At 26.2% G+C, this 57671-nt stretch carries 53 protein-coding genes, 1 pseudogene and 1 riboswitch (2 of these 55 only partly in view); of the genes and pseudogenes, 42 read left to right on the forward strand and 12 right to left on the reverse strand.

All coding sequences use genetic code 11. From position 1 onward, the window contains the following. Together fdhD and fdhF are read right to left on the reverse strand one after the other, a co-directional pair. Positions 1–506 carry the 5' portion of a formate dehydrogenase accessory sulfurtransferase FdhD gene (gene fdhD / locus ARA19_RS06530; protein WP_055070166.1) on the reverse strand. The gene continues 271 nt to the left of window position 1, outside the view, so the window shows 506 of its 777 coding nt (coding positions 1–506); its start codon is at positions 504–506; the stop codon falls past the left edge of the window. Between the two features lie 149 nt (positions 507–655). After that, positions 656–3331, reverse strand: a complete 2676-nt coding sequence (fdhF, locus tag ARA19_RS17110; protein WP_084764301.1) for a formate dehydrogenase subunit alpha — start codon at positions 3329–3331, stop codon at positions 656–658. Positions 3332–3751: 420 nt separating this feature from the next. On the opposite strand from fdhF, the gene ARA19_RS06545 reads away from it, so the two are divergent. From ARA19_RS06545 to ARA19_RS06605, 13 genes are all read left to right on the forward strand, one after another. Next, entirely contained in the window at positions 3752–4393 is a 642-nt protein-coding gene (locus ARA19_RS06545; RefSeq protein WP_055070169.1) for a DUF3793 family protein, read from the forward strand. A gap of 123 nt (positions 4394–4516) precedes the next feature. Next, complete coding sequence (locus ARA19_RS06550) at positions 4517–7120, forward strand: putative bifunctional diguanylate cyclase/phosphodiesterase (protein ID WP_055070170.1); 2604 nt, start codon at positions 4517–4519, stop codon at positions 7118–7120. A 17-nt stretch (positions 7121–7137) separates the two neighbouring features. After that, the gene (locus ARA19_RS06555; RefSeq protein ID WP_055070171.1) at positions 7138–8457 is read left to right on the forward strand and encodes an ABC transporter substrate-binding protein; all 1320 of its coding nucleotides are present in this window, start codon (positions 7138–7140) and stop codon (positions 8455–8457) included. Positions 8458–8687: 230 nt separating this feature from the next. Next, positions 8688–9152 (forward strand): DUF4358 domain-containing protein, encoded by a 465-nt coding sequence (locus ARA19_RS06560; RefSeq protein ID WP_055070172.1) that lies wholly within the window; start codon positions 8688–8690, stop codon positions 9150–9152. Further along, positions 9152–10555 (forward strand): MBOAT family O-acyltransferase, encoded by a 1404-nt coding sequence (locus ARA19_RS06565; protein ID WP_055070173.1) that lies wholly within the window; start codon positions 9152–9154, stop codon positions 10553–10555. Before ARA19_RS06560 ends, ARA19_RS06565 begins: the two co-directional genes overlap by 1 nt. 10 nt (positions 10556–10565) lie before the next feature. After that, a complete protein-coding gene (locus ARA19_RS06570; RefSeq protein ID WP_055070174.1) occupies positions 10566–11663 on the forward strand; it encodes a DHHW family protein in 1098 nt (365 codons plus the stop codon). A 268-nt stretch (positions 11664–11931) separates the two neighbouring features. Further along, on the forward strand, positions 11932–12453 hold the full coding sequence (locus ARA19_RS06575; protein ID WP_055070175.1) for a sigma-70 family RNA polymerase sigma factor: 522 nt from the start codon (positions 11932–11934) through the stop codon (positions 12451–12453). 1 nt (position 12454) lies between these two features. Next, positions 12455–13954 (forward strand): DUF4179 domain-containing protein, encoded by a 1500-nt coding sequence (locus ARA19_RS06580; RefSeq protein WP_055070176.1) that lies wholly within the window; start codon positions 12455–12457, stop codon positions 13952–13954. Positions 13955–14168: 214 nt separating this feature from the next. Continuing rightward, a complete protein-coding gene (locus ARA19_RS06585) occupies positions 14169–14720 on the forward strand; it encodes an RNA polymerase sigma factor (RefSeq protein ID WP_055070177.1) in 552 nt (183 codons plus the stop codon). Then, positions 14717–15469, forward strand: a complete 753-nt coding sequence (locus ARA19_RS06590; RefSeq protein WP_055070178.1) for a hypothetical protein — start codon at positions 14717–14719, stop codon at positions 15467–15469. Before ARA19_RS06585 ends, ARA19_RS06590 begins: the two co-directional genes overlap by 4 nt. A 14-nt stretch (positions 15470–15483) precedes the next feature. Continuing rightward, positions 15484–16347: an ABC transporter ATP-binding protein gene (locus ARA19_RS06595; protein WP_055070179.1), complete on the forward strand. Its 864-nt coding sequence runs from the start codon at positions 15484–15486 to the stop codon at positions 16345–16347. A 2-nt stretch (positions 16348–16349) separates the two neighbouring features. Further along, positions 16350–17633, forward strand: coding sequence for a hypothetical protein (locus tag ARA19_RS06600; protein ID WP_055070180.1), 1284 nt, complete (start codon positions 16350–16352; stop codon positions 17631–17633). A 10-nt stretch (positions 17634–17643) separates the two neighbouring features. Next, positions 17644–18807: a hypothetical protein gene (locus ARA19_RS06605; RefSeq protein WP_055070181.1), complete on the forward strand. Its 1164-nt coding sequence runs from the start codon at positions 17644–17646 to the stop codon at positions 18805–18807. Between the two features lie 100 nt (positions 18808–18907). Here the strand turns inward: ARA19_RS06605 and ARA19_RS06610 are convergent, their stop codons facing one another. Further along, entirely contained in the window at positions 18908–20677 is a 1770-nt protein-coding gene (locus ARA19_RS06610) for an N-acetylmuramoyl-L-alanine amidase (protein ID WP_055070182.1), read from the reverse strand. Positions 20678–20956: 279 nt separating this feature from the next. Next, positions 20957–21057: riboswitch (purine riboswitch) on the forward strand. A gap of 107 nt (positions 21058–21164) precedes the next feature. On the opposite strand from ARA19_RS06610, the gene ARA19_RS06615 reads away from it, so the two are divergent. From ARA19_RS06615 to ARA19_RS06630, 4 genes are all read left to right on the forward strand, one after another. After that, positions 21165–22580: a uracil-xanthine permease family protein gene (locus tag ARA19_RS06615; RefSeq protein WP_084764305.1), complete on the forward strand. Its 1416-nt coding sequence runs from the start codon at positions 21165–21167 to the stop codon at positions 22578–22580. Positions 22581–22787: 207 nt separating this feature from the next. Next, on the forward strand, positions 22788–23534 hold the full coding sequence (locus ARA19_RS06620) for a carbonic anhydrase (RefSeq protein WP_084764307.1): 747 nt from the start codon (positions 22788–22790) through the stop codon (positions 23532–23534). A 69-nt stretch (positions 23535–23603) separates the two neighbouring features. Further along, complete coding sequence (gene nagZ / locus ARA19_RS06625) at positions 23604–24863, forward strand: beta-N-acetylhexosaminidase (protein WP_055070183.1); 1260 nt, start codon at positions 23604–23606, stop codon at positions 24861–24863. Positions 24864–24968: 105 nt separating this feature from the next. Beyond that, positions 24969–25934, forward strand: a complete 966-nt coding sequence (locus tag ARA19_RS06630; RefSeq protein ID WP_055070184.1) for a tRNA dihydrouridine synthase — start codon at positions 24969–24971, stop codon at positions 25932–25934. A 91-nt stretch (positions 25935–26025) separates the two neighbouring features. Here ARA19_RS06630 and ARA19_RS06635 read toward each other — a convergent pair whose 3' ends face one another. Then, entirely contained in the window at positions 26026–26910 is an 885-nt protein-coding gene (locus ARA19_RS06635; RefSeq protein ID WP_055070185.1) for a DMT family transporter, read from the reverse strand. 234 nt (positions 26911–27144) lie between these two features. Between ARA19_RS06635 and ARA19_RS06640 the strand changes: the two genes are divergently transcribed. The 6 genes from ARA19_RS06640 to ARA19_RS06665 all read left to right on the forward strand — a co-directional run bounded on the left by ARA19_RS06640 (position 27145) and on the right by ARA19_RS06665 (position 33423). Further along, a complete protein-coding gene (locus tag ARA19_RS06640; RefSeq protein WP_055070186.1) occupies positions 27145–28011 on the forward strand; it encodes a Cof-type HAD-IIB family hydrolase in 867 nt (288 codons plus the stop codon). Positions 28012–28071: 60 nt separating this feature from the next. Next, complete coding sequence (locus tag ARA19_RS06645; protein WP_055070187.1) at positions 28072–28806, forward strand: copper homeostasis protein CutC; 735 nt, start codon at positions 28072–28074, stop codon at positions 28804–28806. A 274-nt stretch (positions 28807–29080) separates the two neighbouring features. Next, entirely contained in the window at positions 29081–30214 is a 1134-nt protein-coding gene (gene fliB / locus ARA19_RS06650; protein WP_055070188.1) for a flagellin lysine-N-methylase, read from the forward strand. 280 nt (positions 30215–30494) lie between these two features. After that, positions 30495–31934 (forward strand): exonuclease domain-containing protein, encoded by a 1440-nt coding sequence (locus ARA19_RS06655; protein ID WP_055070189.1) that lies wholly within the window; start codon positions 30495–30497, stop codon positions 31932–31934. 158 nt (positions 31935–32092) lie between these two features. Further along, the gene (locus ARA19_RS06660; RefSeq protein ID WP_055070190.1) at positions 32093–32749 is read left to right on the forward strand and encodes an HAD family hydrolase; all 657 of its coding nucleotides are present in this window, start codon (positions 32093–32095) and stop codon (positions 32747–32749) included. 68 nt (positions 32750–32817) lie between these two features. After that, positions 32818–33423, forward strand: a complete 606-nt coding sequence (locus tag ARA19_RS06665) for a methyltransferase (RefSeq protein ID WP_055070191.1) — start codon at positions 32818–32820, stop codon at positions 33421–33423. 136 nt (positions 33424–33559) lie between these two features. On the opposite strand, the gene ARA19_RS06670 is transcribed toward ARA19_RS06665, so the two are convergent. Both ARA19_RS06670 and ARA19_RS06675 read right to left on the reverse strand, forming a co-directional pair. Continuing rightward, positions 33560–33922: a VOC family protein gene (locus ARA19_RS06670; protein ID WP_055070192.1), complete on the reverse strand. Its 363-nt coding sequence runs from the start codon at positions 33920–33922 to the stop codon at positions 33560–33562. Positions 33923–34044: 122 nt separating this feature from the next. Then, positions 34045–34491, reverse strand: a complete 447-nt coding sequence (locus tag ARA19_RS06675; protein WP_055070193.1) for a peptidoglycan-binding domain-containing protein — start codon at positions 34489–34491, stop codon at positions 34045–34047. Positions 34492–35146: 655 nt separating this feature from the next. Here ARA19_RS06675 and ARA19_RS06680 point away from each other — a divergent pair. The 6 genes and pseudogenes from ARA19_RS06680 to ARA19_RS06700 all read left to right on the forward strand — a co-directional run. Continuing rightward, positions 35147–35365, forward strand: a pseudogene (locus tag ARA19_RS06680) (NAD(P)-dependent oxidoreductase); the annotation flags it as partial. 56 nt (positions 35366–35421) lie between these two features. Then, positions 35422–35565 (forward strand): hypothetical protein, encoded by a 144-nt coding sequence (locus ARA19_RS17535; protein WP_157452235.1) that lies wholly within the window; start codon positions 35422–35424, stop codon positions 35563–35565. Positions 35566–35745: 180 nt separating this feature from the next. Continuing rightward, the gene (locus tag ARA19_RS06685; RefSeq protein WP_055070195.1) at positions 35746–36423 is read left to right on the forward strand and encodes an ABC transporter ATP-binding protein; all 678 of its coding nucleotides are present in this window, start codon (positions 35746–35748) and stop codon (positions 36421–36423) included. After that, positions 36423–38948 (forward strand): ABC transporter permease, encoded by a 2526-nt coding sequence (locus ARA19_RS06690; protein ID WP_055070196.1) that lies wholly within the window; start codon positions 36423–36425, stop codon positions 38946–38948. Before ARA19_RS06685 ends, ARA19_RS06690 begins: the two co-directional genes overlap by 1 nt. Positions 38949–39076: 128 nt before the next feature. After that, a complete protein-coding gene (locus ARA19_RS06695) occupies positions 39077–39751 on the forward strand; it encodes a response regulator transcription factor (protein WP_055070197.1) in 675 nt (224 codons plus the stop codon). Positions 39752–39755: 4 nt separating this feature from the next. After that, positions 39756–40778 (forward strand): sensor histidine kinase, encoded by a 1023-nt coding sequence (locus ARA19_RS06700; protein ID WP_055070198.1) that lies wholly within the window; start codon positions 39756–39758, stop codon positions 40776–40778. Between the two features lie 144 nt (positions 40779–40922). Here ARA19_RS06700 and ARA19_RS06705 read toward each other — a convergent pair whose 3' ends face one another. Further along, the gene (locus ARA19_RS06705; protein WP_055070199.1) at positions 40923–41891 is read right to left on the reverse strand and encodes a hypothetical protein; all 969 of its coding nucleotides are present in this window, start codon (positions 41889–41891) and stop codon (positions 40923–40925) included. A 195-nt stretch (positions 41892–42086) separates the two neighbouring features. On the opposite strand from ARA19_RS06705, the gene ARA19_RS06710 reads away from it, so the two are divergent. Together ARA19_RS06710 and ARA19_RS17770 are read left to right on the forward strand one after the other, a co-directional pair. Next, positions 42087–42512 (forward strand): N-acetyltransferase, encoded by a 426-nt coding sequence (locus ARA19_RS06710; protein WP_055070200.1) that lies wholly within the window; start codon positions 42087–42089, stop codon positions 42510–42512. Between the two features lie 154 nt (positions 42513–42666). After that, positions 42667–42831, forward strand: a complete 165-nt coding sequence (locus ARA19_RS17770; RefSeq protein WP_197276572.1) for a hypothetical protein — start codon at positions 42667–42669, stop codon at positions 42829–42831. Positions 42832–42955: 124 nt separating this feature from the next. Here ARA19_RS17770 and ARA19_RS18190 read toward each other — a convergent pair whose 3' ends face one another. The 3 genes from ARA19_RS18190 to nrdD all read right to left on the reverse strand — a co-directional run bounded on the left by ARA19_RS18190 (position 42956) and on the right by nrdD (position 45740). Continuing rightward, positions 42956–43087: a 4Fe-4S cluster-binding domain-containing protein gene (locus ARA19_RS18190; RefSeq protein ID WP_341381949.1), complete on the reverse strand. Its 132-nt coding sequence runs from the start codon at positions 43085–43087 to the stop codon at positions 42956–42958. After that, positions 43062–43454 carry an anaerobic ribonucleoside-triphosphate reductase activating protein gene (gene nrdG, locus ARA19_RS06715; protein WP_341381950.1) on the reverse strand — a complete coding sequence of 131 codons (393 nt, stop codon included), beginning with the start codon at positions 43452–43454 and terminating at the stop codon, positions 43062–43064. Before nrdG ends, ARA19_RS18190 begins: the two co-directional genes overlap by 26 nt. Before the next feature lie 162 nt (positions 43455–43616). Continuing rightward, positions 43617–45740 carry an anaerobic ribonucleoside-triphosphate reductase gene (gene nrdD / locus ARA19_RS06720; protein WP_055070201.1) on the reverse strand — a complete coding sequence of 708 codons (2124 nt, stop codon included), beginning with the start codon at positions 45738–45740 and terminating at the stop codon, positions 43617–43619. A gap of 798 nt (positions 45741–46538) precedes the next feature. On the opposite strand from nrdD, the gene ARA19_RS06725 reads away from it, so the two are divergent. Further along, positions 46539–47303 carry a carbonic anhydrase gene (locus tag ARA19_RS06725; protein ID WP_055070202.1) on the forward strand — a complete coding sequence of 255 codons (765 nt, stop codon included), beginning with the start codon at positions 46539–46541 and terminating at the stop codon, positions 47301–47303. Positions 47304–47393: 90 nt separating this feature from the next. On the opposite strand, the gene ARA19_RS06730 is transcribed toward ARA19_RS06725, so the two are convergent. Beyond that, complete coding sequence (locus ARA19_RS06730) at positions 47394–47867, reverse strand: pyridoxamine 5'-phosphate oxidase family protein (RefSeq protein ID WP_055070203.1); 474 nt, start codon at positions 47865–47867, stop codon at positions 47394–47396. A 710-nt stretch (positions 47868–48577) separates the two neighbouring features. On the opposite strand from ARA19_RS06730, the gene ARA19_RS06735 reads away from it, so the two are divergent. The 7 genes from ARA19_RS06735 to ARA19_RS06765 all read left to right on the forward strand — a co-directional run bounded on the left by ARA19_RS06735 (position 48578) and on the right by ARA19_RS06765 (position 55054). Beyond that, positions 48578–50047, forward strand: coding sequence for a protein adenylyltransferase SelO (locus tag ARA19_RS06735; RefSeq protein ID WP_055070204.1), 1470 nt, complete (start codon positions 48578–48580; stop codon positions 50045–50047). Positions 50048–50302: 255 nt separating this feature from the next. Next, positions 50303–50812 (forward strand): hypothetical protein, encoded by a 510-nt coding sequence (locus tag ARA19_RS06740; protein WP_055070205.1) that lies wholly within the window; start codon positions 50303–50305, stop codon positions 50810–50812. Further along, positions 50805–51560 carry a hypothetical protein gene (locus ARA19_RS06745; RefSeq protein ID WP_055070206.1) on the forward strand — a complete coding sequence of 252 codons (756 nt, stop codon included), beginning with the start codon at positions 50805–50807 and terminating at the stop codon, positions 51558–51560. The genes ARA19_RS06740 and ARA19_RS06745 overlap by 8 nt, the downstream gene beginning before the upstream one ends. A gap of 196 nt (positions 51561–51756) precedes the next feature. Beyond that, complete coding sequence (locus tag ARA19_RS06750) at positions 51757–52887, forward strand: deaminase domain-containing protein (RefSeq protein WP_055070207.1); 1131 nt, start codon at positions 51757–51759, stop codon at positions 52885–52887. A gap of 103 nt (positions 52888–52990) precedes the next feature. Further along, the gene (locus tag ARA19_RS06755) at positions 52991–53296 is read left to right on the forward strand and encodes a PadR family transcriptional regulator (RefSeq protein WP_055070208.1); all 306 of its coding nucleotides are present in this window, start codon (positions 52991–52993) and stop codon (positions 53294–53296) included. Between the two features lie 13 nt (positions 53297–53309). After that, positions 53310–54401 (forward strand): DUF2812 domain-containing protein, encoded by a 1092-nt coding sequence (locus ARA19_RS06760; RefSeq protein ID WP_055070209.1) that lies wholly within the window; start codon positions 53310–53312, stop codon positions 54399–54401. A gap of 92 nt (positions 54402–54493) precedes the next feature. Beyond that, a complete protein-coding gene (locus tag ARA19_RS06765) occupies positions 54494–55054 on the forward strand; it encodes a hypothetical protein (RefSeq protein WP_055070210.1) in 561 nt (186 codons plus the stop codon). A gap of 110 nt (positions 55055–55164) precedes the next feature. On the opposite strand, the gene ARA19_RS06770 is transcribed toward ARA19_RS06765, so the two are convergent. Next, the gene (locus ARA19_RS06770; protein WP_055070211.1) at positions 55165–55710 is read right to left on the reverse strand and encodes a flavodoxin domain-containing protein; all 546 of its coding nucleotides are present in this window, start codon (positions 55708–55710) and stop codon (positions 55165–55167) included. Positions 55711–55945: 235 nt separating this feature from the next. On the opposite strand from ARA19_RS06770, the gene ARA19_RS06775 reads away from it, so the two are divergent. From ARA19_RS06775 to ARA19_RS06785, 3 genes are all read left to right on the forward strand, one after another. Next, positions 55946–56143 carry a helix-turn-helix transcriptional regulator gene (locus ARA19_RS06775; protein ID WP_055070212.1) on the forward strand — a complete coding sequence of 66 codons (198 nt, stop codon included), beginning with the start codon at positions 55946–55948 and terminating at the stop codon, positions 56141–56143. Between the two features lie 73 nt (positions 56144–56216). Further along, positions 56217–56639, forward strand: a complete 423-nt coding sequence (locus ARA19_RS06780; RefSeq protein ID WP_055070213.1) for a hypothetical protein — start codon at positions 56217–56219, stop codon at positions 56637–56639. 303 nt (positions 56640–56942) lie between these two features. After that, positions 56943–57671, forward strand: partial view of an SH3 domain-containing protein gene (locus ARA19_RS06785; RefSeq protein WP_055070214.1) — the beginning only. It continues 1095 nt past the right edge of the window; 729 of the gene's 1824 nt are visible here — the first part of the coding sequence; it begins with the start codon at positions 56943–56945; the stop codon falls past the right edge of the window.

Raw genomic sequence — 57671 nt, forward strand, 5'->3', positions numbered from 1 at the left:
CCAATATCTTCTCTAAATATTTCAATGTCTTTATTTTTTAGTAATACACTATGAACTCCACCAGTTGCTTCAAATATTTCAGATCTATTAAAGAAATTACTCATGGTATCCATAATTTCATTTTTATGTACTTTGATATTATTAGTAAACTTTTTATCTTTCATAAAGCTCATAGAGTTATAGTATAAGCTTCCCTTACTTCCGGAAGTAACAACTCTATTACCATAAAGTTCTTCAAAATTAATATGATTTTTAATTTTAACTCTACATACATTTTCTTCTGAACTTTCTAACTCAAGGGATATAATATCCTCTTTTGACTTTATTAGTCCTTCACTAAATAAAAAGCCTACAGCAAGTTCTTCCATTTTTATAGGGGTACACATTATAGTTATATATTCATTATTATTAACAATTATAGTTAAGGGTGTTTCAACAACAACTTTATCAAGAGTTTCTAGATCTTCATCTCTAGTACATTTTAAAACTTCAAATTCTTTAATCATAAAAATCTCTCCTCATAGTATTTAGTATATTAACTATAAAAATATTATAGAAAATTATGTTTTTTAGTGTTTTATAAGCTTGGAATAAGAGTTATTTCACAAAAAGGAGCCGTAAATTTAACAGCCCCGTTTTTGATTAGATTTAATAATTATGCTTTTTTTACATTAACAGCACAAACCTTTAATTCTGATATTTCACATTCAGGATCTAGGGCAGTATTTGTTAAGACATTACAATTTCCTTGAGCAAAGTGGAAAGTCATAAATACAACTTCTTCAAGGATTTTATCTGTAACTTTAGCGAAAGTTTCAACAGTTCCTCTTCTTGAACTAACTAAAACTTTATCACCATCTTTTATACCTAATTCTTCAGCTCTATTAGGATGTATCTCAACATAAGATTCATTAGAAATTTCATCAAGACCATTTACTCTACCTGTCATAGTTCTAGTATGGTAGTGATATAGATTTCTTCCTGTAGTAAGTATAAAAGGATATTCCTCTGAAGTAACTTCAGCAGCTTCTTCATAGTTTTGATAAGCTAATATTCCCTTTCCTCTTACAGGACCATCTTTATGCATAAATTTAGTTCCTGGATCATCTAAAGATTTACAAGGCCATTGAATTCCTTGGTTTTCTATTCTTTCATAAGTTATTCCAGCATAATTAGGAATAGCTTGTCTAATTTCATTAAAGATAGCTTCTTCAGATTCAAAACCTTTATGACCTAATCTTTCCATTAATTCTGAGAAAATAAGCCAGTCTGGTTTACATTGTCCTTTTAGTGGAAGAGCAGCTCTAACTCTTTGAACTCTTCTTTCTGTATTAGTGAAAGTACCATTTTTCTCAGCAAAAGCAGCTGCTGGTAAAACAACATCGGCATATTCACAAGTTTCATTAAAGAATATATCTTGGCAAACAACAAATTCAGCATTTTCAAAACATTCTTTAACATGGTTAGTATCTGGATCAGAAACTATAGGATTTTCACCGAAGATATACATGAATTTGATTTCTTTATTGTGTAAGCCCTTTAAAATATGTGGCACAGTAAGTCCTCTTTTGTGGCTAAGTTCCATATTCCAAAGTTTTTCAAATCTTTCAATTCCTTTGTTATCATCAGTATAAAGATAGCCAGGATAGTATTCTGGTAAACAACCCATATCACAGGCACCTTGTACATTATTTTGACCTCTTAATGGATTTATACCAGCACCTTCTTTACCAAGGTTACCAGTTATCATAGCTAGGTTTGAAACTGACATAACACCTGATGTACCAGTTTTAAATTGAGTTATACCCATAGCATAGTAAATAGCAGATTTATCAGCAGAAGCATATAAACGAGCAGCTTCTTTTAATAATTCAACATCTATTCCACAAATTTCAGCAGCCATTTGAGGAGTAAATCTTAATATATTTTCCTTAAGAGTTTCAAAGCCTTCAGTATGTTTTTCTATATATTCTAAATCACAAAGGTTTTCTGAAATTATAACATTCATCATTCCATTAAGAAGGGCTATGTTTGTACCAGGCTTTAATTTTAGATAAATATCAGCCTTAGAAGCTAGTTCAATTTCTCTAGCATCTGCTACAATTAATTTAGCACCATTTTTAACGGCTTGTTTAATTTTTGATCCTATAACAGGATGATTTTCTGTAGTATTTGAACCAATAACAAATATTACATTAGCACTAAAGACTTCTGCTATAGAGTTAGTCATAGTACCACTTCCAAGTGTAGCTGCAAGACCTGCAACTGTAGAGCTATGTCACAATCTAGCACAGTGGTCTACATTGTTAGTTCTAAACACTGTTCTAAATAGCTTTTGGAATGCGTAGTTATCTTCATTAGTACATCTAGCAGAAGATAGGCCAGCAAAAGCATCAGGACCATCTGATTCCATAACCTTTCTTGCTTGTTTTTCAATTAAGTCATAGGCTTCTTCCCAAGTAGCCTCAACAAATTCTCCATTTTTCTTTATTAACGGTGTTTTTAGTCTATCTGGGTTGTTTAAGAATTTATAGCCAAATTTACCTTTAACACATAAAATTCCTGTGTTAGGTCCATCCATTACTGGATTAACACCAACAACTTTGTCATTAAGAACTTTAAGTTCTAATTGGCAACCAACACCGCAGTATGAACAAGTAGTTTTAACTTTTTTTACTTGCCATTCTCTAAATTTAATTTTTTTCTTTTCCATTAGTGCACCTGTAGGACAGATTGAAACACAGTTTCCACAAGATACACAAGTTGTATCTGAAAGCTTAGTATAAGCTTCTACGCCATCTTTTTTTATGAACCCTCTATTTAACTTTGTAATAGCTTGTTGTTGTTGTAATTCATCACAAATTCTAACACATCTATTACAAACAATACATTTGTTTTTATCAAAATAATAAAATGGATTAGAATAATCTATTTCATATTTATTTTCTGCAAGTAATGGTCTGTAGTTGCTTCTTTCAACACCATATTCATAAGCATAGTCTTGAAGTTGGCAATTTCCAGCCATTTCACATGTTAGACAATCATCAGGATGGTCCTTTAGAATTTTTTCAAGGGCTTCCTTTCTAAATGCTCTAACAACATCAGTATTAGTTTTAACTTCCATTCCATCCTTAACCATAATACAACATGATAATAAAGGCTTAGGGCCTCCATTAACTTCAACAGCACATAATTTACATGCAGCTGCAGGTTTAAGTCTTGGATCTTCACAAAGTACTGGAATATCAATGCCTATACGTCTACAGGCATCTATAATTTTAATGTTATCAGGAACTTGTGTTTTGATACCATCAATAGTAATTTCAACCATAGTATATCTCCTCTTTTTCTTTTGCTTTACTATTTGAATAATTTTTTAACAATATGTTATTAAATAGTAACTAAATATTAATATAAAACAAAAATTAATGCAAAGTTTAGTAACGTTCTAATTGTTAATAAAAACATTTTCATATTAGAAAAACATTCTATTTTTTTTAAATATATATTGATTTGTACAATTAATATATTAAAAAGTTAAATTTTGATTAAAGTAGAATAAGGAGGTGTTAATATAAGGATTTAAAGGAGTATTTAATATCGTAATAAATTAAAAATTTAAGAATTAATATATCCTTTTATGAAAAAAATAAAAATAAGAAATTGATTTTTATTATTGACAAAAGAGTAATTAAGCAATATTATAAAGATAATGAAAATCATTATCAATTAATTACAGGAGGGATTTTTGATGGCATACGATATTAATAGTTTTTATAATTTATTAGAACAATTAGATGGAAAGGAATTTATAGAAAGCTATATTTCTTATAATGCAGCTTTAATAAGTTCTAAAGCTAAGCCATCAATAACTTTAACTATAAAAAAGAAACCGCATAATAAAATTTATAATCTTTGGAATTGTTATGGAATTGAAACTCTAAATAATTTAAATTTAGAATCAGTAGTACTAAGAGAAGGAAATGATTTTATAATATTATTAATTTATAATAGAGAATTTTTACAGGAGTTTTTAAATAAAAAAGAAAATAAGTCTTTTTTAGAACAACTAGGTTATGAGGTTAGTGAAGGATTAGAGTGCCTTTTATGCAAATTAGTTGAAAGATATGGAATTTACAAATGTCCACATGAATTAGGAGTATTTTTAGGATATCCCATAGATGATGTTAAAGGATTTATGAACTGTTCTAGAAATGAATGTATATTTTGTGGATATTGGAAAGTTTATAAAAATGAAGAGAGAGCAAGAGAGCTATTTAAACTTTTTGATAGTATTAAAAATATAACTATAGAAAAATTAGTTTCAGGAAAAAAAGGAAAGGAAGTTTCATTATATTTAACAAATGAATTTGCAGGTAAAATAACTATTTAATTTGTTAAAGATTTATTCTTAACCTTACGATATATTTAATAGATTTTTTATTATGAAAATAATAATTAAATTTAAATATGTAAGAAAAATATAGGTGCTATTAGAAAAAATTAGAGAGGAGTAGTGACTGAAATATTTTTTAAGGTTAAGGATAAGAAATATAAAAGATCAAAGGAATCAATAACTAAAGATAAATTAGGGCTTTATTTTATTTTATTGCTTTTGGCTATTATCTTTAAATTAACTAAACTTGATATTTCTTTTGGAATAATTATAGATTTTTCGTCCATATTCTTTATATTAATATTATTAGTATTTGGATTTAAAAAAGCTATTATTACAACCATAGTAATAACATCTATTAATGTGTTGTTTTTTGGTGGAGAATTTATTCAATTTATTGATGTACTTAAAATTATAATTTTAGAAATTTTTTGTCGAAGAAAATGGAAATTAAATTTAATAGTTGGTGAATTTATATTTTGGATAATTTTTGCTATACCTATTATTTATAGTATGGTTATTATTACAGGAATAGTAGAGCTTAAAGAATATTATTATTTTTCAGTATTATTGAAGATAATAAACGGAGTTTTTAATGTATTTTTTGCTGAAATAATATATTTATATATAATAGAGCCTAAAGTACATAATAAACCAACAATGTTTATGTATAAAAAACTTATAGTACATATAGTTACTGTAGCCATATTAATTCCTTTTGCAATAAATATATTTGCAGATTTAAATAGTAATTATAATAATATATGTGATGTTATAGAATCATCATCTGAAGAAATATATCAATACATAAATGATGAACTTAAAACATGGAATGAAAAAAGTATTACCAATCTTAAGCTTTCTGGAATTGTGGAAGTAGGTTTAATGAGAGAAAGTATAAATAAAAATTCTAGATATAAGCCATATAATATACATATATTAGGGAAAAATAATAATTTAATATTAGATATTAAAAATAGTAATAGAGAAATAACTGAATATGCTCAGTACAATGGAAGAAAAATTACAGAAAATCTTTATAAGGTGTTACCTATACCTGAACGTAATATTTTTAATAATAGCTGGATTGATGGTTATTTTATTTATATTAAAGATTTACATGAATTTGGATTGAAATTAATGATTGAAGTTCCAACAAATATATATAATGAACAGGTTATAAATGAGTATTTAAGGCAATTCAAATTTTTATTATTTTTTACCTTTTTCATAGGGATTATATCTATGTTATTTAATAGAACTATATTTAATGGTTTATATAAGTTATCTTTAGAAACTAAAAATCTTCCTGAAAAATTAGCTAATAATATATCAATAGCTTGGCCAAAAAGTAAAATTTTTGAAATAAGTATTTTAACTGAAAATATAGAAGATATGTCTTCTAATTTAAGGGAAAACTTTGTAAAACTTAATGAAAGTCAGAAAAAACTTCGTGAATTAGCTTATTATGATATTCTTACTGGTTTACCTAATAAAATATCATTTAGAAATCACTTAGATGAATTAGCTAAGCATGGTAAATCTAATAAACTTATATCAGTAATATTTGTTGATTTAGATAGATTTAAATTTATTAACGATAATTGGGGACACCAAGTTGGAGATGAGTTATTAATAGCAGTTGCTAAAAGATTTAATAAGCTTAAAAATCATAAGTTTAAGGTTTTTAGATTAGGTGGAGATGAATTTGTTTTTGTCTTACAGTCTGAGAGCTATGAAGAAATTAAAGAGGTAGGAAAAAACATAAGTTTAATTTTTAAAGATAGTTTTAAAATAAATGAATTAGTAATAAAAAGTAAATGTAGTATGGGTGCTAGTGTTTATCCAGAACATAGTAATAACATAGATACAATTATAAAGTATGCAGATATGGCAATGTACAAATCTAAAGAAAATGGTGGAAATTATCTTCAATTATTTAATGATGAAATAAAAGAAAAATTTATGGAAAAAGTTAATATTGAACAAGGTATAAATTCAGCTTTAGAAAAAGAAGAATTTATTTTATATTATCAACCAAAATTCAATAAAGACAGAGATATTATTAGTTTAGAGGCACTTATAAGATGGCAATGTGAAAATCAGATAATAATTTCTCCAGATAAATTTATTCCTATAGCAGAAGAATCTGATTTAATATTTGAAATTGATAAATGGGTTATTTTAAACGTATGTATAGAAAATAAAAGGTTACAAAATGAAGGGTATAAGAAGATACCTATTTCAGTTAATATATCAGGACGACATTTTGAACATATTGAGTTTTTAAATGTAGTAAAAAATTCTTTAGAGTTATCTGGATTAGAATCTAAATATTTAAAAATAGAAATAACAGAAAGTGTATTAATAAAAAATTTAGAGCATGTAAGTAATGTGATTATAAAGCTTAAAAAGTTAGGGGTTAATGTATCTATTGATGATTTCGGAAAAGGATATTCATCAATAAATCAATTAATGACATTACCAATAAAAGAAGTAAAAATTGATAGAGATTTTATAAGTGGGATAAATGAGAATTATAAAAAGCAAAAGGTTGTTAAATTAATTGTAGAACTTGCACATAATTTAGGGCTTAATGTTGTAGCAGAAGGCATAGAAAATAAGGAAGAAGAAGCTTATTTAAGAGAGATTGGTTGCGATGAATTACAAGGGTATTTATTTAGTAAGCCAATAACCATAAAGGAACTTAAAAAAATTTTATAAAGGGGTATAAATAGGGAATGAAGAGGTTTCAAAATTTATTTAAGGTTATAGTTATTGCTATGTCAACTATAACTTTAGTATCTTGTAGCAATTTAAGGGTAAAAAAAGAAGAAGAAAAAGACAATAAAGAAAAGGTAGAAGCTAGTAAGGAAGAAGAAATAACTTTAAATCTTTGGACTCATTTTCCAGGGTTTGAAGCAATAGCAGAAGCTTTTGAAAAGGAAAATCCTAATATTAATATAAATATAAAGAACTTTGATTATGATGAGTATGAACTTGAATATAAAAAATCTTTAGTTGAAGATATTGGACAAGCTGATATTCTTGCTATTGATAGTAATCATTATGGTGAATTTAATAGTATAAAAGGCTTAGAAGATTTACTTAAGCCAGAATATACAGCTATTAATTATAAAGAAGACTTTGATCCAGAGCTTTGGGAACTAGGAAAGTCAATGGATAAGAGTAAACTTTTAGGGATACCAATAGGAAGTGCTCCTATAGTTACTTACTACAGAGCAGATATTTTAGAAAAGTATGGGTTTCCTACAGAGCCAAAAGAGTTAGCAGAGTATATGAAAGATAAAAATAATTGGGTAAAGATAGGGGAAACATTAAAAAAAGATGGTATATCCATAGTTCAATGGGTTGCTGAAATAGTTAAAATATACAGTGCTGATATGCCTTATTTTAATGAAAAATTAGAATATCAAAGAGATAATGAAAAATTTAAAGAAGGTATAGCTGTTGCAAGAGAAGCTATGGAAAAGGGGTTTTCTCCATTTGCTGATATTTGGTCAGAAAAAGGAAAGCAGTTATTAAGGGATGGTAAGTTTGCAATGTTATATTTAGGTTCTTGGGGAGCTAGAGATTTAGAAGCTTTAGTACCAGAACAAAAGGGCAAGTGGAGAGTAACATCACTTCCTTTTGGAGTTTATGGATGGAATAATTCATCTATATTATCAATTGCTGAAAATAGCAAAAATAAACAAGCGGCATGGAAGTTTATTGAGTATTGCACTTTTAAATATAACGATAAAAATCGTATAGGAACTGTATCTTCATACCTGCCTTTTAGAAATAATGAAAGTGCTTTTAGTCAAAAAAATGAATTTTTAGGTGGTCAAGAAGAACAAAAATTCTATGAAGATATAATGGAATTAACTAAAGAATATCCAGTAACAGCATTAGATAATGAGGCATTTAAATTATGGGATGATTTAGTTAACATTGGATTAGAAGAAGAATATAGTGATGATAAAATAATGGAAAATATAAGAACGAAAGTAGCAAGTTTATTTGCAAAAGAAAAAGAAAGTTTATTAAAAGAAAAGTAATAAAATTTATTTTAGTTTTAAAGAATCTACTTATAATACCACAGGTTGGTGTTATTAGGAGATTCTTTTTATTTTAGTTGATTAGATTGAACAAAATCTAGCAGATAAAAAGAACTATTAATGCTGCTATTTAGAATTCATATTTTGCTATTTTAGAATGAATATATAGTTATATTTGTATTAATATGGTATACTGAAATAGACAAATTATGTAATAATATGGGGGATTTATGAAGAAGATTGTTTTATCATTTGTATTTATTTGTTTAGTACTTTCAGGGTGTTCAAAGAACGATATAGTTACAAAAAAAGTGGAATTATCTGAGTTAAAAGCAACTATTAATAAAGAGGTTCAATGGCCTAAGATGATGGAAGTTGATTCAAAATTACTTAAAGAACTATTTTACTTAAATGAGGATATGTATGATGAAGTTGTGGGTGATGTTAGTGTAATATCTACTCATGCTTATGAATTAATTATGGTGAAGGCTAAAGAGGGGAAAATTAATGATGTAAAGGAATCTATTAGTCATCGTCTTGAAGATTTAGAAAAAACATGGAGCACTTATTTGCCAGAACAATATGAATTAGTAAAAAATGCTGCAAAAATTGAAAAGGGTAATTATTATTTTCTTATTATTCACGAAGATGCAAAAGAGATAGAAGAGATTATTAATGAGGCTTTTGAAAGTTAATGACCTTTAGCAGTCTAACATTCTTATTTTTTTATTTACCTATTACAATTGTGATTATGAAAATTACTCCATTTTCATATTCCAAGGTAATATTGTTTATAGTCAGTCTTATTTTTTACGGTTGGGAAGAACCTATTTATATTTTGCTTATGTTGCTTAGTACAATTGTGGATTATTTTAACGGATTGTTTATTTATAAGTATCGACATAAGAAAAATATTGCTAAAGGCTTTGTTATATTTTCAATTGTATTTAATTTGTCCATGCTAGCTTTCTTTAAATATTATGATTTTATTGTGTTGAGTTTACAAAGGATTGGTATTGCATTTTTAAAACCATTGGGGTTACCTTTGCCTTTAGGGATTAGTTTTTATACTTTTCAAACCATGACCTATACTATTGATATTTATCGCAATGAAGCAACTTACCAAAAAAGTATTTTTTCTTTTGGAGCTTATGTTTGTATGTTTCCTCAATTAATTGCTGGACCTATTGTGCGTTATAGAGACATTGCTCAGCAATTAGATTATGCAAGAATGTCTTTTTCACAATTTAGTTATGGAGTTGAGACTTTTTTAATTGGTTTGAGCAAAAAGGTATTATTTGCAAATACAGCTGGTATGCTATATGAAAGTATTTTAGCTATTCCAATAAATGAAACAACGGTTCTTCTAGTTTGGATTGGTAAAATTGCCTTTGCTTTTCAAATTTATTTTGATTTTTGTGGATATAGTGATATGGCTGTAGGCTTAGGAGCCATGTTAGGATTTAAACTACCTAAAAATTTCAATTACCCATACTTATCAAAAAGTATTAAAGAGTTTTGGCAAAGATGGCATATGACATTGGGAGCTTTTTTTAGAGATTATGTTTATATTCCTTTAGGAGGAAATAGAAAATCTACATGGTATACAGTGCGTAATATGGTTATTGTATGGTTATTGACTGGCTTGTGGCATGGAGCATCTTGGAATTTTGTCTTATGGGGATTTTATTTTTGCATTATTCTTTTAATGGAGAAATTTATTATTGGAGGTAAACTTCAAAAGTTACCTCTTTTTTTTAGATACATCTATACATGGATGCTAATTCTTGTTGGTTGGACAATTTTTGATAATTTAGATATATCTCAATTAATAATAGAATTAAAAGCTATGTTTTGTTTTTTTAATATTCCTATGATAAATTCTCTTACTTGTTTCTATTTAAGAAACTATATCATATTGATTATTATTTGGATTATAGGTTCTACAACATTACCTATAAGATGTTATAGATACTTCAAAAATAAATATTATTGGCTTGAATGGTTTAAACCTTTATTTTTAATGTGCCTTTTAATTTTGTGTATTGCATCACTTGGAAGTGAAGCATATAATCCATTTTTGTATTTCCGTTTTTAGAGGAGGGTGTATGAAAAAAAAGATTGAAATTGTTACAAGTATTTCTTTTATTTTTATATTATTTATAGGAGCTTTATCTTATTTATGGAATTCTCCAAAGGATTTTTCAGAATTAGAAAATCGCTATTTGAAACAGTATCCATCATTTAGCATAGATTCTTTTTTAAAGGGAACATGGACCAAAAACATTGAAGCTTACATGCAAGATCAAATAATTTTTCATGATGGTTTAGTAATGATACATAATATTAAAGAAAGATTATTAGGGAAAATTGAATCAAATGGTGTTTATTTTGGTAAAAACAATTATTTAATTGGGGATTTTAAAAAATATGATACAAATATTTTAAAGAACAATATTAATATTATCAACAATTTTTCTAAGCCTGTTTCATTAATGGGGATTCCTTCTTTAGTTGAAACACAAAAGGGGCTTTTACCTCCATGGGAATATCATACTAGCCAAAGGCAGTTATCTAATCAAGTTAAAACAATGTTACATGAAAAACATCAGTGGATAGATGCTTTTGAATTTTTACAAAATAATAATGAAGCTTATTATAAATTAGACCATCATTGGAATACTCAGGGAGCATATTTGGCTAGCCAAAAGTATTTAAAATTAATGAGGAAAGCAACTAGCAATTATACTTTTTACCCAGTAACACATGATTTTAGAGGTACAATGTATGCTAAATCTGGAATGTTTCACTATTCAGGTGAAGTTATGAATGGAGTTAAAGAACTCGAAGAATTAGATGTAACAGTTACTTTCGAAGATGGAAGAACATCTAATAGTTTATTTTTTGATAAGCACTTAACAAAGAAAAATACTTACACTTACTTTTTAGATGGAAATCATAGCTATGTAGATATTGTTAATCATGATACTGAAAATAAGGATACACTACTTGTAATTAAAGATTCTTTTGCTCATAATATGATTCCTTTTCTTGTTCCACAGTATGAGCATATAGTAATGATTGATTTACGTTATTTTCATGAATCGGTGTCAGAGTTAGCCAAAAAAATAAATGCAGATGAAATATTGATGTTATATAGTATAGAGTCATTATGTACTGATAAAAATATAGTGTATTTAAAATAGGTTTATTATACTAAGTATATATGAAAGAAGTGGGAGTTTTAGGGGAGTCAATATTATACTTTAAAGAGGTATCTATAGATGTAAGAAATGTGAAAAGTGAAAAACTAAATAAAAAAGAGATGTATCAAAGTTGTAGATACATCTCTTTTTTATATTTTCAAATAATTTTTAAAATATAAAAACCAAATTAATGTTTTTGATGTCTAATAGATGTAAAGGTAATTACCAACATTAAATAAGACTTAATTGAGAGAGGTTATAAGGACATATGGAAATTAAAGATAAGGTGAAAAAGGCTATTAAGGGAGATGATGAAGCTTTTGAGTATATTATAAATAGTTGCAAGGAAAAACTGTATAGAACTGCTTTTGCTTATGTTAAAAATGAGGAACAAGCCTTAGATATTGTACAAGAAACTGTTTATAAAGCTTATATTTCTATTGGAAAGCTTAAAAATCCTGAGTATTTCAATATATGGATAACTAGAATCCTTATAAATAATGCATTAACTATAATTAAAAAAAATAGTAAGGTTGTTTATTTAGATAATGATGAGTTAATTAATAGTGTTATAGCAAATGAGGTTAATAGTGATGAAAAAATATATATTTGGCAGGCTTTAGAGGAATTAGAATTAAAACATAGAGAAGTCATAGTGCTTAAGTATTTTGATGATTTAACAGTAACTGAAATTGCAGGAGTTTTAGGTTATCCAGTGGGAACTGTTAAAACTTATTTAAATAAAGGGCTTAAAAAATTAAGAGAGTTTGTTGGGAAGGACGTTGTTTAATATGAGAGAAGAAGATTTAAAGGATTTAATAAAGGTATCAAAAAAATTAGATGATGCAGTATTTAAGGGAATAGAGAGAGGAAAAAAGGAAAAAAAGCTAAATAAAAAAAGAAGTTTTCTTAAAAGAGGAACTATGGTAGCTGGATTAACTTTAACAATTACAGGAGTTACAGCAGTTTTTAATCCTGAGTTGGTCAGTGCTATACCAGTAGTTGGAGAAGTATTTAAAAGCTTTAATAGCACTTTGTTTGGAGAGCCAACAGATAAATTTCAAGGTATAGGAGTTGGTGTTGGACAAGTTGTTGAAAATAATGGGATGAAAGTGTTATTAGATGAAGTTATATTAGATGAAAATGTAGTTATGATGACTTTAGTGGTTGAAGGAGATTTCTTAAAAGGATTTACAGGGAAAAATGAAAGAGATTTTTTTAGTTTAGATATTTATCTTATGGTTGATAATAAAGAACTTTCTTATGATATAAATGTAAGAAAGTTAGAAGAGAATAAAGGGGCTGTAATTTTAACAGCTAATATAGCAGAACTTGATATTAAAGAGGAAGCTAATATTAAATTAAAAACTAGACATATATCAAGAGGGAATAAGAATATAGAGGGAAAATGGGATTTTAATTTAGATGTGAAAAATCAAGATGTAGGAAAGAGGATAAAATTAAACAATAAAATTGAATATAAGAACAATACTTTAGAAGCCAAAGAAATTGTAATGACAAATTTAACAAACACATTAATGTTTAAAGGAAAAGTTGAAGGAATTGATGGAAAAGAAGACAAGGATAATGCTCTATTTTTTTATTCAGATTATATGATAAGAGATAATAATAATAAATATTTTAGAATAGAAAATTTAGGAAAAAGAATTGATGAAGATAATAATTTTGATATGACTATTAAAATAAATGGAGATTTATCAAATAGTAAGTATATTGAATTAATACCGAAGACTATTCCTGATTTTATTAGTGAGGGGAGTGGAGGATATGAAGGACCAGTACTTAAAGTTACAGGAAGTAAGGATAGTAAATATGAGAGAATAATGCTTTCTAGAAGACCTACAGAGGAAGAAATGAAAGATGGATATGCTTTTGATAATGTAATTCATTATGTAGATGTAGATAAAGAAAAAATGGAATTTAAAAAATTAAATGAGTTAATTGGAAGTTCAATAGCAGTTAATAGTAAAGAAAATATTATCATAAAAGATATAGTAAATACAGATCAAGGAACTAAAGTAATATTTGAATCTAAGGGTATTTATAATTATGAAAATTTAACTAATTTAGTAGCTTTTGATGAAAATATGAGTGATATAGGAAGAAGAGAAGGGCAAAGTGCAGCAGCCATAGAAGATGAAAGTAAAGGATTATATAGTATGACTTTAGAAAAATTAGATGAAGATAAGAAATACAAGCTTGCCATTCCTATAATGCCTGAAATAACAAATGAAAAGCCAGAGTGGTCAATGAAAATTAATTTAAAGTGATTTAATTATGAAAAATTCTCTTTTCTTTTAATGTAGAAGAGGGGATTTTTTGTTATTAAGTTAATAGAGAACTATATAATTATTTTGAATTAAGTTAACTATTTGTAAAATAAAGAAAAATAGTATAATTTTTAAAACTATATTGCTTATAATATCGTATGAACTTATGAAAAGGTAAAATTGATAATAAAAAGAGACAAAAGAAAGTTAGGGGGTGAGGACATTAGAAGAGAAGTTAATAAGAGCTATTAAGGAAAAAAGGGATAAAAGAGCAGCCAGTAAGCTTATTGAAATTTATTATAAGGATATTTATAGATATGTTTTTAAGCAAACCAGCGATAGAGAACTTTCTAAGGATTTAACTCAAGAAATATTCATAAGTATATTAAATTCTATAAATAGTTATAGTTTTGAAAAAGCATCTTTTAAAACTTGGATTTATAAGATAGCCAGTAATAAAATAATAGATTTTTATAGGTCAAAGTTTTATAAGTATAAAACTATAGTAGATGAAATTGATGATTATAGTTTGTTGTCCTCAGAAAATATAGAAGAGGAATTTCAAATAAGAGAAGATTTAAATGAGGTGATAAATATAGTTAATACTATGAATGCCAATATTCAAGAGATATTTAGACTTAAGGTTTTTGGAGATATGTCGTTTAAAGAAATTTCTGTAATATTAGAGCTTTCAGAATCTACTGTTAAAACTAGATACTATGGAGCAATTAAGAAAATTAAAAATATTATGGAGGAAAAATCATGAGTAAGGGAAATAATTTTAATGATTTTGATAATATAGATATTCCAGAGATTGACTTTATGGATGTGGAGGAAATAGTTAATAAGGGAGTTAAGGAAAAGAAAAGTTTTATTAAATATTTGAAGGATATTTTTAGAGAAATTGGAATAAAGAATATTTTCCATGACAAGGTAGAGTTATTTTTTATGTCAGCTATAGGTATTACTACTATACTTTTTACATTAACGATGATTTTTAAAAATAATGAAAATGAATATATTTATAGCTCTATATTTATGATTGCACCAATGTTTTATTTAATTTTGTCTCTATTTTCTTTTTTTAATGCTAGAGAAAAGGGAGCTATGGAAATAGAACTTACCTGTAAGTATAATTTTCATCAACTATCTGCTATAAGAATGTTTTTATTTAGTATTTTAGCTATGGTCATAAATACCTTTTCAATAGGAGTACTATTTATCTTTTTTAGGAAAATAAATTTATTTAAGTCTATAGCAATTTCAATTACAGCATTATTTTTATTTTCATTTATATTTTTATATATGCTTACAATAATAAAGAAAAATTATATTAGGTATTTAGTTATAGGAAGTTGGATATTACTGAATATTATTTTTATGGCAATTGACTTTGAGGGATATAATAGAATACTTAAAGAAATTCCTATTTATATCCATGTAGTAATAACTATTGCATGTTTATTTGTATATATAAAATCTTTAAAGAAATATATCAATTTTAAAGGGGAATAATAAGGAGAAATTTTATGTTAGTTGTTAAAAATGTTAAGAAATCATATGGAAGTTTTGTGGCTTTAGAAGATTTAAATTTAGAGTTCAAGGAAGGGGTTTATGGATTACTTGCACCAAATGGTGCTGGGAAAACAACTCTTATAAAAATGCTTACAACACTTATCTTTCCAACAGAGGGAGAAATACTTTATGATGGGACAGATATAGTAAGTTTAGATGAAGAATATAGGGAGATTATTGGGTACTTACCTCAGGACTTTGGATATTACAAAAACTATAGTCCTAATAAGTTTCTCTTATACATAGCAGCCTTAAAAGGAATTGAAGAAAAGAAGGCTAAAGAAAGGATTGGAGAACTTTTAAAGTTAGTGGCTTTAGAAGATGTTGCAGATAAAAAGATGAAGAAGTTTTCAGGTGGGATGCTTCAAAGAGTTGGTATAGCTCAAGCCTTATTAAATGATCCTAAAATTCTTATTCTTGATGAACCAACAGCAGGACTTGACCCTAAGGAAAGAGTTAGGTTTAGAAATCTATTAAGTACTTTAGGCAGGGAAAAAATAGTTATAATATCTACTCATATAGTTTCAGATATAGAATTTATAGCTAATGAAATTATAATGATAAAAAATCATAAGTTACTTTATAAAGATAGCATAGAAAATTTATGCGCTGTTATAGATGGAAAGGTTTATGAAAAAGAAATGACCTTTTCTGAAGGTATAGAGTTTAGAAAGAAATATTTGGTTTTATCTGAAAAACAGGAAAATGGAAATGTAAGACTTAAATTTATAAGTGAAGAGAAGAGAGAAGATTTTATTAGGGTAAAAGGAAATTTAGAAGATTTATTTCTTTATGAATATAGAGATGAGGAATTTTAATTATGGTATTTAGAATTGTATGGGAGGAAGGAAAAAAAATATTTTTATCTCCAATAATTTGGGTGTTAATAATAGTTTTCATAGCTTTCAATGGAATTATAATAAGTTCTAATGGATATTTAAGAGAAGAAATAAAGGCTATAAGTACAATTGGAGAAAAATTTGGACATGAGGTTAATGAGAATCTTATAAGAAACTTAGAAATTGAAGATAGGGAAAATTTAATTAGGATAAATGAAATTTCAAGGAAGTTTTTTGATAAAGGAAATTATAATTCCACAATGGAATTTTTTCAAAGTGAGAATGGACAAGAGCTCCTTAATAATAAAGAAAAATTGGGAAAAGAAAATTATAGATTTCTTATTTATGCAATGGCAATAGAGAATTATAGGGAACTAATAGGTGCTACTGAAGAGGATTATAATAAAGTGAATCTAATTGATTATGGTAAAGCTATAGTAGAGGATTATGGGTTAAAGGGAAAAGCTACTAAAATAGCTAAAAGAAATTATGATTTATTAGAGAAAAGATTTAATGAAATAAAAGAAACTGGAGAACAGAAGAGTTTATTTTTCCATGGTAAAAGTTATTTAATGCACAGTTTATTATTTAAGAAAATCATAAAATATGTTTTATTTGAAGTGACTATAATAGCTGTATTAATAACCTCCTTTTTAGTTAACTATGAAAGAGATAATAAAAATAACCTTTTAGTAGAAAGTACAAAAAGAGGGAGAAAGAATTCAGTAGACAAGTTTTTTACTTCCATTGTAGGAACTTTAATTACCAGTTTTATAATCATTGGAATAACGTTATTTATATATTTTATGTTTTTTAACTATGGGGGACTTTGGCAAAGTAGCATAAGTTCTATGTTCAATTGGGAAGAAAATCTTCCTAATATTAGTTGGTTTAGGTTAAGTTTTAGAAGTTATTTAATGTTAACTATTATTTTTATTTTATTGGTAGCAATAATAATATCTATAATAAGCTTTTCAATAAGTATGATTTCAAAAAGTTCTTATAAGACAATATTTTTATTTTTTATACTATTTGGAGCTATATATGCATTACCAGCTATTATACCTAAGAGTTCACAATTTATAATATGGTCACATTTTAATATATTTACTTTAATAATGAAATCAGGGAAGTGGTTCATAGGAGGAAATCCTTTTGTATCATTTAAGTATTATGAAATTATAACAGTTATTAGTAGTACCTTTATGGCAGGTTTAATAGCCATATTTAGCTATAAAAAATATAAAAGAGAAGATTTGGTTTAAGAGGAGAAAAATGAGTTTAGTAATATATGAAATTAAAAAATTATTTAATATAAAATCCATTATGGTAACTCTTTTAGGAGCAGTATTAATATGGTTTTTATTTATTGACTTTGACATAAAGTACTTTCCAAATGGAATAGGAGAAAGGGCTGCTTTTAATATTTCAGAAGAAATGCTTAAAAATTATGGAACAACAGTGGATGAAAAGGAATTTGAAGATTTCATAAGTAATACAAAGAAAATAGAAGAAGAACTTAATAAAGAAATATTGAATAATGAAACAATGATAAAATATGGTATAAAAAGTTACAAAGAACTAAAAGCATTTGAAGAAAATGCTTTTAAAAACCATATGACAGAGGAAGAACAAAAAATATTCAATGAAATATCAAACTTTACTATAGGCAATGAATTAAGTAGGATTATAGCAGAAAGAAATAAAATAATTGAAAGTTATAAAGGAAGAAATGAAGATATACCTTATTTAATAGAAAATTTAAGCAATAAGGCTCTTGAAAGATATAAGGAAGTTGAAGGAACTAAAGAAAGAACTTCTCCTTTAAGTTATGGGATTTTAAATAATTACAATAATATAATAATTTCTATATTAGGGTTAGTAATAGTAACTGTATTTTTTATGGTATCTCCAATTTTTATAGAAGATAAAAAAAGCAAGGTTGATTATTTGCAGTATAGTTCTAAAAAGGGAAGAGGTGTATTTAAAAGTAAATTAATAGCAGGATTTTTAACAGTCATTATAGTTACCTCCATAGAAATATTAATAATGGGAGTGCTTTATTCAACCAATAATACTCTTCAATTTTGGAATTGCTCAGTAAACTCTATTTTTGTTTCTCAAGAGCCCTTATGGTTTGACATGACTTTTGGACAATACATAATAATAACTATGGTTTTTGTTTATATAATAGCAATGATAACGGGAATTATTTCAATGTATGTAAGTAGTAAAGCTAACAGCTATATTACTTTAATTGGAGTTAATATTATTATTTTAGGAATAGTATTTTATTTAGGGTTTATAGGTATAGATAATTTTGGAACTATATATTTACCTAAATTTCTACAGTTAAGTGTATATGGGGTATTCTTAGTGGTTATAGGAATTTTATCATTCCTAATATTAAAAAATAGAAAGATGAAAGTTTTAGATTAAGTTAAGAGTATAAAATTCAATTATTATATTTTTCATTAAAAACATAGGAGCAATCTAAGGAAGGAAAACTTCCCATTAGGTTGCTCCATAAAATATTATATTAGAATTTTATATATTTACTTAAGACATAGGCTGTAGAATTATTGTATTTAATTTTGCTCCATTCACCCATGTTTTCAATAACAGAAACAGAGGAACCAACTTTAATAGTACCTAAAACTTTAGCACTATAAGAAGCAGAATCTCTAACATTTAAGTCATAAGTGATGACAGTTCCAGTTTTAGAAGAATCAACAGCTCCATTAAAGCTAACATATTTAGATAAAACATAGCCAGTAGAGTTATTATATTTAACTTTGCTCCATTCACCCATGTTTTCAATAACAGAAACGGAAGAACCAACCTTAATAGTACCTAAAACTTTAGCACTATAAGAAGCAGAATCTCTAACATTTAAGTCATAAGTAATAACAGTTCCAGTTTTAGAAGAATCAACAGCTCCATTAAAGCTAATATATTTAGATAAAACATAACCAGTAGAGTTATTGTATTTAACTTTACTCCACTCACCTAAATTTTCAATAACAGAAACAGAAGAACCAACCTTAATAGTACCTAAAGTATTAGCACTATATGAAGGTGCAGATCTCACATTTAAATCATAGGTAACAACAGTACCTTCTTTAGTAGGTACGTTATTTGTATCATTTGTATTATTTGATATTTTAATATAGTCTGAGTGAACATAACCATAGCCGTTACCATATTTTATTTTGTGCCAACTTCCTGAAGTTGAAACTATTTCTACCTTTGAATTTAATTTTAATGAACCAACAATTGAGTAATTAGTACCAGCACCACTTCTAACATTTAGTGAATTAGTAGTAACTATTCCTTCATTTATTACACTTTCAGGTTTACTTGGAGAACCTTGAAGAGTTACATTTTCTTTTAAATATTCAATAATACCATTTGCTATAGCATTGGCAATTGTATTTTGATAAGAATCAGAATTTAGTTTAGTACCTTCACTTACGTTAGAAATAAAACCACACTCAACTAAGGATGATGACATTTCAGCAGTTTTTATAACTGCAAAATTTTGAGTTTTAACACCTCTGTTAGTAGCCTTGGTACTGTTTATTAAACTGCTTTGAATATCTGTAGCTAATTCTTTACTATCTAATCTTGGTTGATAATGAAAAGTTTCTATTCCTTTAGCACTACTGCTACTTGCTGAGTTTTGATGTATTGATACAAAGACATCAGATTTTTCTCTATTTGCCATTGCAGTTCTTTCAGATAGTGATAGATAAGTATCATTATATCTACTCATCTTTACTTCTATTCCTTTATCAGAAAGGATTTTTTCTATTTTTTTAGATATTTTTAAGTTTATTACATCTTCATAAAAGCCATTTTGAACAGCACCATTATCATAGCCACCATGACCTGGATCAATAAATACTTTATAATAATTTCTATCAACTGTTTTTCTTGCATTTGAGTTTCTAGCAGTCATTGTTATGTTGTTTTCAGTAACTGCAAATTCAAGGATATAAACTTTATTATCTACTTCTTGAGTTATAAAAGTGCTACCAACATTTTTAGTAACTATCTCTCCATTTTTAACTTCAACTACAGATGTGTTATCTATTTTAAACCCTTCTTCTTTAGGTAATTCTAATTTTTCACCAAGGGATAAAACAATACCATCTTCTAAAATTACTTCTTTATCATTATATTTTTCAACTAATCTTATTAAATCATCTTCAGATGCATTATTTCTTGAGTCAGCTTTTACTATAGTAGATGGAAGTAAAAACATACCTGAAATTAATAATATACTTAATAACTTAAACTTTTTCATTATGAAACTCCTTTTTATATTAATTATCATATAGAAGGTGCGACTTTATCTAAAATATCAAAGCTACTTAGTGCTAAAAAATAAAGTGCTTAGAATATTTCATAGATTTTACGCTATTATAATAATCGACTATAAAGCCTGTTAACTTTATTAAGGTTTAGAAAAAGAACTTTAACTAAAAGAAGAAATTTTTATGAATAAAGGAGTTAATATAAAATGACGAATATTTCTATTAAAAAATAAAAAAAGATATGTATTTTTATAAAAATATGATATAATCCATTTATAACATATGAAACTCGTATAAAGTTGGTAATTGGTCCAAAAGTTTCTACCTGCTAACCGTAAATTGGCAGACTACGAGGTATTTTTGTTTTGAGTATTATTTTACTTTATAACATGACACCTCAAATTTGATATTTGGGGTATTTTTTATTTTGGTGATTTTATGTGTTTGATATGTTAAAGATTTTTAGTGGGGGAATTAATGGTGATAAGAGAAGCAAAAAATCAAGATGAGAAAGATTTAATTTATGGAATTGATTATAAGCCAAGTTTAACTATTCAAATATTACTTGGACTCCAAAATATATTTGCTGCTTTTGGAGGAATAATAGCTGTTCCTTTAGTTATATCAGGAGCACTTGGATTTGATGGAACAACATCAACAGCAGTGCTTGCAGCATCTATATTGGCATCAGGGGTAGCTACAGTGATTCAATCAAGAGGCCTTTGGAAAATTGGAGCGCGGATTCCATGTATTATGGGAACTGATTTTACTTTTGTTGCACCTTCCATAGCTGTTGGAGCAGTGGGAGGACTTCCGGGAATTATTGGAGCAACTATTTTGGGTTCTTTTGTGGAGGTTATTTCAAGCTATTTTATTAAACCTTTGCTGAAGTTATTTCCACCTATTATTACTGGCACAGTTGTATGTTTAATTGGATTAACACTTTTGCCGGTATCTATGGATTGGGCAGCAGGAGGGGTTGGAGCTTCTGATTATGGTAGCCTTAGAAATATTACCATAGCAATGGTTGTTCTTATAATAACATTATTACTTAATAGATATGGGAAAGGCATTATAAGTACAGCATCAATTCTTATTGGTATGATCATTGGATATATAATTTGTATTCCTCTTGGAATGGTTGACTTTACATTGGTTAAGGAATCTAGTTGGTTTGCTTTCCCTAAAATATTTCAGTATGGGGTAGATTTTAATTTAAAATACCTTTTAACCTTTATACCAGCTTATTTTGTAACAACTATTGAAACTGTTGGTTGTTTAGCATCTGTTTGTGAGGTTTCTAAAGTGGAAGTTACACATAAAAGAATGGGGAGAGGAGTTCTTGCAGATGGAGTTGGTAGTGCACTTGCAGGAGTCATGGGAGCTTTTCCAAATACAACTTTTAGTCAAAATGTTGGATTAATTCCCTTAACAAGAAATGCAAGCAGACAAGTTACTATGATGGCTGGAGTACTACTAATATTATTAGGATTTATGCCCAAATTCGCAGCTCTTATAAATATAATGCCACAACCAGTACTTGGTGGAGTTGGTATTGTAATGTTTGGAACTATTGCTACAGCTGGAATTAGAACACTTGGTTCAGTAAAAATAAATAATAGAAATCTATTAATTATTGCAACATCAATTGGTTTAGGTCTTGGTGTCACTTTTAGACCTGAATTTATAGGTCAACTTCCAGAAGACTTAAAGATGATATTTTCTTCAGGGATTTCAACTGGAACAATTGTTGCACTTATTTTGAATAGAATATTAAAAGAAGAAAAAGATGGTATGGATAAACAAAATATCAATGAAAAAAGAGTGGATATAAGAGAAGAAGAATATAATAAAATTATAGGAGAAGAAGAAGGGTTATTAGATAATATATAGCTAAAAAAGAACTTAATCAGTAAAGATTAGGTTCTTTTTTTATCTGATAGTTAGATGGTGTAATGCTCATATTTTATACAAGTAGGAAATAAACAGCCTTATACTTTTAGAGAAGTTTGAATAAGTATTTAGATGAAGTAGACAGCTTCATCTAAATTAAATAAATTGGGTAAACTAAACAAGATATAAATCATAGGAGGAATACAAATGAGAAAAACAGTAATAGGAATAATAATAGCAGCATTAGTGGCAATAGGAGGTTATGGAATATATAGAGGGGTTAGCAATACTGGAAATAAAGATATTTTTGTTAAAGAATTTGTTAAAAATTCAGGAGACACAAATCCACAACAAAACGCTACTCAAAATAATTCACCAGCAGAAACAATGACACCAGCAGAAGCTTTAAATTTACTTAAAGAAGGAAATAAAAGATTTGTAGAGGATAAATCACAGCTTAATGATGTAAATGCAGCAAGAAGAAAAGAGCTTGAAAGTGGTCAACATCCTTATGCAACTGTAGTAGCTTGTTCCGATTCAAGAATAACACCAAATATAGTTTTTAATGCTGGACTTGGTGAAATATTTGATGTAAGACTTGCAGGAGACGTAGTAGATGATGCAGCACTAGGTTCAATTGAATATGCAGTAGAACATTTACATACACCAATTATAGTTGTAATGGGGCATGAGAATTGTGGAGCAGTAACAGCAGCTTATGATGATATAGTTAATGGTCAGAAGGTGCAAGGACATATAAAAGATTTAGTTGAAGATATAAAACCAGCTATTAATAAGGATGAAACTATTGATCAGGCAATTAGAAAAAATGCAGAAAATGTAGCTAATGAAATAAGAAAAGACCCAATAGTTGCAGAAGCAATTAAAGAAGGAAAAACAGAAGTGGTTACTGCTTATTATGATTTAGATGGAACTGTACAATTTAATAGCTAAGATTAAAAAAGATTTATTATAGAATAAGATATTTTTATAAAATGAGGAATTTATGAGGAAAAAAATTAGTTGTTTTTTAGTTGTTTTTTAGTTATTTTTATATTATCTTTAAACCTAATTAGTTGTAATGATATAAAAAGAAATAATTCTATGGATGCTAGTATACCTACAGGAAAAATGAAGGAATCTGTTAATTTTGATGAATTTATTAATTCTATGACATTAAATGAAAAGATTGGTCAATTATTTGTCGTTGCCTTTGAAGGAAAAGAATTAAACAGTAATATTAAAGAATTAATAGAAAAATATAAAGTTGGTGGAGTAATATTATTTGATGGAAATGTTTCTGATATAAAGCAAACGGTATCTTTAATTAATAATTTAAAGTCTGTAAATAGCAATAATAAACATCCTCTATTTGTTTCAGTTGACGAGGAAGGCGGAAGGGTAACTAGAATACCTGTAGAATTTAAGAGAATGCCTTCAAGTGCTGATATTGGTAGAACAGGTAAAGTTGAAATAGCTGAAAATGCAGGGAATATTATAGGTGAGAGTCTTAGAATTTTAGGGTTTAATGTTGATTTTGCTCCTGTATTAGATATTTATAGTAATCCTCAAAATACGATTATTAGAGGTAGATCTTTTGGTAATGATGTAAATATAGTAACTAAAATGGGAGTAGCTGAAGTGAAAGCTTTAAAAGAGAATTCTATTATAGCAGTTCCAAAGCATTTTCCAGGCCATGGAGATACCTCTATTGATTCTCATATAGGATTACCAATTGTTCATAAGAGTTTAAGTGAACTTAAAAATTTTGAATTTAAACCATTTGAAGAAGCTATAAATAATAGAGCAGATGCAATTATGGTTGGACATATAGTATTATCAGAAATAGATAAAAATAATCCAGCTTCTTTATCAAAAGATGTTATAGAGATTTTAAAGAAAGATTTGAAATTTGAAGGTTTAGTTGTTAGTGATGATATGACCATGGGAGCTATTACAAAGAATTATAATTTAGAAGATTCTGTATTAAAGTCAATAAATGCAGGTATAGATTTAGTTTTAGTTTGCAATGGTTTCGAAAATCAAGTTAAATCTATAAATAGAGTTAAAGAAGCTTTAAGTACTGGTGAACTAACAGAAGAAAGATTAAATGAAAGTATTTATAAAATATTGAAATTAAAATATAAATATGGATTAAAGGATAACATCTTAAGCAATAATATAGATATAAGCAAGATTAATTTAAGGATAAGTAATTTAATAAATAGTTTAAGTGTAAAAAGAGAAAGGGCTATATTAAAAGTAGCCTCTTTTTCTTTGTGATTTTTAAGAAATTAAAGCAAATTTAGGACAAGCTTAAATTATGTAGATAAGAAAAAAGAAGGCTGATATAATATCTTTTATAACGGTTATAAAGGAGACATTAAAATGAAATATTACTTAGCACCAATGGAAGGAATTACTGGATATATATATAGAAATACTTATGAAAAATTTTTTCATGATATAGATAAATATTTTACTCCTTTTATTGTTCCTAATAAGAGTAAAAGTTTTAAAACTAAGGAATTAAGAGATTTATTGCCTGAGAATAATGAAGGGATTAACATAGTTCCTCAAATACTTACTAATGATTCAGAAGGTTTTATTTATATTTCTAAGAAACTACAACAATTAGGGTATAATGAAATTAATTTAAATTTAGGATGTCCTGCTGGAACGGTTGTTTCAAAAAATAGAGGGTCTGGATTTTTAGCTAAAAGAGAAGAATTGCATAAATTTTTAGAAGAAATATTTAAATTAGAGGATATGAAAATTTCTATTAAGACAAGAATAGGAAAAGATAGTCCAGAAGAATTTTATGAATTAATAAAAATTTATAATGAGTATCCTATGGAGGAATTGATTATTCATCCTAGAACTCAAAAAGACTTTTATGGAAACAAGCCTAATTTAGAAGTTTTTAAGGATGCATTGACTTTAAGTACTAATAAAATTTGTTACAATGGAGATATTTTTACAGCAAAAGATCATGAGGAAATAATAAGGACTTTTCCAACAGTGGAAACAGTAATGTTAGGAAGAGGGACAATAGCCAATCCAGGATTAATGGGTGAAATTAAAAATAATACTATTATAGATAAAAAAGTATTTAAGGCTTTCCATGATGAAATTTTAAATCAGTATATAGAAGTATTTAATGAAGAAAAAAATGCTTTATTTAGAATGAAGGAATTATGGGGATATATGATCTATATGTTTTCAGATAATAAGAAATATGCTAAAAAAATAAAAAAGGCACAAAATTTAAGTGATTATAAAGGAGCTGTTTCAAGCTTATTTGCAGAACAAAAAATTGTAGAAGGAGCTGGCTTATTTAGTGACAAAGAGTAAAGCAGTACTAGTTGTTAGATAAATATATTTCTTTATTTAAAAGATAAAGGGGACATGTCAAAATTGCGGACATACCCCTTTGAATTTTTATTTATCTTGTTAATGCTTTTTTATTAGTATTTTTAAATTTAGTTCCATAAAGGAAAAGCATAATAGCTGCAAATATTATAATAACATAGCCTATTATATCATTAACTGTTGGAAGTTTAAACCAAATAAGAAATTCAAATATTGCGGAGAATATAACTCCACTATAAGTATATAAGGATATATCCTTAGATGGTGCAAATTTATATGCATTTACAACAGTAAATTCTGCTATTGCACAGGCTGCACTTGCAAGCATAAGGAAAAGAAATTGTTTTCCGTTTAGTGGAACATAAGAGTAAATCATGAAAGGTAAACACAAAAGTGATGAGATGAAAGTATAGAAAAAGACAACGGTTACAGGTTTTTCTATAGGTCCTAAGTATCTCATGGTTGTATAAGCTCCACCAGCCATTATTGCACTTAATAAAGCACAAAGAGCTGCAATTATTTCAAACTTACTTCCAGAGGGATGAACTACAAATATCATTCCAATAAAAGCTATAGTTATAGCAAATATTTGCATTGGTTTTAGCTTTTCCTTTAAGAATATATATGAAAATATAATTACGAAAAAAGGACTAAGCTCCGTAAGCATAGTAGCATTAGCTAAAAGCATATGAGATACAGCATAAATTTTTGCTAGAAGTCCAATAGTACCAAGAACTGTCCTTCCTATGAGACCATTTCTACTTTCTTTAGTACCGAAAAATGAGCCTTTAGTTTTTAAAATTATAAAGAAAGATACTATAATACTGATAGTATTTCTATAAACAAGCTTTTCGGCCGTAGGAATGTGTCCTGCCAATTTTACGAATAATGCCATTAGTGATAATAAAAATGCTGTAATTATTATCAAAGAAATTCCCTTAATTTTGTCATTAGTCATTTTTTTAACCTTCTTTCTCATTTGTTTGTCACAACAGTACTCATTGTAACATATTCATAGTACTTATCAAGATTTAGAAAAAGTGCTTTAGTTTTAAATTTAAGTGTATTTTTTAAAAACTTATTGACTTGGAGTTAACTTTAAGTGCTAAACTATAAATAATTAGGAATATTTTAGATAAATTAAGAAAGAAAGTAAGGAATTAAATACTAATAAAATAATGGGGGAGATACTGTGAATAAAGGAATTGTATTTTTTGATGCTGATGGAACAATAATTAAAAATAATAAAATTTCGAAATTAACTAGAGAGGCATTTACGAAATTGAGGGAAAATGGTTATATTTTAGTTTTAAGCACAGGAAGAGCTTTACCAGCAATTGATGGAATCTTAAAAGATATGAATTTTGAAAATATAATTTGTTCTGCTGGAGGAGCAGTTGTTGTAAATAATGAAATAATTTATTCAAAACCTATGAAAAAGGAAAGTTTAAAAGAGTTAGTAGAATACTTTGATAAGTACAATATTATTTACAATATGGAAGCTAATGATTATATATGGATAAAAAAAGGGCAAAAAGAAAAATACCTACGTTTATTTGAGATACCTGAAAAAGGAATTATTTCTGATGATGAATATAATAAGGCGGTTGAAAGGCTTACTATGATATCAAATAGAACTATGGAAATAGAAGATGTAAGTAATTTAGAGGTTAATAAAATTCATTATTATGAAGCTGATGTACTTTATGATGGTAATGAACTTCCTATTTCCTACAAACAAGTGGTGGAAGAGTTAGGAGAAAAATATAAGTGTGTTTCACTTTCTTTAAGTAAACTTTTTTCAGGTGGAGAAATTTGTGAAAAGGAAATTTCAAAGAAGACTGGAATGGATGTTATTTTAAAGTACTTTGATGTTGATAAAGAAAATATATATGCCATAGGTGATGATTATAATGACATAGAAATGTTAGAATATGCACCTAAAAGTATTGCTATGGGAAATGCACCAGAGGAAATTAAAAAAATATGTAGTTATATAACAGAAAGTGTGGACAATGACGGATTTTATCATGCTATGAAGCATTTTGGATTGATTTAAAAATAAAAAAGGATGTATTATTTAATTTTGTTTATATGATGAAGAGAGGGAGAAAAAATTATGATAGAAATATGTTGTGGTAGTTATGAAGATGCAATGAATGCATATCTTGGAGGGGCTAAGCGTATAGAACTTAATAGTGCTTTACATCTAGGGGGATTAACACCTACTTTGGGAAGTTTAATTCTTACTAAAAAAAATACTGATTTGAAGGTAATTTGTATGGTTAGACCTAGAGGAGCAGGTTTTTGCTATAATGATATGGAATTTGAGCAAATAATGGAGGATGCTAGAATTTTATTAGAAAATGGTGCTGATGGACTAGCTTTTGGTTTTTTAAATGAGGATTGTACCATTGATGTTTACAAAACTAGATTAATGGTTGATTTAATTAAAAAATATGATAAAGAAGCTGTTTTTCACAGAGCTTTTGATTGTGTGAGGAATCCTATAGAAAGTATTGAAAAACTAATAAATCTTAAGATAAATCGTCTACTTACAAGTGGATTAAGAGAAAAAGCGATAGATGGAAAAGAATTACTTAAAAAGCTACAAAAGCAATATGATGACAAAATAGAGATCTTAGCAGGAAGTGGTATAAATGCTTCAAATGTTAAGGTGTTAATGGAATATACTAAAATTAATCAAATACATTCTTCTTGTAAAGTATGGTGTTATGATAGAACTACTTCTGGAGATTATGTAAACTATTGTTATGGGCCTGTTGGAAATGAAAATGATTATGATTGTGTATCAAAAACTTTAGTGGAACAGTTAGTAAAAATAGAAAAGTAGTCTAAATGCTTATTTGGATAGCTTTGGTTAATAATTAATAAATTTTAAATAACTAAAAAATACATTTTTAAAGTCCTTCCTTATAATGATTTAGATTATTATAAAGAAGGATTTTGTTAATTTAATTAAAAAGAATATAATTTAATGTTATAATTACTTGTAAAATGAGTTGAAAATTAAAGAAAGAAGCCAATGATAGTAATATAATATTTTATTTTAAAATAGAAAAATTTGAGACTGATTTAATATAATTTTTATTTTAAGGAGATGAATTATGGAGATACAAAAGATTTTAATTTATGATAAATTTAAGTGCATAGCTGATAAATGTAACTTTACTTGTTGTGAAGGTTGGGATGTATTTGTTGATACTTGTACATATAATAAATGGAAGGAAAATTATAATTTAAATTATCTTTTAGATAATATAAAAATAAAAGAATACAAAGATAAGAAAGAGTATTTTATAAATAAGGAAACTCATGAAAAATGCCCTATGTTAGATGATAATGGCTTATGTCAAATAGTGAAAAGTCATGGGGAAGAGTATTTATCATCAACTTGTCATAGTTTTCCTAGAATAGAGAATAATTTTGGATATAAAAAGGAGTTTTCCTTATCATGTGCATGTCCAGAAGTAGTAGAGCTTTTAGAAAAAGAAAATGGGAAGATTATTATGATTTCAGAAAATCATAATGATTGTAAGGATAATTTATTAGAGTTAAATATAAGAAAGGCTCTAATTAATATTGTAGAATATGATGGAATATCATTAGAAAAAAAATTAATTATTGCCTTTGAATTGCTTTTAAATATATTAAAAAGTAAAAATGTTAAGGAAGATATATTAATAAGTGAATTAAAAAAATACGAAAACGTAGAGTATATAATGGAATTTATAAAAGCATATGAAGAAATAGATTTTAATATAGATGAATCTATGGAAGAATTAAGCTGTTTATTTTTAGATATTATAGAAAATTATAAGGAAGTTTCAGGATTAGAAGAATTATTAGGACCTATAGGAGAGTTTGGAGAGGCGGTTCATATTGAAATTCTTTCAGAGAATTGGAATAAATATAAAACTTTATTTGAAGAGCATAATAAATTACTTGAAAACTGTATTATATCTAAAATTTTAAGTAGTTGTGTTAATGAGGATATAGAACATATGATAACAGCTTTTCAAATTATTATACTAGAATACATTCTAGTAAGGTATGCTGTATATTTAGAAATTTTAATGAATGAAAATGAAGAAGTGAATATTAAAGATATAAAAGATTATATTATAGTTTTTTCAAGAGTTATTGATAATAACATAGAAAGTGTATTAGAATTTCTTAGAGAAGGATTTGGAAATGAAATTCTTGAGATTGGTTATTTGTGCTTTATAGGCTTATTTTAAATAGTTTTATTAATAGACTTAATTCAGGTGGAATTTTGATTTTATATTAGTTTAATTAAATTTGTAGAGAAGTATGAGGTTATTTATTTTCTACTTATAGAAGATAGAAATGTCATTAGATAAGATTAAAAAAGTTCTTTTAGGAAGAAAATCTATTTTTAGATACTACCTAAAGGGTTTTTTTATATTATGATGGTTTAGATTATGATAAGATATAGTTAGTTTAATAAATTAAATTTTAGTTTATAGAGGAATATAAGAAATGAAGTGAGGAATTTGTATGAGCTTGAATAAAGGAAGTTTTAATAGAGTCTTAGCTATAGATTTTGAAACAGCAAATAGTAGTAATAATACAGCTTGTTCCGTAGGAGTTGCTTTGCTAGAAGATGGGGAAATAATTTTAAATAGAGAAATTTTAATTAATCCAGAAAGTCATTTTTCTGATGGAAATATAGCTATTCATAATATAACACCAGAGATGGTCAAAGATAAAGATACTTTTCCTATTGTTTGGGATGAAGTGTCTAAATTAATCAATAATAATACCTTAGTTATTGCACATAATACATCAGCAGATATGGTTATATTAAGTAAGTTAGCAGCAAAATATAATATAAAGATTGATAAGTTTTCTTATTTATGTACTATGGAAGCTTATAAGAAAAATGGTTTAGTTTTAAGGTATGGTCTTAAAAGTATTGCTGATGAACTTGGAATAAGCTTTGAGCATCATAACGCTAAAGAAGATGCTTTAGTTTGCTTGAAAATATTCACCTATTTATTGAAAGATAAAAAAATTATAACAATGGAGTTCTTAGAAAAAGATTTAAAATTAGAAGTAAAGAATTTTTCTATAAGAGAAGAAGATAAGCCTTTTAAAAGAAAGTTCTTTAAGCAAAATACATTTAAAGCTAGTGATTTAATTACATTAAATACAGAATTTGATGTAGAACATCCAGCATATAAAAAGATATTTGTTACAACTGGAGATTTTGTAAAAGTAGACAAAAAGGTTGCAGCACAAAGAGTGGTTGATTTAGGTGGAATATTTAAAGATGGATTTGTTAAAGCAACTGATTATCTTGTAGTTGGATTAAATGAATATAAAGAACCTTCTATAAATACCACAAAGTATACAAAAGCTATGGAAAAGCTTAATAAGGGTGGAGAAATTAAAATAATAAATGAAGATGAATTTATAAAATTATTAGATTTAAATATTGAGATTATTACTAATAATGAAGAGAAAAAAATAGAAATTAGTAAAAGTATAGAAGAAGATAATCATATAAAAAATAAGAAGATAGAAGAGAAAAATAGAACTAATATTGTAGGAGATTCAGAACAATTATCATTTGATCTTTTAATTGAAGGTAATAAGAAAGATAATATTGAAGAGGAAATAGCAATATCAAAATTAGGAAAAGAAAAATATATAAAACCTAAAGAAGGATGGATAACATTTAATTCTGTTGAAGAAAAATTGGAAAAATTAAAGGAATATAAATTGCTTTCACCTAAGGCTACAGATGCAAATAAAAAGTTTTATTATAAAGGCTTGTATACTAATAAAGCAGTTCAATGCTCAATTTTAGGGTATTTTGATATAGATGTTCTTGTTATAGAAATTGAAGGTAATCTCCATTCTATAAGAGGGGAGTATTTAAAGCAAATGCAAGATTCAAACTTTAATAGATTTGATTCATTAATTGAAAAGTAAGGGTTTTTAATTTTTATAGTTTATGAAATTTAATATATGGTTAATTAAGTTAGAAGTTTGCTTTAAGTTTATTAAATAGTAGAGATTAATATTTTGCAATTAAGAGATTAGTGATAAAAAATCTTAAAAAAGTTGTTATATTACGGGGGGAGTAATGTATGAAAAAATATAAATGTATAATTTTTGATTTAGATGGGACGATGTTAGATACAGAAAAAATGAATATAATACCATTACAAAAATTAATTAAAGAAGAGTTAAATCAGGATATACCATATAGTGATTTGTTAAAATACAGAGCTTATGCAGGGAAAAAGACATTAGAGTTAATAGGATTCAAAGATATTGAGAATTCTTATGACAAATGGGTTAAATATGTTAATGAATATGAAGAAGGTGCAAAATTATATGAGGGTTTTGATGAAGTTATTAAAACTCTAGATAAAAATGAAATTATTTGTGCTATTTCAAGTTCAAAAACAAAGGCTCAATATGAAATTGACTTTTTTAAAACTGGGTTACAACATTATATGAAATCTGTTATTTTAGCAGAAGATACAAAAAATCATAAACCTCATCCGGAACCACTATTAAAGGTTATTGAGATGTTAAATATAAAACCAAAAGATGCAATGTATATTGGGGATACAATTGCAGACTATAAAGCAACAAAAGATGCTGGAATGGATTTTGCTCTAGCTGTATGGGGAGCTACAGACTTAACAGAAATAAAAGCAGATTATAATTTAAACGAACCAAGAGATATTTTAAAAATATTGGGATTAGAGATTGAAAAGGATATATATTTAAATTAATAAAAAAAATAGAAAATAAATAGCTTTTAGATATGAGATAAAAGAAGGAGTAACAAGGGAAAGAATATATGGACGAACAACATTATGAAAATATATTAAATATAAAGACTACAGGAAAACAAGATTTAAATGAAACAACTATTCATTACAATAGATATGAACCTACAGATTATGATGTATTAAATAAGTTATGTAAGGAATATAATTTTAAAAGTACTGATTCAGTAGTTGATTTTGGATGTGGAAAAGGAAGATTAAACTTTTATTTGAATTACTTTTATAAATGCAAGACAACAGGAATCGAGATGAATAATTATTTTTATAAACAAGCCTTAGAAAATAGGAAGTCTTATTTAGAAAAATATAAAAAAGATGAAGAGAAAGTAAATTTTATTTGTATATTAGCAGAAAAATATATAATTAATAAAGAAGATAATAAATTTTATTTTTTCAATCCATTTTCAGTAGAGATATTTATGAAAGTTGTAGATAATATTTTAGGATCAGTATATGAAAATAATAGAGAGATAGAAATTATATTGTTTTATCCATCTGATGATTATATATTCTTTTTAGAACAATATACACTTTTTAATTTAGAAAAAGAGATAAGATTAGATAAGTTTAATAATGATAATAGGGATAGAATTTTAATATATAAATTTGAAATTTAGTTGGAATTAAAGTAAATTTAACCTTCAAGTATAGTTAACTAGTTAAAATTTGAATTAGATTATTAAACTAAAAAGGATTATCTTTAAATGAAGAAAAATCTCATTTTAAGGATAATCCTTTTTATTTAAGTTGTTTTTATTGGATTTCTTCTACTAATTGAATTAACACACCATTTGGATCTTTAATAAAAAAGAATTTTATATGAGGTGTTGGTTCAAAAGGACCGCTATGTATGTTTATACCTTCTGATTTTATTTTTTCTATCATTGTAGTTATAGAATCGACTTTGAAGCCCATTGATATATTTTCACTGTGAGAAAGATTATCCCCTTCCTTATCTTTTATTAATTCAATTTCTACTTCGCCAGCCTTTAAAAAAGCGATTTCAACAGGGCCAATATTAAATTTTTTAGATATTTTAAGGTTTAAAATATTTTCATAAAATTTTATTGATTCTTCTAAGTTATTTACGTGTATTGTGTTCCATAATAATTTCATAAAAATCCTCCTAAATAAATATAATCTTATATAATAATAACACTTTATTTAGAGATTATCATTATATGGAATTAACAAAATTAGTTATTATAATTTATTTAGTTTGTAAGTATAAAAAATTCTTAATTTAAATATAACAAATTTTCTACTAAAGATTCCCAAACTTTAGGAATGACTATAGTTATATTTCCTAATTTATTTGAAAGAGCAAAATTAGAAACAGCATTTTTAGTTGAGTTATCATATACTCCGGTAAATTGGATTTCTTTATATCCTATACAATATAAATAATGTTGAAGAAGTGTAACAAAATCATTTTTTTCACCTGGTATTAATATAGGAAGATTATTTTTTATCCCTTCAAGAAGCTTTCCATCAAAATCATTACAAATAGAAACAGGGAACCCCTCTAATCTTTGTAAAGCATAAATTAATGCAATAGTTAATTCTTTATTATATAAACCATCGCAAGAAATTAAAAAACCCCTTTCTTTAGAATATCTGCAATTTAAATAATCTTGTATATCTTTAATTTTTTCATCTTTTAATTTTTGAATTTCTACACTCATTTTTACACCTCATTAAATGTATTTTATCTAATATTATTAGTATTTGAAATTGTTAAATTTTTATCACTTAGAAGTGAATAAACTATACGGATAATTTTTAAATAAAATTTAATTTATAGTAAATACAGTATATTCAAATATGCTATTCAATTTGATGATAAAGAATACTCTTTATTTTTATTATAGTATGTTATTGTAAAAATATTAAATGTTGATAATTAGCATATTTATATATAAATATAAAATTAAAAATAAAAGTAATAAATATATAATATAAAAAAATTATTATGATAATAAAATTTTTCTATTAGTATTAAAATAATAAAAATATAAAATGGTGAGTTAGAAATAAAAATAGATATTATATGGAAAAGATATAGTAATTTACATAGAAGATTATACTTATGAAGATATTTTATTTTTTAATAAATTAAATAAATTTTTATACAGTATATAAAATTATTTAAAATATAGTTTTATAAGGTTATTAATAATAAATTAGTAGATATGAAGCTTTTATTTTGAAAAGAGAAAGAGAAATTTAGAAAAAAACTTTAAAATAAATTTAAAAAGTATATACTTTATTTATAATTAAAGAACTTTAATTATTATATTTCGAAAAAAAGAGTAGTCTAAATAAGGAGGGGTATATATAGTGACGAGTTTATTATTAGAAGCAGAAAGATGTCTTTTATGTAAAAAACCTAGATGTAAGAGTAATTGTCATATTAACACACCTATACCAAAGATAATGAAATTGTACAAAGAAAATAAATTAACAGAAAGTAGAAGTATATTGTTTGAAAATAATCCTTTATCTATAATTTGTTCTGTAGTTTATCCACATGATAAACAATGCAAAGAAAATTGTGTAAGTTGTTGCAGGAATAAGAACACCTATGCCAATTTTTCAATTAGAAGAATAAAAGTATGCTTACTAAAGAAGAAGCTATATTAAAGGTTGAAGCAAAACAATTAGATACATTGTTACATCCAAACTTTGATACAGCTTCAGTTAAAGAAGCAATTCCAATTGCAATAGGACTTCCAGCATCACCTTTTGTATTGTTTTAGTATCTCACTTAAATTTATTTTAGCTATTATTAGTCCTACTGTATATTAAAAAATTATTAATCTAAGAAAAATAAACATATACCTTGAGATAATTTTTATAAATTAACTTAATGTAAGGAGTTTGTAAGAAGTTATATGTAAAATACAAGGTGTAAAGAGAAAAAATGGGAGGTAAAGAAAATGAGTATTTTAAAAACAAATAATTTAATTAAGATATACGGAAATGGAGTTAATATAGTTAGAGCTTTAGATAATGTCAATATAGATATAAATGAAGGAGAATTTGTTGCAATTATAGGAACATCTGGAAGTGGTAAATCAACTTTATTAAACATGCTTGGAGGTCTTGATAAATCAACTAATGGAGAAGTTATTATATCAAATAGGAACCTTAATAATATGAAAGATGAAGAACTTACGATTTTCAGAAGACGAAATATAGGATTTATATTTCAAAATTATAATTTAGTACCTATTTTAAATGTTTATGAAAATATTGTATTGCCAATAGAATTAGATGGAGTAAAAATAGATAATCATTATATCAATTCAATAATAAATACCTTAGGATTAAAGGAAAAATTAAATAATATGCCTAATAATCTTTCGGGAGGACAACAACAAAGAGTTGCTATAGCAAGGGCCCTTGCAACTAAACCTACTATTATTTTGGCTGATGAGCCAACTGGAAATCTTGATAGTAAAACTAGTCTTGATGTTATAGGATTATTGAAAATAACCAGTAAACAATTTAATCAAACTATGGTTATGATTACTCATAATGAAGAAATAGCTCAAATGGCAGATAGAATTATAAGAATAGAGGATGGAAAGGTTACTGTAGGAGGTAGGGCTTAATGAAGTTTGAAAATAATAATAATAAAGCTGTTAAAAAACTTATAGATGCATCTTTAAAATCAAATAGGATTAGAAATATATTTGCTATAATTGCTATAGTTTTGACTACTTTTATGATTTCTTCCGTTTTCAGCATAGGAATTAGTTTTATACAAAATTATAAAACTATGCAATTAAGAATGGAAGGAAATGTTTCTAATGTGGCTCTTAGTAAAGTAACTCCAAAACAGTTAGAAGAAATTGAGAAGTTAGGAGTTTTTAAATCTATTGGATATGAAATAAATGTTGGGAAGATAGATTTACTTAATTCAAATAATAATAAAATTAACGTATATATGCAATATTATAGTGATGAAGATTGGAACAAGCAAATTAAACCATGTATAAGTGATGTTGAAGGAACTTATCCAACTAAGGAAAATGAGATTATGATGTCAAGAAAAGCTTTAGAATTTTTAGGACTAAATAAAGCTAAAATAGGAGATAAAATTAATATTTCTTATAATATAAAAGATCAAGGGAAAAGTGGAGATTTTATACTAAGTGGAGTTTATACTAATTACGCTTATACAGCAGATACAGGATATATATTAGTTTCTAAAGAGTTTGTAGATAAAAATAATTTATCATTAGAGAAAGATGGAAGACTATATATGACTGTTAAAAATAAATATAAGAGAACTATTGAAAATACTTTAAAGGAAAAAATAAATTTAAATTCAGGACAAGAATTTAAATTTAGAGGTAACTTAAATGAGGATTCTTTAAAATCTTCAATTAAAGTAATTGCTTTAGTTTTAATCATAGTTGGTTTTCTTGTTTTAAGTGGGTATTTACTTATTTATAATGTTATGTATATTTCGGTAATTAAGGATATTAATTTTTATGGATTATTAAAGACTATAGGTACTTCTCCAAGACAAATAAGAAAGATAGTAAAAGGGCAAATTTTAAAGTTGTCCATTGTAGGAATTTTTATAGGACTAATTTTAGGAGCTATAGTTTCCTTTGGAATAGTTCCACTTGCTATTAAGAATTTTTTTGATGGTACTATGGGTGGTGCTATGCCTAGTGAGGTTTCTTTTAATCCTATAATTTTCATAGGGGCAACTTTATTTTCTTTTTTAACAGTAGTACTAAGTTGTAAGAAACCAGCTAAAATAGCAAGTACTATTTCACCAATAGAGGCTTTAAGATATATAGGAAGCACACCTAAAAAACAAAGGAATATTAGAATGTCCAATAATGGTGGAAAACTATATAAAATGGCTTGGTATAATGTTTTTAGAGATAAAAAGAGGGCTTTTATAGTATTTTTATCATTATTTATGGGAATATTAACTTTTCTTAGTGTAAGTACTTTTGTAAAAAGCATAGATATTAATAATTATATTAAGAAATATATTAAAAATGATTTTCAAATTGAAGATAATCAGTTAAGTGAAAAATTAACTGATGATGATATTGAAAGTATAAAAAATATGAAAGGAGTAACTGGAGTTACTTCTACTAAATTAGCAAAGATGAATATTGATTTAAATAATGGTGCTTTTGTAAAAATAATAGAAGATAGTTTGAAAAAAGACGGAATGAATGAGGGGGAAATAAATAAAGTTATAGAATCTATGAAGAAAAATTCAAATAATAGTTCTACTTGGATTGTTGGAGTTACTGATAAAGAAATTGAAGATTACAATAAGAATACAAAAAATAAAATAAACTTAAAAGATTTTAAGGATGGAAATTTAGCTTTAATTAAAGAACCATATGTTAAGGAAAACTCTTATGATTATAATGAATTAAGCGGAAAGTCATTAGTTTTACAATCAATGGACAAAGAAGAAAAGGGGACATTTTCTATGGTGATAGCTGATGATAAGGAAGATGTATTAACAGGTTGGGCAATACCAAAATTACCATGGATGCCTGTTATTTATGTAAGTATAGATACCTTAGAAAAATTAAATAATAAATTTGTTAATTATATGGTATATATAGATGTAGAACCTAGTTATGAAAGTAGCATAAAAAAACAATTAGAAAGTTTGACAAGTGTAACAGGAACTTGGTTAAGTTCAAAAACAGAAAAAATAGAAGGAATTAAAAGTATGAAAATGACTATAAATATTTTAGGTGGAGGTATTTCACTAATACTTATTTTAATAGGGCTATTAAACTTTATAAATGTAATGATAACAGGGATAAATGCTAGACTTAAAGAATTAGCTATATTAGAGAGCATAGGAATGACAAAAAAACAAATCAAAAAAGTATTAACCTATGAAGGCGTCTATTATGCAGTAATAAGTAGTGTTTTTATGTTAACTATAGGATTAGGAGTAATATATGGAGTTTCAACATTATCAAAGTCAATAGCAGATTATGCAACTTTTATATTTCCAATAATTCCACTAGTAATTTTAATAATTTGTATATTTTTAGTATGTCTAATAACTCCAAGTGTAGTCTTTAAAATAGGTGCGAAAAAAACTGTTACAGAAAGACTTAGAGAAATAGAGAATTAAGAAAGTCTAAATGGCATAGAGTTAATAATTAAAATATACAGTAAATGTTAAAAATATAAAAAGTTTAAGGGGTGCCGCTAGGTAGCCCTATATTCTTTGATATAATTATTATATAGGGGGAGATTAGGATGGAGAGTATTTTAATTGTAGAGGATGACAGGTTACTCAATAGAGGTGTTTCATTTGCTTTAAGAAAGGAAGGATATGAAGTTATCTCAGCATATTCAAGGGCGGAAGCAATGCAAGTTATTTTAAGTAAAAAAATAGATTTTTTACTTTTAGATATTAATTTACCAGATGGTAATGGGATAAGCTTATGCAAGGAAATAAGGGAGAAAGCAGAGTTTCCTATTGTATTTTTTACAGCAAATGATACTGAAGAAGATATGGTTAAGGGCTTTGAAGGAGGTTGTGATGATTATATAGCAAAACCATTTTCAGTAGAGTTACTTAAATATAAGATAAATGCAACTCTTCGAAGAAAAGAACGGATAAATAAAAGTATTTTTGAATATAAAAATTTAAAAATAGATTTTCAAAGAATGACTGTTTATATTAATAATAAAGAAATTAATTTAACTGCTACGGAATTTAAATTATTAGAGCTTTTTGCAAAAAATAAAGGAAAGGTAATTACTAAAGAAATAATTTTAGAAAAAATTTGGGATAGTAATGGGAATTTTGTTGATGAGAATACTATCAGCGTTAATATAAGGCGTCTTAGAAAGAAAATAGAAAAGGACCCTAAAAGTCCAGAATATATAATTACTGTATTTGGTGTTGGGTATAGTTTTGGGGAATAAATTTATGGATGTGAGTTTTGATAGAATAAACAAAGTGTTTAAATTTGGTGTTATATCTTTAGTAATTATATTAAATATCTTAGTTTATTTTTTAGAGGTAAATTTACTTATATCAATAGTTATATTAATTTTTTCTTTTTTTATAGTTGGTGGATTTTTTCTTTATGAAGAGTTATATAAAAGGCATATGAAAAGTAATTTTGAACAATTATCTAATATGTTAACTGCTATTATAGATATGCGAGAGGAAGAGGTATTTTCAACAGTAGAGGATACTATTTTAGGAAAATTGCAATTTCAAACTAATAAGTTAACTAATATATTAAAGAATCAGAATAAGCGAATAGAAAGTGAGAAAAATGAAATTAAGTCATTAATTTCAGATATAGCCCACCAGTTAAAAACTCCTTTGACCAACTTAAGAATGTATGGAGAATTTTTACAAGATGAAAATTTAAGTGAGGATGAAAGGAAAGAATTTAATGAAATAATTTTATTATCATTAAATAGGTTGAGTTTTTTAATCGAAAACATGATAAAGATGTCTAGATTAGAAAGTGGAGTAATACAATTGAAGCCAGAGTTAGCACCATTAAATGAGACATTGTTTAATGCTTTAAAGAATGTACAAAAAAAGGCGAAAAATAAAAATATAAATATTGAAGTTCAAAAGGTGGAACAAGTTAATATAATCCATGATAAAAAGTGGACAAGTGAAGCTATATTTAATGTTATAGAAAATGCAGTAAAATATACAAAAAGCAATGGTATGATAAAGATAAAAATAACAAATTATGAAATATTTTTAAGAGTAGATATTGAAGATAATGGAATGGGGATAAGTGAAGAAGAGTTACCAAAAATATTTACTAGATTTTATCGTGGTCAAAATGTTACAGAGGAAGAGGGGCTAGGTATAGGCTTATATTTGACAAGAGAAATAATATCTAGACAAGGTGGATATATTAAGGTTTCTTCTAATGAAAAAGGAACAATTTTTTCTTTATTCTTTAAAAAGGACATTTGATAGATAGATTAATTTAACATGTTTAGAATGAAATAAATTAAAATTTAACTATAGAGTTTAAAGCTTAATTTAAATTAAGTAATAAATATTAGAATAAATAAAAATGACAAGGGATATCCCTTGCCATTTTATTTATTATATAGATTAAGCACCTTGCTCTGCTTTATATACTTGGGTGTTAGTTGCTGATGGAACTGGGAATATAGGAGCTAAATAATGTTCTTGGGCAACATAAATGCGTCCTGTAAGTGATATGTAAAATGGTTCATTTGGTTCATATTCAACTTCATAATAAGTTTCACCATTTATAATTTTTGTGTTGCTTAAGTTTATTGTTATATTTTTAGTAAAGTTATTCAAATTATTATTTAAAATATTATTATTTGTTCCAGAAATACAAATACTATCAGCATAGGTAATTGCTATCTTTCTTAACATATTGCTTATATCATTTGAAGTTAAATTATTAGGGTTATTTGGATTAAATGACACTTGTCCATTTAAAAATGCATTAAAAGATATTTTATTACCATATTCATTCATAAACCCAACAAAGTTTTCACAAGAAAAGTTACCAGATTTATTTGGGAAAGGTGGAACTCCAGCCATAAAATAATTAGTTTCTGGAATAATATTATTGAATATAGCGTAATATTTTTCGCCATTAACTATAGAATAATAGTTTGGATTTATTATTAAAGTTGCTGAACCAGAACCAAAAAAATAGCTTTCAGATTTGCATATATTGTAAATTGTATTTAATTCATCATTAGTAAAGTTAGGTGAAACAGTAAAAGGGGTAGTATTAGTAATATTAGTAGAATTGCTTCTATTATTGTGAGCAATAGTATTATTGTTAGTATCTAAGTTATTTTTACTTGTAGAATTATTAATAGGACTAGATTTTAGATTATTAGTCATATTAACATTTTGATTAGAACTGTTAATAGAACTGTTATTTTGTTGTGAATTGTTAGTTGAGTTGTTGTTTTGTGTTGTTACAGTTCCATTACTATTAAAGTTTTGATTATTTTCCTTTGATGCAGCATAAGCATAAGAACCACCAAATGCAATAATAGCTAATGTTATTAATGATATTATAGCTTTTTTCATTTTTATTTCTCCTTTGTTTAAAATACCGAAGTAAATTATAGCATATTTGTAAAGAGTATGCATTTATTTTTATAAATAATTTAAATTAAGACAAATTAACTAAGAAGTTTTATTCTATAATAACTAGAAGAAATTTATTAACATTAGCTAATATGCTATAATAAAGCTATTAATTTTAAGGAGATAGAACTATTTATGATAAGAAAATCAGAAAATAAAGATGTAAATAAAATAATGACTATATGGAAAGAAAGTACTATAAAAGCGCATGATTTTATTGATAAACAATATTGGGAAGATAATTATGAAACTGTAAAAAATACATATTTACCAATATCAGAGACTTTTGTCTATGTTGATCAGGATAATATAAAGGGGTTTATTAGTGTAATAGAGAATGAATTTATAGGAGCTTTATTTATAGATGTAAATTACCAAGGAGAAGGAATTGGAAGCAAATTAATAGATTATGTAAGTGAAAAATATGGAGACCTAGAATTAGCTGTTTATAAAGATAATGAAAAAGCCGTTAAATTTTATCAAGAAAAAGGATTTAAAATAGTTAAAGAACAAGAAACTGAAAATCCTAAATTTAAAGAATATATAATGAAAAAACATTAAATTAATATGGTAAAAAATATTTTAAAATAGAAGAGGGCCATATGGAGAATTAAAATTTTTATTTGTGATATAGTCAGAGCTATTAAGTTTATTAATAAAAATAAGTACTATGATTAGTTTATTTAAAAACGATATAGATTAGGAAGTGACAAATATGAAGAAATGTTTATTTTGTGGTGAAAACTTGGAAAATGATTACTTATCAAATAAGGTAGGATACTTTTGTAATGAAGAACATTTTGATAAGTACTTAGAAGCTTTATCAGATGAAGAGTATATTAGAATTCAAAATTCTTTCTGTGTTTGTAGTGATGATTAATTTTCATTGTATTATTAAAAGCTCCTTTTTAAGTAACTAAAAGATTGTCTAGATACTTAAAAGGAGTCTCTGATTTTTTAGAATATTAATAGTTTTAAGTCTGTAAAATACTTTGTGTATCCAATTAAAGTATTTCAATTATTTCTTTTTCTTTTAGAGTTTCTTTTACATCTATAACTCTTTGATTAGAAGAGCCTCTGTATTTTAAACTTATGTTTCTATTTTTTATTTCAAATTTTCCATCTATTAAAAACATCAACTTCTTTTAATAATTCTAATCTTTTTGGATTATCTATAATTTGTTCAAAAGTATAACCAGACCACATCCATATAGGTTTCTTTGTTTCTTTTTTTATTCTTCTTAATAGATTTAATAAAGTATTATCTTTAATTTGCTGCATTGGTTCTCCACCAAGAATATTAACTCCTTTAACCATAGGATTCATAGTTAATTTAATAAATTCATCTTCAGTTTCTTTAGTAAAAGGTGTACCATAATTAAAGTTTTGTTGATCTTTATTAAAGCAGCCATTGCAATTATGAGTACAACCACTTACAAAAAGTGTTGTTCTAATATTTGGACCATTAGTAACATCTAATTTTCTAATTTGTGCATAATTCATTGCAAATCCTCCTAAGTAATTAGCTTTCAATTATCTAAGAAACTGTATCTATTTGTCTTAAATTTATAGAAGATTGAAATATTATAGACACTAGTTATTAGATAAATAATAAGTTCTAGCAAGAATAGCTTTCTTACCAGAACTTAAGAGTTAGATTTTTTATTATAAATGAAGAACTCTATCTCCAATTTCGGCTGTTCTACCTTTGTTCCAGAAATTGGTTCCAATATATCCACAAGTTCTTCTCATAACTTGCATTTCATCTTCATCATGATTGCCACAAGATGGACAATACCAACTTAAAGTTTCTTTATCTAATTGGATTTCACCAGTATATCCACATTTATAGCATATATCTGGCTTAGTATTAATTTCAGCATATTGGATGTTGTGGTATATAAAGTTTATTATACTTTCAACAGCTTCTACGTTTTTGCTCATATCAGGTACTTCTATATATGATATACAACCACCTAAAGAAATATCATGGAATTGAGATTCAAATTTTAATTTAGTGAAAGCATCAATTTCTTCACATACATGAACATGATAAGAATTAGTATAATATAATCTATCAGTTACATTTTTTATTTTTCCGAATTTTGCAGTATCTATTCTACAGAATCTATATATTAAGCTTTCAGCAGGAGTTCCATATAAACTAAATCCTAGTCCAGTTTCTTCTTTCCATTGGCTGCATTTAGCATTCATGTGATTCATAACTTCTAAAGCAAATTTTTCTCCTTCAGGAGTTGTGTGGCTTACTCCAAGCATTGCATAAGTTAATTCGCAAATACCAACATAACCTAAAGATAAAGTAGAATAACCATCTTTTAATAATTTATCTATCTTTTCACCTTTTTCAAGTCTAGCTATTGCACCATATTGCCAATGGATTGGGCTTGCATCAGAGGTTATTCCAAGAAGCATTTTATGTCTAGTAAGTAGAGCATCCTTACATAAGTCTAATCTTTCATTGAAGATTTTCCAGAATAAATCCATATTTCCTTGAGCTAAAATTCCGATCTGTGGTAAGTTCAGTGAAACAACACCTTGGTTAAATCTTCCGTACCATTTATAATCTCCATTGTTATCTTTATATGGAGAAAGATGTGAACGACAACCCATTGGAGGGAATGTATTTCCTTCATAATTTTTTTTCATCATCTTTGCAGATTGATAATCAGGAACCAATCTTTTAACTGTACACTTAGCAGCAAGTTTTGTTATATAGTCATATTTACCACCTTCAAGGCAATTATGTTCATCTAGTAGATAGATTAGTTTAGGGAATGCTTCACCAATTTCTTGACCTTTATAGTTTTTCATTCCTTCTAATCTTTGCTTTATCATTTCTTCACATATTAAGGCCATTTCTTCTTCATATGGATGTCCTTCTTCTATTTCTAGGTAAATTGTTGAAAATGGAGCTTGTCCATTTGTTGTTTGTAAAGTTGAAAGTTGATATCTTATAGTTTGTATACCATCTTTAAGTTCTTTCATTTTTGTATCTAAAGCTAATTTTTTAGCTAGTTTTTCATCATTTAACATTTCAAAATAATGTTTATAAGCTTTTTCTTCTGTAACCTTAAGGTATTTAGCCAAATGTTTAATAGTGATACTTTGACCACCATATTGATTTGATGAAACTTGTGCTATGATTTGAGTTGCTACAGTACAAGCAGTACTAAATGATTTTGGTTCTTCAACTAATTTCTCATTAATAACAGTACAGTTAGCGAACATATCTTCTAAATTAACTAAACAACAGTTAAACATAGGTGATAAACTGTAGTCCATATCATGCCAATGGATAGCACCTTCGTCGTGTGCTTGGACTATGTAAGCAGGAATTAATTTTCTTCTTGAAATATCTTTAGATACTTCCCCTGCAATTAAATCTCTTTGAGTCGCTGCAACTACGGGATTTTTATTAGAATTTTCATTCATAACATCTTCATTTTGTTTATTTAATAAATCTAAAATACTTTCATCTGTAGTATTAGTATTTCTTTTAAACTCTTGAACAGCTCTATATCCCTCATAAGCTTTAGCAGTTTCTACTTGTCCGTAATGAACTAATCTATCATATACATATTGTTCTATTTTATAAATAGTAGCTATTTCTTCATGTTTACTGAAAAAATTTTCACTATCGGTAGCTATTAAACTTGCTATATCTGGTAAATAAATACCACTACCATTTTTCATAGCCTTTGAAATTGCCTCTTCTATTTTGCTTTTGTTAAAATCTACTGTGCTTCCATCCCTCTTTATGACTTCCACTAAAACCACTCCTAAACATATGATTACCTCACATACAACTAGTTGAGGTATTATTTATAATTATTATCGTCTTAAAATACACATCATATTGTACTATTATTTTGATAGATATACAAGATATTGAACTGCAGATATTGTTAAATTTTAAGTAATATTCTTTTAAGTTCTTTCTTTTTCGTCATATAAATCTATAAAGGGATAAAAAATAGGGAATACATTATTATATATTTTTTAAGATAGAGATAAATTAAGGATTAATTAAGATAGAGTTAAAGGTTCATTTAAATTATTTGTTTTTTTTGAAAATAAAAAATATATCAACTGTTTATGAGAGAAAATATTTTCAAAAAATGACTTGATAAACAGTTAAAAAATAGTTAAATATATAAATTTTACGTTAATTACACAATGATTTTTTGTAAAGTAAAATTTATACTCTTATTTTAAACAGAAAAAATGTAAAAAAATAACTTTAAAATTATAAACATAATACTAGTAGTATTATGTTATTTATATAAAATTATTACTAAATTACTTTAAAAATTGTCTAATTAATAATAAGAATAATAGTTTCTAAAATTAGGTTTTATTTTTTTAAATATAAATAAAAAATATATAAATAAAAATTACATTTAAAGTTTGGGGATTTATAAAATTAATTGATAAAATATAGTCAAGTTAAGAGGCTATATTTTGAGCCATATTTTATAATAATCAATTTATAATGTAAGTTTATTTATAGTATAAAACTACATTTTAGTTATTAAATTAATTTACTTTTATTTGGAGGAATGTCAAGTGAAAAAGGCGATAATTGGAATAGTGATAGCTGCTGTTATAGCATGTGGAGGATATGGAATTTATAGAGGTGTAAGCAATAAAAAATCAACTGCAAAAGTTGCTTCACAACAATTAGATACAAAAGCAACTGCTAAGGCAGGGGCAACAGCTACAACGGCTACAACAACTACAAGTCATGGTGAGGCGAGTACTACAGTAACACCTGATCAAGCTTTAAATTTACTTAAAGAAGGAAATAAGAGATTTGTAGAAGATAAATCACAACCTAATAATGTTGATGCAAAGAGAAGAAAAGAACTTGAAAGTGGACAACATCCATATGCTACAATAGTTTCATGTTCAGATTCTAGAGTAACACCAGCCCTTGTATTTAATGCTGGACTTGGTGATATATTTGATGTAAGACTTGCAGGTGATGTTGTTGATGATTCAGCTTTAGGTTCAATAGAATATGCAGTAGATCATTTACATACACCTTTAATAGTTGTAATGGGACATGAAAAATGTGGTGCAGTAACAGCAGCTTATGATGATGTTGTTAAGGGACAAAAAGCACATGGCCATGTAGAAGACTTAGTTGATGAAATAAAACCAGCAATTAATAAGAACGGAACTGTAGATGATGCAATCAGAAAGAATGCAGAAAATGTAGCTAATGAAATAGAAAAAGATCCAGTAGTTGCACAAGCAATTAAAGCAGGAAAATTAAAAGTAGTTACAGCTTACTACGATTTAGATGGAACAGTTCAATTTAATTCTTAAAATAAAAAAATAAGATATTTAGTTTTTTAATAAACCCTATATAAAATTACTTTTTAAACTTTATATAGGGTTCTTTTAATTTGTTAGATTTTATTTATTTCCTTTGTAAGATTTTCCTGTAATATGATCAATTGAAATTTTAATCACATTAGTTAAATGACTTGCTTTTCTTATATATTCTGCACCTTCACTTAAATATTCAGGAGAGTATTTACAAATGAATTTGTCTAAAGCTTTTTTCTTTTCAGCTTCAGTAGCTACACAAGCAGTTCCAAAGATTATAACACTATCATATTCTGTAGTAAATTTACTTGGCAAAACTTTAGTATTACTTACAATAGTAAATGATACTTTGTTATTTTCATTTATATTTTCAATTTTATGTCCGGAAGTACTTCCGTGAAAATAAATTGAATCATCAATAAATACATAGCTAATAGGAACAGTATATGGATAGCCATTTTTACTGATTGTTCCTAAAACCCCATATTCAGATTCTAAAAGTATTTTTTCAATTTCATTTTCTTTTAACGCTAAATTTATTTTTCTCATTGAATGAAACATATATAAACCCCATTTCTATTTAAATATATGGATATAATTAATTCTAGCATAAGTAATTATCTTGGATAAAGTTTAAGTATTTTAGGATTTAATTTTAATATTTTTAATTAAGAATTAGTTTTATAATTCTTTTTATATTTTAATTACAACTAAATAAATTTTGTATATAAATAAGTAGAAAATCACTTTTTATGAAATTTAATTTATTTAAAACTTCATTAAAAGCTTCTTATCATAAGGTTTATATATGTGTGTGCAAAATAGAAAAGAAAAAATGATATTGTATCAAGTTTTATATAAATAAATCAAAAAATTATAATTGATTATTCAATCAATATTTAAAACAATACTTTTTTATTAAAATAATAAGCTGATATTTAGATTTTTAATTTTTATTTTAAAAGTAGTAAAAAATTTTAATTATTTTTAATATAAATATATATGACTAATCTGATAAAGTTGAGTATAATAGTCATATATAAATAAAGAGGTTGATTATTACATAATTAAGAGATAATAGAAGACCTCTAAATATTATATAAAAATTAAAATAAGCTTTTCGTAGAGTAAGAATAATATATTTTAATATAGCGAAAATTAAAAATGCTAGTTTATTTAAGAAGAGTATATCTAAATTAGGTTTTAATTTATTTTTAGATTGTATTTAACTTAAATATAATAATCAATGAAAGGAGGATGGAAGAAGACCTATGATAGAAAAAGAAGTAAGAGAAAGTGTATTTAATTTTGAAAATACTTATGCAAAGCTTCCTAATTTATTTTTTTCAGAACAAAAACCAACTATAGTTCCAGCACCTAAATTGGTTAAGCTCAATTATTCTTTAATAAATGATTTAGGATTAGATTCAAAGGCTTTAGAAAGTGAATATGGAACTAATTTATTAGTAGGTAATGTTATTGAAGAGAATTCAAAACCTATTGCTAAGGCTTATGCAGGTCATCAATTTGGACATTTTACTATGTTAGGTGATGGAAGAGCAATTCTTTTAGGTGAGCATATAACACCAAAAGGAGAAAAATTTGATATTGAGCTTAAAGGTTCAGGGAGAACACCTTATTCAAGAGGTGGAGATGGAAAGGCTGCTTTAGGACCTATGCTTAGGGAATATATTATAAGTGAAGCTATGTATAATTTAAAAATACCAACTACTCGTAGTTTAGCTGTGGCTACTACAGGAGAACCTGTATTCAGAGAAGATACTCTCCAAGGAGCTATTTTAACTCGTGTGGCAAAGAGTCATATTCGTGTTGGAACTTTCCAGTATGCTGCAACATGGGGAACTAAGGAAGATCTTAAGGCATTAGCAGATTATACTTTACATAGACACTATGATGAATTTGAAAAAGAAGAAAACCCTTATGTTTTCTTACTTAAGGAAGTAATAAAAGCACAAGCAGAACTTATTTGCAAATGGCAATTAGTAGGGTTTATTCATGGTGTAATGAATACTGATAATATGACAATTAGTGGTGAGACTATTGATTATGGTCCATGTGCATTTATGGATACATATAACTCTGCAACAGTATTTAGCTCTATAGACCATTTTGGAAGATATGCTTATGGTAATCAACCTAATATTGGGGCATGGAATCTTGCTAGATTTGCAGAAACTTTAATACCATTATTAGATGATGACAAAGAGGAAGCTATAAAGATAGCACAAAATGAAATATCAAATTTCAGTGCAATTTTCAAAGAAAAGTGGCTTTCAGGAATGAGAGCTAAATTGGGATTCTTTAATGAAGCTGATGAAGATTTATATATAATCGAAGGGCTTTTATCAATGATGGAAAAATACAAGGTGGATTATACTAATACTTTTGTTGCTTTAACATCAGGTGAAATAGAAACTATGGAACTTTTTAATAAAGAAGAATTTAAAGTGTGGTATGATTTATGGGTAAAGAGATTAGAAAGACAAGAGCAATCAAAGGAAGAAATAAAGAAATTAATGGAGGAAAGTAATCCTATAGTGATTCCTCGTAATCATAGGGTTGAAGAAGCTTTAGAAGCAGCTGATGTTGGAGACTTTACTGTTATGGAAAAGCTTTTAGATGCTTTGTCAAGACCTTACGATTATTCAAGGGATGTTGATTATTATAAAGAACCTCCAAAACCAACAGAAACTCCATATAGAACTTACTGTGGAACATAAAACTTATAAAACTTAAAATAACTTAAACTTAATTTTAAACATAAACATAAATACAAATATATAGAAGCTTACTTTAGGAAATAAACTAAGGTAAGCTTTTTTTATTTAAGAGGATATGAGCAAAATATTTTCTATGTGATAATTATATTTAGAATTTAGTGATTAACGAAGTTAGATTATCCTTAAAATATTGTAATAAGAGGGCGTAAGAAACTATATATATTTTATGTAAGTATTTTTTTAGGAGATAAAATTTTGAATTGGTTATATGTTAAAAGTGTAGAGGAATTAAAAGAGTTTGGAAAGATGAAGGATGTCAAAAAGCTTGTAAAAAAGGATTTAGCTGAGTTTTTTAAGAAGCAAAAATCAGCTGATAAAAATATAGTTGAAATGATTAAGATAACTAGTACTTCTTGGACTGGATTATACAATAAAATATGTGCCTTAAGAGAATTTATGAATACAATTAAGGTAGATAATTCTTTAAGAGAAAAAGATATTGTAAATGAAAGCAAAACTAATGAAATAAAGTATTTTAAAAGTGAAGAGGATGAAATTATATTTTATCTTTTAGAAATGGAAGGTAAAAAAAGAAGTGAGAAGCTTGGAATTACAAGAGCTTGTTTTATTAATGAAAAAGAAGCGAAAAAGTGGAGGAATAGAATATCTAAAAAAATACATCCAGATAAAACTAATAATAAAGATGCTACAGAGGCTACAGCTAAGCTTAATCAATTATATAAAGAGATGATTGGTGATGCCTAAGAAGAAAGTAGTAAAAAGTAAAGAAGTAGTGAAAGAGGGAGAAAAACTTCCTGCTATATTTCAATATGATATGAGTACCATATCCTTTAATAAGCCAGAAGCTTTTGATGGCGCTGATAAAAGAACAATTAAGAGTATAACTAATGCTTGTGAGAAATCCTTTGGTGATAAAAATACAGTTATTTATTTTGATTCTTCTTATGTTCATAGAATTTTAAGGACCAAAGATTATATAGCAAGAGAAGAGATTTTTAATTTAGATGATGATGAAAAAATTAATTGGGAAAATAAGATCTATGTTAGCTTAGGAGCTGTAATGAAATTAGTTAATAAGAAGTTAAGTTCTATAGGGACAGGAAAGACAAGAGATTATTTAACTTTTGTAGAACAATATCTAATAAGTATGAGAGATAATGATAAATTTATAAATATGAGGACAAAGTTAGAAAAAGATTGGCAAGATGAAGTAAATAAACTAAAAAATCAAAGAAAGAGGAAATACAAAATAAAATGTGATGAATTAACTGGAGAACCTTTAAAGAAAAATTGTCAATTTTCACATATAAGATCAAAGGCTATGTATAAGAATGTTTCTCTTGATATAAATAATGGCTTAATAGTTAATGCAGATACACATAATATAATAACAGCTAAAAAAGTTACAAATGAAGATGAATTATTAAGCTTATGTAAGGACAAGGGCTGGGAAACTAGTTGGTATAATGAATATATTGTAATTATGAGATAAACTAAGACTTAATTTAGATAGAGTTTTAATTCTAATTTTTAACTAAGTACCACTAAAGTATATTAATATAACTTTTGGTGGTTTTTTTATTGTATTAAATTTTTAATTAATGACTTATTTTAATATTATATGTGAATTTGTAGGAAGTAGTATATAATATTGGATGTAATTTAATTTCAAAAGATAAGGGGATAGTATGGAAGATTTACATAGGGATTATTATAAAAAAAAGAAAAGAAGGATTAAGATTAATGGAATTAAGGATTTTAAAGAGGCTTTGATTAATGAAGGTTATAATATAAGTGGTATTAAAGCTGAAAATTTTAAAGAGGGGATTTCTAAGCTTTTCAGTATAGATAGTTTAGTAGTGGACAAGCTTTATAAGATTATGACTAAGGATAATATTACTTATAGAGCTAAGAGTATTGAGGATTTTATTGATTATATAGAAACTATTATGCTATATGAGGAAATGCATGAAAGATTATGTAATAAAATAAAAGAGATAGATAAGTTATATATAGAAAGAGTAGAGTACGAAAGAGTAGCAAGCTCTCAAGATAGCATAGATCATATGCTAGAAGCTATTGAAGAAGTAAAATCAAGTATGGTAAAAATAAGTGAACATGGAGTATTTAGAATTAATGCTTTAGAAGAAGAAATAGCTAAAAATTATTTATATGCCAAGGATATTGAGTTATTGAAGAAAATTATTCTTTCTAATAATAGAATATTAGAGGAAGACTATGATGAAGAAAATAGAATTAAAACAATAAGTTTTAATATTCCTGAAGTTATAAATCATGATTATATTCCTGTTAAAATTGGGACTTTAGAATATCATGAACATTTAAATAAGGATATTCCTAGAATGAAAAGATTAATAAAAAATATAGATAAGTATATGGAAGACCATGAAGAGGGAAGGAACACATTTAAAATAAATCAAAGTTTAGCTCTTCAAGATTCTATAAATATAGCTTTAGCAATTTTTAATAATAGAGAATTTAAGGCTATTAGTGGAAGTAATGATATAGAAGATTATTGTAAGGCTCCAGCTTTAGAGGAAGCAAGATTTAAAAGTAATAAAGTTAATAAATTAGGGAAATTAGGGGTTGGATATAATAGAGTTAATGATAGTGAAAAAAAGATTTTAGAAGAAATACATAGACTAATAGAAAAAAAGGAACTTAGTGATGAAGGGAAGCTTATTTTGTATAGTAAATGGGAACCTTGTCCAAGCTGTTGTTTTGTAATTAGTCAATTTTGTGAGAAGTACCCTAAAATAAAAATAGAAGTTGAGTATCATAAGAGCTATGGTGAATAAATATTATTCACTATAGCTTTTTTATATTTACATATATGTAATAAAAAGGTATATTATAAGTAAGAATATCGATAGTCGATATTTTAATATTTAGGGGGATATTATGGCAAGAGAACAATTGCAAAATTTAACAGAGCCTATGTATTATATACTAATAGCATTACTAGAAGAACGGTGTGGTGTTGATATAATGTGGGCTGTTAATGAAATTTCAAGGGGGAGAGTTAAGGTTGGGCCAGGAACTTTATATGCTTTATTAAAAAGATTTGAAAAGGAAAAAATCATAGAAGAAACCACAGTGATATCAAGAAAAAGAAGCTATATAATTACAGAAAAGGGTAAGAAAATTTTAATGGAAGAGTATGAAAGATTAAAGATTTTAGTTGAGGATGGAAATAGAATATTTTAAGGGGGGGAAATTTATGAGAATAGGTAATACTAAGTTAGTTTTATATGATTTTATAGCTTTTGAATATAAAGGATTAGAATTGTATTTAAATAGAATGGCTTTAAAGGGATGGAAGTTGAAATCTATTAAAACAGGAGGCATTTTAAAGTTTAAAAAGATAGAGCCTAAGAATATAAAGTATGTGGTAGATATAGTTGATGAAATTTCACTTTTAGATGGTAAGAATAGTGATTATGCTTTAGAATATAGAGAATATTGTGCTGAAGCAGGATGGGAGTTTGTATGTGAAAGAAATAAACTTCAAATTTATTGTGCTGAAGAATATAAAGAAAATATAGAAATACAAACTGATGAAGAAATGAAATTTGAAAGTATCTATAAGGCTTCTTTAAAATATATTTTAATCACGCTAATTGCACCTATAATACTTTTTATTAATCAATATATAACTATTAAAATAGATGAAGATGCATTATTTTTAGCTAGTAATATGGATATGATTTTAATGGCACTTATGGTAGTGATGTTTATAGAGGGAGGAGCAAATCTTACTAAATTTATAATTTGGTATAGAAAAGGTAGTAATGCATTGAAGAATGGGAAGAGAGTATCCTACGGGAATCCTTTGCTTTTAAGAACTAAGGTTATAGAATCAGAGATTTTGCGACCTATGGGGTTAATAATTTTTGCTGGACTTATCTTTTTTGGTAATTTAAATAATAAGATTACTTTATATGTTATGGTGGGAAATATTATAATTTTTTTATTATCAATAATTATATTTAATAAAGTTATGGATAATAAAATTACTAAGAAGAAGAAAATAATTATAGGTACAGCATCTATTACTATGCCAATAACTATATTTTTAATTACCGTTGTCTATATTATATTCAATGGAAATATTGATTCAAATAAATTTAATAATGTTAATACACCTCTTATTTTAAGTGATTTTACTAATAAAAGTTCTAAAGCTTATTATCTTGATATATTAATAGGAAAAAACAAAGTAATACAAATAAGAAATATTAATGAAAAATTTGCTGAAGAGGAATTTTTAAATATGGTTTATGAAAAGGGATTAAAAGAGTTAAGTATATAATTTTTTGGAAATTATTATTTTTTGATATAGGATTATATATAGTATAATGAAGTGTAAAAATCAAAACTATTTATAGAAATTAGGAGAATTTTATGGCTGATTATATAAAGACTTATTCAAAAATTAAATTTGCACCATTAGAACCAAAGGAAGAAGATATTTTAATTGATGATATAGCACATGCATTATCTCTTGTGTCTAGAGCAAATGGACATTTTGAAGAATTTTATTCAGTGGCACAACATTGTATATTCTGTTGTGAAGAAGCTTTAGCTAGAGGATATGGAAATAAGGTAGCATTAGCTTGTCTTTTACATGATGGAAGTGAAGCTTATCTTGCAGACATAACAAGACCAGTAAAGAAAAATCTAGAAAAATACTTAGAAGTAGAAGAAGTTTTACAAGAAACTATTTATAAAAAGTTTATAGGAGAAGAATTAACAGCAGAGGAAAGAGCACAAATAAGTTCTGTAGATAATAGTTTATTATATTATGAATTCATACATTATATGGATGAAAAGCTTGAAATGGAGGCAGAACCATTAGTAAGTAAGCCAGATTTTAGATTTATGGAATTTAAAGAAGTTGAAAATCAATATAAGGAACTTCTTAAGAATTTAAGTAAAGTTATGGCTTTTGCTACTAATAATTAGGATGTTAAATGGACAAGCTATTTAATGAGAAAAAAGAAGTTATCTTAATTATATAGCTAGATAAAAGCAGAGAGGATGTATTTGTAATTTGATACATCCTCTTTTAAGGTTTAATATTTTTTCACCAATTCAGTTAAAGGTATAATAGAAGATTTATTTGTAAAAGAAACTACTTTTCCATAGGTTTCTAAAAATTCTTTGTTTTCATCTGTTAATGTTTTCGGGTCTTTTTTCTTAAGAGATGATTTTAGCACTGCCATCATTATTTTGTGTATAGGTGTTAATTTTTTATAGTTTACATTTCCTCTAAAATGAAAAAATTTAATTTTTTCTATCATATCTTTATTAAAGATTTTTTCTATACTATTATTAAAGGCTCTAAGGTTTTCTTTAGCTGTTGGATCAGCAAGTCCACAGGTAAATACTATTATGTTTTTATTTTTTATTAGTTCAAAGTTTTTTACTATTAACTTTATTCCTTTTATACTACCAGCATAAAGCCCTCCACCATAGATTATGGTGTTATATTCTTTTAATTTACTTAAGTTGACTTTATCTCTTTCAAAAAGGTCAGCAGAAAGTTCTTCAGCTATCCATTGAGCATATTGTTTTGTAGAGCCATATTTAGAAGTATATATAACTACTATTTTATTCAATTTTTTAATCCTCCATAGAATTACTTAAGTAATATTTAAATTATAAATATATAATACCATATTTTGGATAAATAAGTGATAATAAAATAGTTATTTATATAAAAAGAATTTTAAAACCTTTTTGTAAAGTTTACTTTACATATTTTGAGAATTAATTTATAATATATGTAAAGTTAGCTTTACATTATTGAAAATTAATAGTACAAAGATAATTGTATTTAAAGGTGGTGTTTAGTTGAAAAATAAATTAGAAGAGATACGGAAAGAAAATGGGTATACTCAAGAGGAATTAGCAGAAAAATTAGGGGTATCAAGACAAACTATAAATTCTCTAGAAAAAGGGAAGTATAATCCATCAATTATATTAGCTTTTAAGATAGCTAAGTTTTTTAATTTATTCATAGAAGAGATTTTTATATATGAAGAGAATTAATTTGTCTTTAGTGAAAAGGGATTATAATTAAGGGATAATAGTTAGATATATTAAATTAAGGGGAGAATTTAATTTGAAAAAAAGAGAAAGAGTAATCAGTTTGACGAGTATTATAATTGGTGTTATTTTTTTAGCTATTGTATTCATTGTATTTGGGGAAAGCAGATTTAATAATGTATCAGGTGTTTTATTAGGGAGTGGAACTTGTTTTTTAACCTATGGAGTAGGATATTTTATAAAGAGTAGAAGATTTAAAAAATACCCTAGTGTTAAAAGAAAATTAGATATAGATAAAAATGATGAGAGAAATATTATGATAAAGGAGAAATCTCAATCTAAATCAAATAATATAACTTTTTATTTGATGATTTTTTTATTGATTATATCAATATTCTTTAAACTTCCTAGTATAGTTAAGGTAATATTAGGGATTTTAATAGTTTTCAATATTATTTTAGATATAGTTTTATATAGACATTATCAAAAGTATTTATAGAATTTTTAAACCTTCAATGATTCTAAAAAGATGGAAACATTGGAGGTTTAATATATTACAAAAAAATTAATAATATGTAACTAAAATGAAGAAAAATTTATTATTACCATATAGTATGATAAATTTGACAACTAAATATAAACTAAGACTTAATTCAGATGGAGTTTTCACTCTAGTTAAATTTTAGTAGTTCTTATCTAGGAATTTATGTCTGTTTATTTCTAACCTATAGAAGTTTGGATTACTATAGACATTAGTTATTAGATAAAGTAACAGGACTATATAATAGGGAGGATAATACAAATGAAAAAGATTGCTATATTAGGATTAATAACAACAGCAGCTGTTGGAACTTCTGTTTCATCTGCAATTATTCATAACAATAATAATGATAATAATCATCAGATTAAGAATAATAAAACACTATTATCAGGAGTAAAGTTAGGTATAAAAACTAATCGAGCTGTAGTTATTAATGGTAATGATAGATTGAACTTATATGGAACAAGCAATGGAAAAGGAATTGTTTCTAACTTATCTGCGGGAGAAATGCTTACAGTTTTAGGTGGAAATAAAAATTTTACAAAGGTTGAGGTTCAAGAAACAGGAATTGTAGGTTATATATCTAATAGTAATATTAAGAATATATATAATGCTGAAAATATTGAAATGTCTACTTTAGAGGGAAGTGGAACCATAGTTAATGTAAGTACAGCAGTTAATTTAAGAGCGGGGGCTGGAATAAATTCTTCAGTTATTAAAGAAATTAAAGGTGGAAGTTCAGTATCTATATTAGGAAAACAAGGACAATGGTATAAAATCAATGCAAATGGAAGTGTTGGATATATATATGGTGACTATGTAAGCCTTAATGTGGGAGGGAACATATCAAAAAATAATGATACATCATTAATTAATAGTAGCGTTAAAAATACTTCCATTTCAAAAAATCTAAATACATCCAATATTGCAAAGGGAGAAATAGGTTCTTTAAATGGAGAAAAACCTGCTAATAGAAATATAAAAGTATTA

The organism is Clostridium massiliamazoniense (genome assembly GCF_001403635.1).
GTDB classification, from domain to species: domain Bacteria; phylum Bacillota; class Clostridia; order Clostridiales; family Clostridiaceae; genus Sarcina; species Sarcina massiliamazoniense.

Bases quoted from the DNA above. Each gene is read 5' to 3' on its own strand.
- ARA19_RS06635 (WP_055070185.1), bottom strand. From the start codon at position 26,910: ATGACTAATGACAAAATTAAGGGAATTTCTTTGATAATAATTACAGCA.
- ARA19_RS06630 (WP_055070184.1), top strand. From the start codon at position 24,969: ATGAAATATTACTTAGCACCAATGGAAGGAATTACTGGATATATATAT.
- ARA19_RS06615 (WP_084764305.1), top strand. From the start codon at position 21,165: ATGGTGATAAGAGAAGCAAAAAATCAAGATGAGAAAGATTTAATTTAT.
- fliB (WP_055070188.1), top strand. From the start codon at position 29,081: ATGGAGATACAAAAGATTTTAATTTATGATAAATTTAAGTGCATAGCT.
- ARA19_RS18190 (WP_341381949.1), bottom strand. From the start codon at position 43,087: ATGTTTTTAATAGATGGAAAATTTGAAATAAAAAATAGAAACATAAGT.
- ARA19_RS06685 (WP_055070195.1), top strand. From the start codon at position 35,746: ATGAGTATTTTAAAAACAAATAATTTAATTAAGATATACGGAAATGGA.
- ARA19_RS06695 (WP_055070197.1), top strand. From the start codon at position 39,077: ATGGAGAGTATTTTAATTGTAGAGGATGACAGGTTACTCAATAGAGGT.
- ARA19_RS06605 (WP_055070181.1), top strand. From the start codon at position 17,644: ATGAGTTTAGTAATATATGAAATTAAAAAATTATTTAATATAAAATCC.
- nrdG (WP_341381950.1), bottom strand. From the start codon at position 43,454: ATGAATTATGCACAAATTAGAAAATTAGATGTTACTAATGGTCCAAAT.
- ARA19_RS06565 (WP_055070173.1), top strand. From the start codon at position 9,152: ATGACCTTTAGCAGTCTAACATTCTTATTTTTTTATTTACCTATTACA.
- ARA19_RS06700 (WP_055070198.1), top strand. From the start codon at position 39,756: ATGGATGTGAGTTTTGATAGAATAAACAAAGTGTTTAAATTTGGTGTT.
- ARA19_RS06595 (WP_055070179.1), top strand. From the start codon at position 15,484: ATGTTAGTTGTTAAAAATGTTAAGAAATCATATGGAAGTTTTGTGGCT.
- ARA19_RS17535 (WP_157452235.1), top strand. From the start codon at position 35,422: ATGCTTACTAAAGAAGAAGCTATATTAAAGGTTGAAGCAAAACAATTA.
- ARA19_RS06620 (WP_084764307.1), top strand. From the start codon at position 22,788: ATGAGAAAAACAGTAATAGGAATAATAATAGCAGCATTAGTGGCAATA.
- ARA19_RS17770 (WP_197276572.1), top strand. From the start codon at position 42,667: ATGAAGAAATGTTTATTTTGTGGTGAAAACTTGGAAAATGATTACTTA.
- ARA19_RS06590 (WP_055070178.1), top strand. From the start codon at position 14,717: ATGAGTAAGGGAAATAATTTTAATGATTTTGATAATATAGATATTCCA.
- ARA19_RS06710 (WP_055070200.1), top strand. From the start codon at position 42,087: ATGATAAGAAAATCAGAAAATAAAGATGTAAATAAAATAATGACTATA.
- ARA19_RS06610 (WP_055070182.1), bottom strand. From the start codon at position 20,677: ATGAAAAAGTTTAAGTTATTAAGTATATTATTAATTTCAGGTATGTTT.
- ARA19_RS06645 (WP_055070187.1), top strand. From the start codon at position 28,072: ATGATAGAAATATGTTGTGGTAGTTATGAAGATGCAATGAATGCATAT.
- ARA19_RS06660 (WP_055070190.1), top strand. From the start codon at position 32,093: ATGAAAAAATATAAATGTATAATTTTTGATTTAGATGGGACGATGTTA.
- ARA19_RS06670 (WP_055070192.1), bottom strand. From the start codon at position 33,922: ATGAAATTATTATGGAACACAATACACGTAAATAACTTAGAAGAATCA.
- ARA19_RS06545 (WP_055070169.1), top strand. From the start codon at position 3,752: ATGGCATACGATATTAATAGTTTTTATAATTTATTAGAACAATTAGAT.
- ARA19_RS06665 (WP_055070191.1), top strand. From the start codon at position 32,818: ATGGACGAACAACATTATGAAAATATATTAAATATAAAGACTACAGGA.
- ARA19_RS06560 (WP_055070172.1), top strand. From the start codon at position 8,688: ATGAAGAAGATTGTTTTATCATTTGTATTTATTTGTTTAGTACTTTCA.
- ARA19_RS06760 (WP_055070209.1), top strand. From the start codon at position 53,310: ATGAGAATAGGTAATACTAAGTTAGTTTTATATGATTTTATAGCTTTT.
- ARA19_RS06735 (WP_055070204.1), top strand. From the start codon at position 48,578: ATGATAGAAAAAGAAGTAAGAGAAAGTGTATTTAATTTTGAAAATACT.
- ARA19_RS06675 (WP_055070193.1), bottom strand. From the start codon at position 34,491: ATGAGTGTAGAAATTCAAAAATTAAAAGATGAAAAAATTAAAGATATA.
- ARA19_RS06690 (WP_055070196.1), top strand. From the start codon at position 36,423: ATGAAGTTTGAAAATAATAATAATAAAGCTGTTAAAAAACTTATAGAT.
- ARA19_RS06705 (WP_055070199.1), bottom strand. From the start codon at position 41,891: ATGAAAAAAGCTATAATATCATTAATAACATTAGCTATTATTGCATTT.
- ARA19_RS06655 (WP_055070189.1), top strand. From the start codon at position 30,495: ATGAGCTTGAATAAAGGAAGTTTTAATAGAGTCTTAGCTATAGATTTT.
- ARA19_RS06580 (WP_055070176.1), top strand. From the start codon at position 12,455: ATGAGAGAAGAAGATTTAAAGGATTTAATAAAGGTATCAAAAAAATTA.
- ARA19_RS06730 (WP_055070203.1), bottom strand. From the start codon at position 47,867: ATGTTTCATTCAATGAGAAAAATAAATTTAGCGTTAAAAGAAAATGAA.
- ARA19_RS06575 (WP_055070175.1), top strand. From the start codon at position 11,932: ATGGAAATTAAAGATAAGGTGAAAAAGGCTATTAAGGGAGATGATGAA.
- ARA19_RS06765 (WP_055070210.1), top strand. From the start codon at position 54,494: ATGGCTGATTATATAAAGACTTATTCAAAAATTAAATTTGCACCATTA.
- ARA19_RS06750 (WP_055070207.1), top strand. From the start codon at position 51,757: ATGGAAGATTTACATAGGGATTATTATAAAAAAAAGAAAAGAAGGATT.
- ARA19_RS06745 (WP_055070206.1), top strand. From the start codon at position 50,805: ATGCCTAAGAAGAAAGTAGTAAAAAGTAAAGAAGTAGTGAAAGAGGGA.
- ARA19_RS06600 (WP_055070180.1), top strand. From the start codon at position 16,350: ATGGTATTTAGAATTGTATGGGAGGAAGGAAAAAAAATATTTTTATCT.
- ARA19_RS06555 (WP_055070171.1), top strand. From the start codon at position 7,138: ATGAAGAGGTTTCAAAATTTATTTAAGGTTATAGTTATTGCTATGTCA.
- ARA19_RS06570 (WP_055070174.1), top strand. From the start codon at position 10,566: ATGAAAAAAAAGATTGAAATTGTTACAAGTATTTCTTTTATTTTTATA.
- ARA19_RS06755 (WP_055070208.1), top strand. From the start codon at position 52,991: ATGGCAAGAGAACAATTGCAAAATTTAACAGAGCCTATGTATTATATA.